The following is a 57,671-nucleotide window of genomic DNA, read 5'->3' as shown; positions in this document are numbered from 1 at the left end:
GTCCTTTATATCCAGCATCTTATTGCAACCTGTTACCAACAGGCCAAACAATAACACCCCGGCTGCAATTATATTGATAGCAAATTTTTTCATACGATTGATTTTAGAAGCTTAATCTCAGGTTAGCGGCAATTCTCCTGATCTGCGGCGTAGTGCCCAATTCAACATCCGACATTCTGTATTGCGAGAGTTTGAAGATCTTTGATGAATTCACGGACACCGTACCCTGCTTCATTCCCACCTTCTTTATCCACGCTACAGGCAGCATATAGGCCAGGCTAAGGTTGTCAAGACTGATATAGGCGCCTTTGGCATAGTAGCCATCCGATCCCGAAAGTCCGCCGTTGTAAATGCTGGAATACCTTTGGTACAACGCTTTGTCGCCCGGTTGCTTCCAGTGCCTGTTTGCGATCTCGTCGTACAATACCCCGTTAGCCTGACCGCCATACCCCTGGTCAAGCAACTGGTCGGCAACCATGGAATTTTCGAAGCTGAATTGCGCATCCAGTGACAATACCCGCTTAAAGTCTACCCGGAAGCCTGCGCCACCGAAATATTTGGGATTGAGGTCTATTACCTTATAATGATCGTCCAACTGTGTATCCGGGTAGTTTGTACTCATCCCGGCCGGCATGCTCCCATCCCCGTTATGGTCCTCGTACACCGCTGTTCCCTTCATTGGGTTGATGCCGATGTAGTGTGAGTAGGACTTGGCAGTTACGGACTGCCCGATCTTGTAGGTATCCTTATAGGGAGAATCTTCCAGCCCCGGGAAAGCCACCAGCGTATTCGTGTTCCTGCTTACCTGGAAACGTGCGGTAATACCCCAGGTATTGGTGTTTACGATCGTTGCATCCAACATCAACTCCAATCCCCTATTGCGGATCACTGCGGGCCAGTTGCCCGTTACAGCAGCAAAGCCTGTGAATGCCGGCGTGGTAATGCTGGTGAGTTGTTTCCCGTCGCGGTTGATGTAGAAGTTACCTTCGATGTTCAACCTGCTGTTAAGAAATCCCAAGCGGGCACCCACCTCGAACTTGCTGGCGCTGGACCAGCTATATTGCTGGTTAACGGGTTGTACGAGTGTGTAAATCGTTTGGCCATCGTAGTCCGGCAGTTTGTCGATGGCATCCGTTGGAACATTGGACCAGCGCGAGAGATATTGGTAATCGCCCACATTGGCATTGCCCATCACGCCATAAGTAGACCTGAGCTTTACGAACGACAACCAATTCATGTTAGCCTTCTTAAACCATTCTTCGTTTGATAAAATCCATGAGGCGCCTACAGATCCGAAGTTCCCGAAACGGGACCCGCTACCGAAGCGCGACGAACCATCTCTCCTGCCATTCAGGTTAACCATGTACTTACTTTCCCAGTCGAAAGAAACCGTTGCCATCAAAGAGGCAATTTTCAACGGAACAAAATTATTCATGGATTGCAACATCTGGGCATTGGAGTAGCTTTTGAGGAGGTTATCGTTAGAGAACATGAATGCCATCACCGATGTCAGGTCCTGGTCTGCATAACTATAGTCTCCGGCCACAGAAGCAGATACCCTTGCGCCACCGAACAATTTAACGTAATTGATACTTGGCCTTACCAGCAGGCTTTTCCCGGAACCATTACTAAAAATGGAGTAGTTAAAGGGATTGTACAAGGGATCTTGCCCGGCTTTAGGGACATAGTTGCCGCCTTTATTGGAGAAAAATTCCCCGCTAACGCGAACGCCCGCTGTGAAGTCTTTGAATATTTCGTACGTAAAACCAAGATTGGTCTGACTTTTCAGCGTTTGATTTTCTCCCCAGCTCTTAACATTCTTGAATGGATAAATGCTCCCAAGCTGGTTCCTGTATGGAACAAAATTATATCCTCCGCTCGAATCATACATCGATGGTGCATTGGGCGCCAGCGAGAAATAGTTTATCGTAGCGGCGGTTTCATTGTTGGAATAAGTATTGTTGGCAGAAAGTTCCACCGTGAACTTGCCGTTCGGGCTGCGGTGATTGAAAGACAGGCCCGCCGTTAAACGATCGTTGCCCCTGCCCTGGTTGTACATTTCCGTGGTGGAGGTATATCCCACACTCACGCGGAATGTATTGAGCAGCAGCCCACCTTCCACACTCAATTGCACATCGCTCGACTGCTCATTTTTGAAGAAGGCGCGTTGCCAGTCGGTATAGGCTTTCTGGTCCCAGATGGTGAGGTCCGGGGCGCTCAACTGGGTAGGCAGCACTGCATCATTCATAAATGCTTCCCTTCTTACTGCCAGGTATTGCTCTGTGTTCATCATATTCATGTAATGCTGCACACCCGAAAATACTTTGGAGTAGTTTACATTAAACCTGGTAGGGCCTGGCTTTCCCTTTTTGGTAGTGATCATGATCACCCCGTTTGCACCCCTGGAACCATACAACGCGGTGGCATCCGCATCTTTGAGCACGTCTACGCTTTCAATATCCAGCGGGTTGATCATATACAGCGGATTTTCGGACAACGAATAACCGCCCTGAACAGGTTGATTTGCACCGTATGGATTCACGGATAAAGTGGCAATGGGTAATCCGTCCACCACATACAGCGGATCTGTATAACTGTTCTCGTTCAGCACATTACGTCCGCGTAACTCTACTTTCCTGGCCCCGGCTGTGTTGGCCGACTGGCTGATATGGAGGCCGGGAACACGGCCTGCGATGGCATCCAGCACATTTACGACCGGTTGCCTTTCGATATCACTGGCTTTCACCGTGGAGATATTGGCCGTGCCAGTTCTTTTATTGGTAGTGCCCAACACCGTGATCTGTACTTCATCCAGCTTGTTCGTGGAGAGCACCATCTCATTGTTGTATGTCCTGCTGGCAATGATCTCCTCCGTAATTTTAAACAGATGATCCACATACCCGATATAGCTGATCCGCATTTGATCGCCCAGCCTTACCGGCACCTGGGCCGCCCCGTTTCCGGCGGTGAGATAGTTCCGCTTGTCGGTAAGATTGCTAATAGTGGCACTGCCCATCGGTGTATACCCGGGGGAATAGACATAGATATTTATCAACTCCTGTTTTGCCGGCATCGTATCGACGACAGGTTGCTTGCCTTCAACCAGTTTGAACACTTTCTGGGATACCAGGATGTTCTTGTCGATGATGGTGTAGGTCAGCGGCTGGTTCTCGAAGACCTTGTTGAGAAATACAGCCAGGTCGGTTTCCCGGGCATTGACAGTAACCGGTTTGGCCACCGATAAAACTGCAGCCTTGTACAGGAAAACATAGTCGGTTTGCGATTCTACCGAAGCAAACACTTTTTCCAGTGCAACGTTTTTACCATTAAAGCTGATGTTCTGTGAAAGTCCCCTGGCAGATACCTGCAACAGGGCAGCGGTAAGGAGAAAGAATGTTAGTTTCATGACTAACAGCGATTTGGTTGAGCTACGTTTCCTTGCATAGGGATCACGCATGCAATAAAAAATAATTTGCATAGATTTGCATAAATCCGCTCCCCCTACATAAGGGGCGGAATGTTTAAGTAAACAAATAAGCAGTCTTTAAACCTGGTTGATTATTACCCTACTTGAACATCTACCGGGAGTGTCGCAAGCACTTCCGGTTTTGTTTAAGCAAGGTTTGTTACTATTCCTATCTTACATACAAAGTATTCCCCTTTAATTCGAAATTCACATCCATCGTTTCCAACACTTTCAATACATCAGACAGATTGGTGTTGCGGTGCATTTTTCCTTTGAAGATCACATCCTCCGGTTTTCCAACGTATTGCACCTCTATATTGTACCATCTCTCCAGTTGGCGCATTACACTATATAAATCCTGGCCGTCGAAATTGAACAGGCCGTTTTTCCACGCGATAATTTTATCAGGATCGGGCGTTTCCGTTACAGTAAGCGTAACCCCTTCCGGTGCACCCGGCTTGCTTAAAACCGCTGTTTGGCCGGGCACCAGCACCTGTGGCTTAACGGCAGGCATACTACCTTGCAGCGGTGATATTTTCACAGCGCCGGTCAATAGTGTGGTGCGGATGGTCTTTTCGTTGTCGTAGGTGTTGAGATTAAATGACGTACCCAGTACTTCCAGTTTCATCTGGTCGGTTTCCACTATAAAAGGCTGCCAGCTTTTGTTGGCCACTTCAAAATAGATCTCCCCGCTGATCTTCACCCTTCGCTCCTGCCCTTTGAAAGCGACCGGGTATTGTATAGAAGATGCTGCATTGAGCCATACTTCCGTTCCGTCAGGCAGTGTAAGGTGGTACTGGCGGCCTTTAGGTGTGGTCATGGTATTGAGCGCCGCACCGTCTGTAGCGGCAGTAGCATCGTATGTAAGTTGGTTATTGTTCAGCGAAATCTGTGTTCCGTGCTGCGTAGCGATCCTGCCTTCGTTCAAGCTATCCAATACCAGTTGAGAACCGTCGGCCAGTGTGAGGATGGCGCCGTTTTTACCCGGTGGAATGTCGTGCTGGGCGTATGTGTGGCCAAACAGGTCAGCATGTTGTCCACGATGGATGAGCAGGAAATAAGTGGATACGCCAAACGCCAGTACCAGCGCAGCGGCAGCCGCCCATTTCCAGGCGTGAATACGCCGTACCCGGTGTACGTTTGATGTAGCAGGCTTGTTGGCAAGAAAACGTTCCAGCGCGACCGTTTCATCAAAACGGGCCATGGCGCGTACGTTTTGCTGTTGTACGTCAGGGTCGTTCAACTCCATCCATAACTGCCGGTTCTCGTCGCTGGCGGCAATCCAGGCATCCAGCGCATCCTGCTCCCCGGCCATAAGCATGCCCTGTTGCGAACGGGAAATAAGCGCTGCAATGATAAATGGATCGTTCGAAGAAGACGCCATGACAATCGTGTTTATCTTATTACAACACGGTATGCCGATCGTACTAAAGGAATCGAAAAAAAAATTATGGGTGGTGGGAAAATAATAAGAATAAGGAGAATGCAAGCGGGGGCAGGCGCATTCTGAGCAGTTTCATGCCCCTGGTTTTCTGATTTTTAACCGTTTGGAGGGAAATGGAAAGAATTTCGGCGATCTGCTCGTTTTTCAACCCCTCCACGTAACTCATGCGAACGATCTTGCCGCATTGCTCGGGCAGGTTGCTGATCTCGCGGTAAATTAACCTGAAAACCTCCATCCGGATGATGTCCAGGTCCTCCGCGGTGGCCGTCTTTTCCTGTTCCTGGAGAAATTTAGCCTGGCGTTCCTTACTATGCTGCGCCCCTTTCAGGAAATTAAGGGCCGCATTACGGGTAGCCTTGTACAGGAAATCCTTTATATGCCGGAGATCCTCGAAGGCGTATGGCTTCTGCCATAATCTTTCGAAAACGTCTTGCACAATATCTTCTGCATGCCCTGGCTCGCCGATGACCGTTTCGGCGTAGCGGCATAGTGCGCTATAATACTCTTTAAATATATAAGAATAATGTAACGTATCGCCCGAAGTCAATCCATGCAAAAGTTGGCACTCGTTATGAGAAGATTTCTGTGACAATTTTGCACCCCGATTTTAGTTGAAGTGTAAAAATAATCAAAAAATCAAGCTATAAAAATGCAATTAATGGCGGAACCTTGGGTTTTGCAGGGAAGCAGGGTTGGATGATCTATGCTATTTTGGCGTTTCCGGCCATCCACCAGATCCCGGGAAAAACAAAATAAAGAAGCCCGCGCAATGCGCAGGCTTCTTTATTTTCCTGTAATCCTTATGGCACAAAACTCGAACTTTTGTATATCGGTCTGTTTAAGTTAGCCGAAATTGCGTTAGTTTAAGAGTACTGCAAGCTGCTCTTAAACTAACGGCAGTGAGTAGCAGTTGACGACATTTTCGTTATGTATCGCTATGTTCAATTCGGCTATTCTCTATTGTCGACCTAGCGCTGCGAACCTGAAATAGGCAACAAGTGCTGATAGCATAAAAACTACCATCAACACTGGGAGCATTTTGTATTCTTTCTTCCTGCCGTGAACAACCATACCTGCTAACATGACTAAGCAAAAGGCTGCCGCTGCCACAGGTGTCATAATTGGTGTAATGCCCGAAAGCCATGGTACTATAATGCCGACACATCCTAATAATTCCAGAACCCCTAAGATCCGAATTGGTATTATAGAGCTGCCCGGTTTCAAATGTCCGTCTGCGATGTGCTTTTCTTTACTTCCCGCAATTTTTCCATAACCAGGCAAAATAAAAAATGCAGAGAGAAGCCCTTGTATTATCCACAAAATTGTATTCATCTTTTCATTATGAAGTTAAAAATAAGCTATGGAAAGTGCTGATTGATGAACACAGCAAGATGTCCGGAAGGATTCCAGGTGGCTCATCGAAAGATCCTACTAAATAAATCCTTCTTCATTCTTAACTTCTGATTAACCTTTTCTGGGCTGGTCTAACCAAAGGTTGACATCTTCCATTTTATGGAGCAATTTGTGATAAACTAAGCAAATATAATAAGAGACTATGCGACCAAGCGTATCGCAAATACAACAAATTTAAACTATTTGCTGACGTCTTTTCGGCAAAAGACTATAGCGATTAAAGGTTGGTGCAATCCGATTCGGATTTTCATATTTTAGTAAAAGCTGGTTAAAGGTTTTCAACTTGATCTGTGAAGCTGTATAAAGTACGGAAAGAATTCGGGGCCAAAGGGGTTCAACTAAAAAGAAAACCCCGCGACTAGCGCGAGGTTTGAAAGCTTTCTGTGACCTCGGTGGTACAAATGTCGAACCTTTTCCTTTATGATCTAAAAAAGCTGACGACTATACCTCAAATTAAAAACGCATAATAATAATTGATAATCAATTATATAAAAATATGAAAAACAAAATATATTTTATCAATTTACATTTTTTTTGTTTAACACGATTAATGAAACTATATTGAGTAAATAGTTACTAAGATTATTGTTTAATTATTAATTCCCCTAATTTTCCTAACGTCCCTAAACATTTCATGACAATTTATCCCAATAACGTTATATCCCTAAGACAGAATCTATTTAAACTGAGATTTTCATAAATGGAAATACCTTCTCATGGAGCAGTAGCACCCGCTTTAGGGTACTATTATCAAGCTATTTATGCTTTAAAACTGTTGCTTGAATCTGAAGAACCCGATGCTTATGTGAGCATTGAGACGCTTGATGACGTATACTTTTCAGATGGGTCAAAAAAAGAACTGCATCAACTTAAGCATACCGTAGCAGAAGATGCCAAAATCACTATCAAAAGCGATAATCTGTGGAGAACACTTAAAGTTTGGTGTGATTACTTAAGTAAGAATGATCCTGGTGGTGGATATTTCGTTCTATCTACGGTGGCCGAAATTGGTGCCAAGGACACGTTGCAAGAATTACTGACGTTTGGAAGTAACCGCGAACAATTTGAAAAGGATCTATTAGAAGAGGCCGAAAGAGTAATTGAAGCCCGTAAAACGACGGACCTGGAAAACGTTGAGAAGAAACTTCAAGAAGCAAAAGATAAACCCCTCCCTTACGACAAAAAATATAAAGGTTGTCTTGCATTCAAGAGTCTTACACCTTCCAAAAGAAAACTTCTTTTGCAAAGAATACGTCTAAACCCCGGTCAGTTTTCAATGACTGAAGCGAATGAAATGGTAAGTAGTTATATAAGGAAAACAACCCAGCCACAGAATATTGGACCTCTTTCCGAATTTATTCTTGCTTGGTGGGATAGGGAAGCCGTACGATCACTGACAAATGAACGACAGGAAAATATCTTTCTTTCCGAACTTCAAGAATTCATTAGTCGAAAAAATGCTGAACTTTTTGATGACGGTTTTACCGACGACGCCTTGCAGATTTCCCTGCCACCAATAACAAACCCCCATCCTGTTCATGCAAAACAACTTGAAATTATCGATGCTTCAGACGTTCAAAAAAAACGTTCATTTACAACCGAAATGAAGGCGAGAATCCAACGAGAAATTTGGATAAATAAAAGCTTACCATCTGCTAAAAAGCTGAAGAACTACGATGAACGATTGGTTGAGGAGTGGTCATATAAATTTGAAGAAACAACGGTAAAAAAAGACTCTCTTTCAGATGATGAAATAAAGGAATATGGCCGAAAGTTACTTGATTGGACCCACAATGAAGCGCATCAGCAAGTCGCTTCAATTTCTCATCAATACAACAATCCTGATCTGGTTCGGGGAAGCTACCAAATGCTTTCGACAAAACGCAGTGTGGGATGGCACTGCAATTTTTTAACTCTCATTCCGGACGCTACCGAAAATGAATAGTATAGACGTTTTTTCCGAAACAAACCCAGCTTTTTGTTCGCTGGTTTTACTGAGTTTTTGTGAGGGATACGAATTAGCCGCCGAGACCACCGTACCCTTTCCATTATTGATTCTTCCAATTCCCATCATCCTTTCAGGCGACCTTTTAAAGACGTTTGATGGGACGAATGTTAAGACCGGATTTTTCTCTTGGATTAAGAATAATCCTGTGATCTTAATTAAAATGACAGAGCGAATTGAAGACTCACAAGACTTCATCAAACCGGCAATTGAATTCGCGGTTAGTAAAAGCGTCATAGGCTTTACTCCTTATGGTGAGGTTAAAACACATCGGGAAAACGTACTGAACTACTCTAATGCAAACGGTGCATCGCAGTATTTTAAACTTGCCAATCGGTTAGGTCATTGGCTCGGTGAGATTAAGTCAGTAAAAACAATTTATAATCACTTAGGAATTCATGTATGAGCAGATGGAATATTAGCCACTTGGTGTACTATAGTACGCACAATGAAAAAAGGATTATAGAATTTAATGTTGGCGATACGACAATCGTCACAGGTGGATCAAACACTGGGAAAACAGCAATTATTGACACTATTGATTATTGTCTAGGATCGTCTTCTTGTAAAATCGCAAGTTTCGTAACTGATAGAGTTAGTCATGTTGCTAGCAAATGGGTGAATGACAAAACAGAAATCTTAATCGCTCGTGAAATTGGCACAACCAAAACGATATCGGATCGCATGTTTATCGAGTATGGATCAAATATTCTTATCCCCGAGTCAGCGACTGACTTGAAAGGTGCAGCCACGAAAGAGCAAGTTAAATTGGTAATTGAACGGTTGTTTGGATTTCAAAATGAACTTGAAGCAACTAAAACATCAGGTAAGGTATCAATCAGAAATATTACGCCTTTTATATTTTTAGACAAAGACGTTATTGATAGCAAGAAGACTTTGATGCACGGATTGGACGATATTTTTTTTAGCAAAAGCATTATTGAATCTTTACCATTTTTTCTCGGTGCGATAGATGCTGAAGAACTGGATGCCATAAAAACCATGAATGGTTTGAGTAAGGGTATTGAAAACGAAGAGAAGAAGAAAATCCAGTTTGAAGGTCATGAAAACAGCCTCATAGATAAATGCAGATCTTTGTTGTCTGAAGCTTCCCAATTTGGGTTGATTCCGCCTGAATCAATCCCAGACACCAAGGATGAAATGATAAAGCTACTCACTGTTATTTCTTTACAAGAACCAAAGGTTGTGGTTCAGGAAAATGAAAATATTGTCAAGGAATTACAAACGAGAAAGACAGTGATATTGTCTGAACTTAATGGTTTAAGAAGAAAGAAAAATGCGGCTACACAAGTTAATACAGTTACCACTGATTTCGACAAAATATTGGACAAACAACTTGCGAAACTAGATGTACGGAAGTATTTTAAACATGAGGAAACTCATTGTCCTGTTTGCAACAATCTTTTCACAACTCCCAGCGATCTCGCCATTCAAATTGAAAATTCGATAACCACTTTAGAGAAGGAAAGAACTGTAATCAGGAATCACAAACCGGCGGTAAGTGCTTTTATTAGGGAAACGGAAGAGCAGATACAAAACGCACAAATACGACTTGCTGGAATCGAAACGGAGGTAGTCAATCTTTTAAAAGAATCAGAGGTGCTAAAAAAACAATTTGACGACAACCAACAAGCCACAAGGATAATTGGCCGCATTTCATATTTTTTAGATAATCATACAGAAGTAAGTGCCTTTGATAGTGAAAGACTTGATCGCTATACTAGGGAATTAAATGAGCTGAAGAAAAGATATGGAAAAAGCCACCGGGAGGAGAGAATTCAACTAGCCGAAAATTCGATTTCCCGTTATGCAACCGAAAACCTAAGTGTACTTCCAACTGGCTTCCCCGCAACTAATGCTACAATAAACTTTTTGTCAAAGACTCCAAAAATCATAATAACAGACGTAGAAAATGTTAAGCGCGAATTTGCAAATGTTGGCTCGGATGAAAATTATCTTAGCATTCATCTTGCTTTTGCATTTGCTTTTCAAAAGTTTTTCCGTCTTGAAAAATCACCGGTGCCAGGGGTATTGATTCTCGACCAGGTAAGTCGTCCGTATTATTCCAATGAGACCAAAGAAGAAGGCAATCGACAGGAGGAAGAAATTGCAGACGATGAAACTGACCTGCATAAGCACTTCGATTTCATTTTTAATCAAGTAGCATCAGAACATGGATTACAAGTGATCGTAATAGAACATGCCTATCTAAAAAATGATCCAAGATTTGTAACTGCTACAAAATACCGGTGGCCAAAAAATGGACAAGAAAAGTTGATTCCGTCCGATTGGCCGACAAAAAATAACTTTTAACATTTTTAATGCCCCACTCTTAACCTCAAGATGACTAACGAAAATGGAAAATAGAGTTTACTATGGACAATATTCCCTAAAACACTGGCTTGACCTTATTTTAAAGCAAAACATCATCCTTCCTGACTACCAACGATTTTTTGTTTGGAACGAAGGAAAGGTCAGGACACTAATTAATGCGCTTAAAAATAAACAGTTTGTTCCACCAATAACGATTGGAGCCTTCAACATGAATGGTACCATGAAAAATTTAATTCTTGATGGGCAACAGAGATTAACTACCATTTTGTTAGCACATTTAGGATTGTTCCCCGACAAAGATTTTTATAAAGGTACTATTGAAAGACTCGCGGACGAAAACGATGACGACGTTGATGTTGAAGAACAGTTTGATAACATACTCAAATGGAATTTTAAAGAGCTTACTGCTAAAGGAAATAATAAAGATGTAATTCTCGGAAAGATAATTGAAGGTAATTATAAAGTAATAAATGATTTTGGAATTGATGATGATTTTTTAAAGAAGACGTTCTTAGGTTTTTCTTATCTCGTACCGCAAAACGATGATCAACAAATTCAGCAAAAGTATTATTCATCAGTATTCAGAAGTATAAATATTGGAGGTGTAAAATTACTTCCACAGGAAAGCAGGGAATCGCTCTATTTTTTGAAAGACGGTTTAAAGGATTTTTTTGGCCCGGCTTTCATCAAGCGTATAACAATAAGCAATTTCAGTTCAGAAAGCCCTGTTGACTTTCTTCGATTTATAGCCCTTTTGTCACAATACAAAAAAGAAGAGCAGTCCACCCATATAGCTGGGGGCTTCAAGTCTAAAATGGAAGAATATTACGAAGAGTACATCTATTCAGTTGTGGGAGGAGAAGATAAAGCAACTAAATTTGTGTCATTCGCTCAGCTCTTTCCTGATGGTAATTACCAAGTTAGATTGGAAAGATTGAATAGCAGCATTATTGATTTAAGGCTTCCCACAAAGTTTACTTCCATAATTGAAATGGATACTTATTTATTTGGAATGGTGTATATTATAGTCTTTGAGAATAGGTCCATAGATATTAGTAAGCGAGACCATCTCATTGCTGAAATTGAACTTAAAATTGCAGAATTTAAAAATGTGGCAGCACACAAGAAAGCGCCAAGTGCTTTAAAATATTTAAGAAATCGTATCACTTCCTCTATAGAAATATATAATAAGTATTTGCATGGATAGACATATGGATTTTATTCTTTCCCCCATCACTGAAATTCTTAAAGATGCAGTGGCGGCAAGTACTGGTATCGGTGTTGGTATCGAGGCGTTTCCATTAACGGAATATGTAATGCAATCAACATTCTTAAAAATGACTGGATTTCACGAGCAAAAAATGAAGTGCATTTGTTGGGAACTGGCAACTGATGATTACGAATATCGTTACGATCTTACTCGCAAAGCAATGGGGGAATTTTCAAGTTACAATGAAAAATTGAAAGTTTACAAAGATTTGCTCTCACAAATAAAAAAATATACCAGCTTTACGGTTGCCACTGAAATAGGTAGATCTGAACTATTACGAACAAGTCGCGAAGAAATTGAAGTTATCTTTAAAGGAACTGTACTGTTATCCTGGACCCAGGAGGCATTTGAGCAATATGAAAACTTAGTGAGTATTTACCAGGATAATCACTTTGCCACTGATGATGGTACATTGCTCGCTTCAACTAGTTCCCCGATATATTCCTTACAAACAGTCTACCAAGACCATTTATATAAGCATAGGAACAGATGTGCTCACAATCTACTATCCTACCAGGAAAATCTACCATCGCTCAAAACACTTTTAGACAAAAACTATCATTATAACAATTATTATTTGTGGTTTATGCTACTGAATTTAATGGACAAAATCTACAGAAAACTATATAATAAATACCAAGAAGCGTTTGAAGATCGTTAGCGATTACTGTAGCAAAAAATAAATAGTGTTAATTTGATTGTTACAGCAATTTAGCTACTAGTCATTTCGTTAGAAAGACTAACCGAGTCCTCGCTTAAGTAATTCGGTTTTTAATTCAACCACTACATATTCCATAAAATCTTTTTCTGCCAGCTTATCAAACAATTGTAAATATTCCTGCCGAATAGCATCGTCTAATAGGGGATTCTGCGCAACCAACGTTCTGTATTCAGACGGGTCATCGAATATTTCTATAATCTCTCTAGTTATAAATACCAGCGAATGGTCACGCATTTCATGCTGGATGCTGGCTTTCAAAAATTCCTTCGGATCTTTGTTGATTAGATAAATTTTCATTTTATCGACCAGGGATGGTTCAAACCGCCATTTCTCATAATAAGTGCCTGGTTCATTAGCAGGTATGCGATAATATTCCCTTGCTCCCCAAAACAGCCAAAGTGTTTCTTCGCTCAACCCATGACCGCTATCAGCCATTTTTGTAAAATAAGACAGTTGATTTGTTGTAAGTTCGCTTGTCGGTATAACAAAATTGTCACCTTTCTTTTTTAGATGATAGATTAGTTCATTTTCGAACAGAAAAGGCGGCATTGCCATACTTAGCAAATTGGTGATAAAGTCTTTGTAGGTGCTAATGTCCTTTTTGTAAACTTTATCTGTTATATGATTATGATAGTTATAAATCTTGTCTACTAGCGCCCCATAATCAAAGCGGAACTTTCCTTCTTTTTCAACAAAGGTTCGGCCAAAAGAAAATATCCAACTAATAACCTGCTCAAAATGGTGCCGGTTCTCAGAAATATTTTCTTGCATCAATCTTACCATCAACTCCTTGTGTAATCCGTGGTTCGCGCAATATGCCATGTATTCGGCCATTTGTCCAGCTTCCATAGCAGCTTTAAATTCCTTATCGGAAATATCTTTCTTTGACAGCCGGTAACGGAAATAGATTTCGAAGTACAATGGATAGGAAATTAAATTTATTTTCTTAGTTTTTGAGTGAGTGCTTACTTTAAATAGCGACATGAATAAGCCGTCAAGCACGGACGTGTCTTCGACGGTCAACCACTTGAATTGCTCAATATGCTTTTTGAAAAAGGATGTCTCATTTAATCTTTTATCGGCATCCTCATTCTTTATCATACGCGGCGACAGGTATTGTTCATGTGTAGACCTTACTGGATTCTCAGACAGGAATAAGTCGCGTTGCGTATAAATCAATTCGTAGATTGAAGGAAAACGAAATTTGATTAATTCAAGTATTACCAAACATTCAAAATCCACCTCCTCACCAATCAACCTATAAACGATTCTGAAGCTATTGAGGAAACGTACAACATCGCGTCCTTGCCGTAAAATACTATTATATGCTTTTTCATAACTTCTTCGAAAATCATTCTGGATCATAATATTTTCAAATGCCGAATAGTGTTCAGGCGACACCATCTCTTTGATCCGATCCTGAAGTATAGTCAGCAAATCGTCGGCCTCGCGTTTGGGTAATGGGATTTCTAATTGAAAGATCTTGTCGAGATAATTCTGGCCACCTAATTCGCTGATTGTTTTCAGCGCTTCATGGATATAAGCCTTATCATAAGCAACCAGATAAAACACATTGGAAAAATCCGCGGTATTACGAATCAATTTCAATACCTCCATTACTTCGGAGGGGTACAGTCGATCAAGATCATCTATGGTGATCACAATCTTGCGGTGAAGGCCGTGCAGCATTTTGTTTATTTGCTCATGCTCACCCGAACTTTGTACCGATCCTCGGTTCCTGAAAAAAGCTAACCAGTTCATCCAGTTTAGCGACCGAGCGTCAAAACTAGCCAGTTTACGGCCATAACTGTATACCAAAGAAGATATCGTTAGGTCGAACTCGGCCACTTCACGTGCCAGAAGGTCAAAAAATTCCCGGCGTATGGTTTCCGGTTTTCCTGTAGTCCAGGGATTAAAAGCGATCTTCAGTACCTCTTCGGACGATAGCTCAAGGTTGATCAAATTTAAAAAAGACGTTTTTCCACTACCGTACTCGCCGAGAATGCCAATTGCAAAGGATTTACGATTTTTGGTCAATTGGATGATGCGTGCGATTTCCGCCGCTGCTGTTTTGCGATTGAAATGATCATCTTCCAATTGTGTTACCGCATTATCTTCGATGAACCCCTGATTGTCGATTATTACCTCGTTATCAGCAGCCTTTCGCCGTAGTAGAAAATTGAGCGGTAAGGCCAGAGTCATTACTAGAGCGACCAAATCCCAATAAGCAAATCGGGGAAACAATGTCATAAAAATAAATGACCAGTAATTATTCGTACGCTGGAATCCATAAAACACCAGTCCAAATAAAGTGAGCCTGAAAAGCAACTTTCGTTGCTGCTCCTTTGCTATCCAAATCACTGATATCAGTAATAATAATAATAGGATAATGTCCGCCCATATGCCACGCTCGAAAGATATAAACAATGGTCTGACTATAATAGCATCAAGTAATTTGCTCACTGGTAGGCGGAATAAAAACAGTAAAGCTGCGAAAAGTGCTACGCCCAAAAAGGGGAAAGTATGGCGGTTAAATTTCAAACGCAATTTTTTTAAATAAAAATAAAGTTTTACGTCCAATATCTTATAAAAACGTCAAAATTGAATCAATTTGATTTATTAATTAAAAACCATCATCATGAATTCAGCCTACTTATATGTCAGGGTAAGCACTGACGAACAAAAAAAGAAGGGGTTTTCGCTTATCGAGCAAGAAGAACGTCTGTTAAAGCATTGCGAAATAAACCAGATCAAGGTCAAAGGAATCTTCAGAGAGGACTTTTCCGCGAAGGATTTCAATCGGCCGGAATGGAAAAAACTTATTAAAACTATAAAGAACAACAAGCATCGGTCTCCGGAGAATATCTTATTTATTAAATGGGATCGCTTTAGCCGCAACATTGAATATGCCTATCAAATGATTGGGGTACTGAGAGGCCTTAATACGCAAGCAATGGCCATCGATCAACCAATAGACTTTGAGGTTCCTGAAAGTATTGTAATGCTTGCTGTCTATTTATCCATTCCCGAGGCAGAAAATAATAGACGGGGCATGAATACTTCCGATGGTATGCGGCGGGCAAGGAAGATGGGGAGGTGGCCAACTAAGGCTCCAATCGGTTATACAAATCAAATTTCACCTGAAGGTAGAAAGATTATAAAACCAAAACAACCCGAAGCCGACATTATCAGGTGGTCATTCCAGGAGTTTTCAACAGGTAGATATACAATCAGCCATGTGAGAAGGATGGCCAATCTCAAAGGACTTACCTGTGGTAGAAATAATTTTTGGAAGGTGCTTCACAATCCATTTTATTGTGGATTAGTATCTGTTCCTGCGACTAAAAATGAAGAATAGGAATTCGTTAGTGGAGTCCATGAACCACTAATTTCTCAACAACTTTTTCAAGAGGTACAGGGCATACTGAATAGTCGACGTACGCAGAATCCTTTTAGACTGAAAACGAAACCGGTTTTTATTCTGAGAGGATTTCTAATGTGTCCATTCTGTAGCCGGCGATTTACAGGAAGCATATCTTCAGGAAGGCGCGCAAAATATCGGTATTATCATTGTCTAAGTAGCAGGTGTAAAGGTCGTGTCAGGGCTGATATTCTTGATGGCGAATATGAAAGCCTCTTAAAGAATATAACACTTAGGCCAGAAGTGCATGAATTGTTTGACCTCGTGTTAGAAGACGAAAACATCTTTACAGTAAAAAGAGAATGCATTAGCGAACGGAGAAGGCTTCTGGAGGACATTTCAAAACAAGATTTGTTAATATCGAAAGTGAGAAGCCATTTCCTCCAGAACAAAATTGAATTCGATGATTTTAGCGCGCTAAAAAAAGAATATAAGGAGATGTTGGAGTTTCTCAATTACCAATTGTTGGCTGTAGACAAGCGATTAGCCGGTTGCCAAACACCCAACGACATTGAAGATATGAAGCGGAGGGAAAACAGCATTTTTGAATTATATAAAAATCAAGATGTAGCAGGTAAACGTTACATCATCGATTTATTTACACCGATTTCAATCAATTCCATCACGAAAGAATTAAATCCCCTGCAAATAAATCTAGCAATATCAATGATAACTTCTTGTAACGACCGATAGTTTTCATTTCTAAAACATTAATCCATGCAGCAAGCCTCACATAAAAAAACAGGCATTTTTTCCGATCGAAAAGTTTCCACTGATCAGGCCATTAAAGTTTTAAGAAAGAACGGTATAGATGCGAATGAAAAGCAAGCCAAAGTCATACTGGATTTTCTCTACTTCCTTGCTAAAATGTATCGTGGCCAGGCTTCCAGTGCCCCATCTGATAGTAGTATTCCTGAAAAGGAAATCGAACACAAAATCATTATTTAAGATGCTTATTAGCTCATCCAGTTAATTGCCGCGAAATAAATCACATGTTTCACAAAATATCGAACCGCTTCTATAGCTAAAAAATAGACGCTTAAATTATTGTAAGACAATAGGTTACTAACAATAAAAAAGGAGACAATCAAAACTGATCGTCTCCTTAAGTGAACCGGTTGGGACTCGAACCCAAGACCCATACATTAAAAGTGTATTGCTCTACCAACTGAGCTACCGATTCATTCCCGTTTGTGATTGGGAGTGCAAAGATAGGAATTTCTCATTCCACTCCAAATTTTTCTGCAATTATTTTGCACCTCCAGGCCCAAACGTAACGTGGTAGCGGATGTTAGGGTCATCGCCCCGCGAAAGATCAAACACATGCAACGGGTAATACCGTCCCTGCACCCAGTCGCTCACCATGTTATCATAAAACGGAGATCCCGGGTTTCCACTCTGCCCGCCCGGATAAATACCATATGCCGCCGTCTGCGGTGTCAGCTCCACCACCATCCGCCAGCTAGGCCCGTGACCTTCTTTCGTGGCGTTGATAATATGCCGTCCCCCGCCGGTGCGCAGGTGCTCCCGGCTAAACGCAGGCAGCCTCGCCAGGTGCTGTATCGTAGTACCCCTTGCCAGGCCCAGCGCCAGCGTGCCGGCCTTATCCAGGGAATCTGCCTTAGCCGCCGCCTGTAAGAACGACTGCTGCACCAACTGCGATAAATTCTCATGCTGGGGCGTGCGGTTGTCATCTACAAAATGCATAGCACTGTCCCGCAGCAGCCATTGCAACGTAGTAACCGCTGTGGGCCGGCCTATGTTCACGCTGTCGCCCCGCTGCAGGTCATCATTCCAGATGGCTGCTTCCAGGTCTTCCCACCAGAGATTGAACACCTCAGCAGCCTTGCTCTTGGCATCAGCTACCAGGTTCCAGTGGGCCACCAGGTCGTAGTATTTTGATTGTGTAGTATTGAGCAGTGCGGGGGCGAAATGTTTTTGTAATAACGGGATGGCGGCACGGGCAAACAGGTTGGTGTTGTCTGTTTGCAACGCTTTCATATCATCGGCAGTGATCTGGTCCATATGCGACAACTGCTCGTTGATGCGTTTACCGCGGAACACGTCGTAGTAGCCGATCACGTTGTAGGGGTACGTACTGTCGGTGGGGTTTTGATTGGCAGAGGAAATGAAACCGCGCTCGGGATTTTTGATATGCGGGTTCTCATCCTGGGGAATAAAGCCCTGCCAGTCGAACGTAGTGTCTGTGCCGGGCATCAGGTAGTGCCCCTGGTCTTTCCAGCGCAGGGGATACTGGCCGTTGTGCCAGATGGCAATGTCGCCATCCTTGCTGGCAAAGGCAAAGTTTTGCGTGGGGCAGGAAAATGTTTTGATGGCATCTACATAGTCATCGTAGTTTTTTGCGTGGTTCAGTTTCAGGAAGGTTACGATCTCGTTGCTCGGATCATGGGCTTTCCAGCGCATGGCGATGGCGCGTTTGTCGCCGTTATCCTGTGGAAAGTTGTCATCAAACATTACGGGGCCCCAGCGGGTGTAGGCCACGGTATCATGAATGGTGGCCGCGCCACGCACGCCAATGGTTTCTACGCGGGGCTGTGTAGGCTGGTACTGGCCGTTGAGTAAATATTGACGGCCATGGTCATTCAGCTGCACCAGGTAATAATCTTTCACGTCTTCTTCTGCATTCGTTACGCCCCAGGCGATGTGGTCGTTGAAGCCGATCACCACGCCGGGTGCACCGGGTAGTGATGCACCGTATACATTCATGTCCTGCACTTTGAGCTGCACTTCGTACCACAGGGATGGCAGGTGCAAACCCAGGTGCGGGTCGCTGCACAGGATGGGCGCGCCGGAGCGGGTCTTGCGGCCACTCACGGCCCAGTTGTTGGAGCCATTATCGGGATCGGGCCGGTCTGCTTTGAAGTGCAGCAATTGTTTTACGCTGTCCATGATGGCAGGTGGCGGTGCCACGGCTTTTACTGCGGGGGCGGGAAACGCGGTACCAATGGGCACGATCGGGTTCAGTGTATCATTCCACCGGGGAAACATGCGGTCTGCATCCTGCTGGCCAAATAATTTGCAGGCGTTGGTGTAATCAAAATCATCGGCGTAGCCGGCCAGGTCGTCTGCCATGTATTTGAGCAGCAGCGCGCATTTGAGCGGAGTCCAGTCTTCCGGTTTATAGTCCAGCAGTTTGTATTCTACGGGCAGGTGGGCGTCATCGAGCTGATGGATGTACGTGTTGACACCGGCGGTGTAGGCATCTACAGCTTCTTTGGTCATGGGGTCCTGGTCCATCAGGCGCAAGGCATTTTCCGCGGCATAGACCATGCCTTTGCGGCGTTGGGTGCGGTCAAACTTTACAGTTACGGCGCCCAGGACCTCGGAGAGGCGGCCAGCGGCGGCGCGTGTTTGCAGCTCCATCTGCCACAGGCGGTCTTTTGCATGCAGGTAGCCTTCCACGAAATAAGCGTCGGCCAGGTTATCTGCAAAGATATGGGGTACCATGCGCTCATCCAGGTACACTTGCACCTTGCCTTTAAGGCCGGTGAGTTGCAGGGAATCGTTATAATCTTTACTGATAGGCACTGCATTTTGCCAGAAGCCCTGGGTAGGACTGAGCAACTTGCCCATAGGCGGGGTACTCCCCCATTTGTGGCCCAGGGCAAATATGAGCCCAATGGTAATGCACCCGCTGATGATAAAGGGAAGGATTCTCATATACTGAAAATACGAAATTTTATAGTTGCGCTACGCGCCGGCCTGCACGATCTTCACCAGCCGCACTACTTCTTCCGCGGTATTAAAACTGTGCAACACTACCCGCAGGCGCTCCTGGCCTTTGGGCACCGTGGGATGCAGGATGGCCCGCACATCCAAACCACCTGCCTGCAACTGCCCCGCCAGGCCACGGGCCTGTTCATTACCCGGCACTGATACAGGCTGGATAGCCGTGTCGCTGGGCAGGAGGCGCCCTTCGGGCAATGCCTGTCTTAACTGCCGGATGAGGGCCTGTAAATGCGCCCTTTCTGCCTTCATACCGGGGAACAGATCATATGCTGCGGTAATTGCCGCTATGGAGGCAGGTGGCAATGCGGTGGTATAAATAAAGGAGCGGGAAAAATTGACCAGGAAATCGCGCAGCAGTGCAGATCCCAGCACGATGGCACCATGACAGCCCACTGCTTTCCCAAAGGTATGCACGCGTGCAAAGCATTGCTGCGCCAAACCCAGTGCCTGCACCAGGCCCTCTCCTTGCGCGCCCACCACACCGGTGGCATGGGCCTCGTCCACGATGAGATATGCACCCAGTTGTGTGCACAGCACCGCCATCTCCGCCAGCGGGGCCTTATCGCCATCCATGGAATACACGGATTCCACCGCTACAAAAATGCGGCCGGCTCCCTGTTTCATTTTCTTCTCCAGGTCCTGCATATCATTGTGCACAAAGGAAAAGGCCTGTGCCCGCGATAAACGGATGCCATCGCGGATGCTGGCATGTATAAGGGAATCGTAAACGATGGTATCGCCCTTCTGGGGCACGCAGGAAAACAGGCCCACATTGGCATCATAACCGGAATTGAAGATCAACCCTGCCGCTGCCTGGTGAAACGTGGCCAGTTGTTGCTCTGCCGCTTCTATCCGTGCATAATTCCCGGCCAGCAGGCGGGAACCGGTGCTGCCCGGCCGGTGATCGCCTGCCTGCAAACCTGCTGCTATGGCGGCTTCCATGGCGGGGTTAGTGGCCAGGCCCAGGTAATCATTGGAACAAAAATCCACCTTCCCTGCCGGCAGGCGCAGGCTGCGAAAAGCGTGTTGGGCCCGGCGGGCTTCAAGCTGGGATTGAAGGAAATCTTCTTGCATGCGGTAAAGCTAATTATCTTTGCCGTACAATGTACAACGTACAACGTATAACGATAACTACGCGGTTATTGGGCGTACGTTGTACGCTGTACGTTGTACATTGTACAATTTTATGAGTAAACTCTCCATCCTCGGCTTAAAACTTCCCAGCGATCCTCGCTGGGTGGACCTGGCTTCCATCTCTTTGGAAGACGTATTGACGGACCACGCTTTCTGCGAACAGAAGGCAGCTACATCATGTATTTCACTGATCCAGCGCTACCCGGACCGGGACCGGCTGGTGACGGAGCTGGCGCCGATCGTCACGGAGGAATGGGGGCATTTCCGGCAGGTGCTGGCGGAGATGCGCAAACGTGGATTTGCACTGGGCAGGCAGCGCAAGGATGCTTATGTGAATGCCCTGCAGGCACACCAGATCAAGGGCGGGCGCCCGGACGAGGTGCTGCTGGACCGGCTGCTGATCTTTGCCCTCATTGAAGCACGCAGTTGTGAGCGGTTCCGCTTATTGAGCGAAGGGCTGGAAGATGAATACCTGCGGGAGTTTTACCGGAAATTCATGGTCTCGGAAGCAGGACATTACCGCCTGTTCATTGACCTGGCCAATGAGTACCTGCCGGAAGAAATGGTACGCACCCGCTGGCAGGAGTGGCTGAAGATAGAGGCGGATATCATGCATACCCTGGAAGTGCGGGGCGACCGGATGCACTAGTGCACCACCGGCGAATGGGTATCCTGCCATAGTACTTTTACAAGATAAGCCCCCAGGAACAAGTTGAAGAAGCAGGTATAGATACCAGGGAAATACCCATGTACTGCCGTACAAAAACCCACATGGCCAATCGCATTGCCTACCATTCCATACGTGATAAAGAACATAGCGATGAACATCAGCGGTTTTATGCCTTTGTATAAGCCGATGCCTCCCAGGATGAAAAGGAAGTAGGCACACATGTTGAACGTCACGAAAAAATTATGTGCGTAAGGCCTGCCGCCAAACAGCATGCCGAAGGCTACATCAAATCCGTAGGCGTGTTCTTCCGCAAAGTGCACCAACTGGAAACAGATGCCCAGCAGGTAAAGCGGTAACACCTTTGCCGGATCAGGATTGTGACGATAGCACGTGCGCCAGTACAGCCAGTACGCCACGGGCACGGCAGGGACAAAAGTAAGCACCAGGGAGAGGCCCACGGAAAGCCAGGAGAAAAGGACCACCATAACTGTGGCCATGATGGCCGGAAGGAGCAGATCGCGTTTCATCGGGTATTATTTTTTTCGTAACAAAATTAGCCGGCCCGCACCGGCCATTTTTTTACAAATGACAAAAAACGGCCTGGTTTCTGCCGCCGTCCTTATATCCTTCATCTTTCTACCCATGCACCACCTGTTACTTGCCTGCGGGCGCCTTACCACGCTTACGGAAGCGGCCCGGGAAGACCTGAAAACCTGCTGGACGCTCAAATCTTTTCAAAAACAGGATACACTGACCGTACAGGACCAGGTGTGCCGCAAGCTGTTCTTCCTGGAAACCGGGTTGGTAAAATTATATTCCCTGCGCTCAGAACAGCAGTTCATCATGCGCTTTGCGCCGGAGCATTCTTTTATTACGGTGATAGACAGTTTCTGCACGGGCAAGCCTTCCAAATACCAGTTGCTGGCCCTGGAGCCCACCACGGCGTGGATCATGGACCGGGAAGACGTAACGCGGCTATGCCGCCAGCATCACTGCCTGGAGCATCTTTTCAGCAACCTGTTTGCCGCGGCGGCCACCGCCATGATGGACCGCATTAATGACATGCTGGAAGATGATACCACCACCCGCTACCACCAGTTCGTAGCGGCGCACCCCAGCCTGCTGCAAAGAGTGAAGCTGGGCGAACTGGCTGCTTACCTGGGCGTCACCCAAACCACGCTGAGCCGGATACGGGCGGCCCAGCACCCGCGATAACATTTTTACCAAAAAAACTGATCGCTTTGTCCCGGATCCGGATGTCCCGATTGTAATACGGGAAACAAATCGCTATGTACATCACTTATGTTGTGGTAACCTTGCTGGCAGCGGCGGCCAATACGTACGCCGTGATACTGGATTTTACCCGGGACCCGATGATCCTGGGCAACATGGAAAAGCTTTCGCTGCCCATGTCCTGGCTCCCTGTGCTGGGGGCGCTCAAGGGCCTGGCCGCCATTGGGCTGGTGGCGGGTATTTTTATCCCACCGCTGCGGGTGCTTACGGCCGGGTGCATGGTCCTGTTCTTTGTGGGGGCTATCCTGGCCCATTTGCGGGCGCGGGATTATGCGCTGGTCTCGCCGGGTATTTTCCTGGGCCTTGCAGTGGGCGCCCTGGTACTGGCGCTGCAAACCGGCGCTCCTTTCTAAATCCTTTTTTCATCTTTAAACCTTTTTCCCATGAAAGAATTTGCATTGATCTTCCGCCTTGCGGATGTAAACGATTTTAAACCTTCACCGGAACAAATGCAGGAACGCATGAACTGGCTGAAAAATATCGCAGACCAGGGAAAGCTGGCCAACGCGGGCAACTCCCTGCTGCCCTTTGCAGGATCCGCTAAAACAGTAAGGGGGCGCAACCTGGTCACAGACGGGCCTTTTACGGAGATCAAGGAATTTGTGGTGGGCTACGTGATCGTGAAAACGGATACCATTGAAGAAGCGGTGGAAATGGCGAAGGAGAACCCGGTCTTTAAGTTAGGGGGCAATGTGGAAGTGCGGGAGATCCTGCAAAGAACCTGATCTTACAGGATGGGCTGCATCACGCACTGGATGCAGCCCTCTTTTAGATACGTTTAAAAATTAAACCCAACATTCACATAGAACCCCACCTTCCTCGACTGGTCTGAGTACATCCATGATACTTCAATGGGGCCCAGCGCGGAGCTGTAAGCCGCGCCCAGCGCATATCCGCTGAGGTAGTTGTACTTGGTGTGGGCTTTATCTGCATAGTTGTAGATCGCTACGTTAGCACGGGGTACTACGAAGAAGTTGTTTAGGAATTCATACTGGTAGCGCAGGCCCAGGGTGCTGATGCTGCCGGTCAGTACTTCGCCTTCATACATACCGGCAAAGGGCACCTGGTATCTCACCTGGTCTGTAAGGCCACCTACAATGTAGTTGTTCACCAGGTTAGGACGGTAGCCCAGGTTCACGGCTGCATTGGTAGAAAATTCAAAAGCGCCGCGACGGCCGGCGGGCACGTTGTAGTTCACTTTTAAGAGGAAACGTTTGTAGTCGTCAAAATTCAGGCGGCTGCTATCTTCCTGGGTGGGCTCCTGGTAGAAGTTGAAGTTGGGATGATGGCTGTACACCTCTCCTGCTTCCAGCGTGATCTTCACACCTCTCGTGGGAAACACGCTCCGGTTCAGCGTATTGAGGCCGTAATAGAAATAAGAATTCAACTGGCGGGTATGGCCGGCCACTTCGGGGTAAGGTGATATTTTGGGCTTCAGCCAGACGTGCTCCCATTGGGTGGCTACGCCAAACACCATGGTGTTGTGCAGGGAATATTGCAGGGCACCGCCGCCGGTGAGGAACTTACTGTTGTACTCCTGCAGTTGCTTGAAATCCTGGTAAATAGGCAGGTTGTTGTTTTCAAAATCGGTGTAGAGACGAAAGCCAATGTTGCGCTGGCGGCCCAGGAATTTGAGGAATTCTCCTTTTACGCGCGGGTATTCACTGACGGCCACCGTTACAAAAGCATTGGAATTTTTTACCAGGAAATTGCGGCGCGAAATACTGGCAATGGCGCTGATACCGGTGTAGGTATTGTAGTTCAGCGCCACTTTTACATAGGTGAGCGGCGTTTCTTCCACCTGGATGTTCATGAACACCCGACCGGGGCCTGCGGGGTCCAGGCTGTAGGTGATGTTCTTGTAAAACCGCGTCCCGTATACATCCTGGATGGCCTTGCGAAATTGCGCATCGCCATACCAGCGTCCTATTTTTAATCCCATTTTACCGATGAAGAAACTGGAATCGGAATGCACCAGGCCTTTTACCTGCACGCCGGCCAGCTGCACCCGGTTGATCTCCGGCATGCGGCAGGGTATGGGCACGGCATCCGGGTAAAGTGCCCGCAGGGAATCTGCCAGGTGTTTGAAGACTGGGTAGTATTGCCGGCCCAGTTCTTTTCCTTTCTCAATGATGGAATCCACGCTGCCAAAGCTGGCCACGGAATATTCATGCATGGTGTGCTGGATAAAGATATCAGTAACCTTCCTTTCTTCCTTAAAATCCATGGCGTCTTTGTAGAAGCCCAGCTGGTAAATAATATCTACCGGGGTTTTCAGCTCATTGGCTTTGCGCAGGCCTGTCCCTACGTTACTGCCAATGGTGATGTCTGCTCCCATGTCTTTCAGGGTAAGTACCGGAAAGTTGCGCACCACGCCTCCATCCACCAGTTTTTTATCGCCTATCTGCACCGCGCTGAAGATGGAGGGGATGGCAATGCTGGCCCGCACAGCGGTCACAATATCGCCACTGTCCAGGGTTACCATATCGCCGGTGGCGATGTCCGTGGCAATGCATTTAAAGGGGATGTTGAACCTGGAGAAATCCCGCACATCCTGCACGGGCCAGAAGAGCTGCGCCAGCTGCAGCCAAAGCTCCTCCCCCACGATCACGCCGGATTCCAGTTTGGGTTTATTGCCCTGAAAGGGCACTTCGAGGGCGTATTTCCCGAATTCGTCTTTTTCTTCGTAGCTGATCTCACTGAGTAATGGGCGGTTGGAGAAAAGGCGTCCCCAGTTAATGCGGCGGGTCATGGCCTCAATGCTATCGGCCGGGTAGCCCACGGCATACAGCGCGCCTACAATGCTGCCCATGCTGGTGCCGGATACGTAATCGATCTTCAGGCCCGCGCTATCTATCGCTTCCAGGATGCCAATATGCGCCAGGCCCTTGGCCCCACCTCCACTCAACGCCACCCCTATGCGGGGGCGGTCGTTGTGGGTCTGGGCCATTACGGCCGGATGCATCCCGAGAATAAAAAGTAGCAACAGCAAACAGCGGTACACGCGTGCCTGAAAAACCAATTCCATCTGGCACTAAAGATAATGTTTATTGAGGTGCTTGCCCGCCAAAATATGCGGCTTCGGGCGATAAATCGATGAATGGGTGTGCGGCCTGTAATGCACGTACTTTTTCTGCATAACGGGCCAGGAACTGGCGGTGCTGGGGCGTTTCAGGGCCAAAGGGCCGGTGGGCCATGGCCTGCCTTATCTCCTGTACTGCATGCATCAATGACAGTTCCGCGGGTGCCAGCGCATATTTTGTAAAATGCTCCCATACATATTGTATCGCGGTGGCGTTGGGATGCACCAGGTCTTCCTTGAAAAAGCGGTAATCGCGCAGGTCGTCCATCACCAGTTCATAAGCGGGGAAATAATGCAGGCGGTCAAATTTATTGACCATATGATGCACCGCCTGCAGCAGGATGGCTTTACTGAGATTGTTTTCCACCACGCCATCACGCACGTAACGCACCGGGCTTATGGTGAAGATGATCCGCACCTTGCGGTTGCGGAAAAAGAGGCGGTGCATGGCATTGTCCAGCGCCGTGATGATCTCTTCCGCCGTGAGCATTTTCTTGTAAAACATGCTCCCCGGCACCTTGTGGCAATTCCCTGCCAGCTTCCCGGTTTCCTTGAGCTGGTAGCTGAAAGCCGTGCCCAGTGTGATCACCAGCCAGTCGGCTTCTTCCACCAGTGCCATGCCTTTGCGCTGTGCTTCGTTGATCTTTTCCAGCGCTTGTGCCGGTGTATACGCGGAAAAGCGGCTGTGATGGTCCCAGCTGTGCCACCAGTCGTCATGTTGGAACAAGTCGGCTTCCGTATACAGTTTGCCATCCAGGTAACTGTGCAGGGCATTGGTAATGCTGAGCGGATTGTACAAAATGCCATGCGGGTTTTGTGTTACGTGCAGCTTATGCTGGGCCAGCAGTGTGCCCATTTCTTCTGCAAAGCAGGAGCCCATCAGCAATATTTTATCGCTGTAGCGGATGGAAGGTGAAAGCGGGTTTATGGAGAAGGTGAGATGGAAGTTCATGGGAAAAAATTGTCTTAGGTCTTAGGCCCAGGTCTCAGGTACCAGGCGTTGAAAACAGCTGCCCCGCCAGCGCATACGCCTTTTCCCAGGCCTGCTGGTCCAGTGCCGGCGCTGCATTTTCTTTTTTAAGGAAATGCAGCAGGTTTTCGGTGGCAATGTTGCCTACCAGTTCATCCTTGGCCATGGGGCAACCGCCTATGCCGCGGATGGCGCTGTCGAACCGGCGGCAGCCCTGGTCCCAGGCGGCGCGCAGCTTGTCTTCCCACTGGTGGGGCGCCGCGTGGAAGTGGGCCCCGAATTCTACCTGCGGGTAAGCGGGAATGAGGGCTTTGAACAGGTAGCTGATCGTGGCAGGATCGGCCAGGCCTACGGTATCGGCCAGGGAAATGATGGGTATTTCCAACGCGGTGAGCTCATTGACCCAATGCATAACGATGCCGGTGTTATACGGGTCGCCATAAGGATTGCCAAAGCCCATGGAAATATATACCACCAGTTGTTTATTGTTCTTGATACACAGTTCCTGGATGGTCTGCACTTCTTCCAGGGATGCGGCAATGGTCTTGTTGGCGTTGCGCAGCTGGAAGGTCTCTGAAATGGAAAAAGGGAAACCCAGGTAATGAATAGCCTCATGCATCACGGCTTCTTCCGCGCCCCGTACGTTGGCCACAATGGCTAGCAGCTTGCTGCGGCCAGGCAATTGCGTAAGACCGGCCAGTACTTCCTTTGTATCGGCCATCTGGGGGATGGCCTTGGGTGATACAAAGCTGCCAAAATCCAGCGTATCAAAACCTACCTGCAGCAATGCATCCAGGTAAGCGATCTTTTCTGCCGTGGCAATGGGCCGGTGCCAGCCTTGCATGGCATCGCGGGGGCATTCAATGAGTTTCATGGCAATTGTTTTTAGGCCATCCTTTGTTTCAGTGCTTCGTATAAAATAATGCCGGCTGCCACAGACACATTAAACGATTCAAACTGGTTGCTCATGGGGATGCAGAATAATTTATCCGTAGCCTTGCGCAGGGCCGGGTAAATGCCTTTGTCCTCTGAGCCCATGATGATGGCTGTGGGAGCGGTCCAGTCCAGGTCAAAGAGTTTTTCCGTGGCCTCCATTTCACTGCCCATCACGGTAATGCCGTTGAGGTGCAGGGTGTCAATGGCTTTCAGGAGGCTGTTCACCCGGCAGATGGAGATTTTCTCCAGGGCGCCGGCGGAAGATTTCATGGCCTCTTCGTTCAGCGCGGCAATGCCACGGTCTGGTATTATGATGGCCTGTGCGCCGCAGCATACGGCGCTGCGGGCAATAGCGCCAATGTTACGCACGTCTGTAATACCATCCAGGATGAGGAAGAGCGGGGTTTCACCACTGTCTGTCACCTGGCTGATCACGTCCTGGAGGTCCAGGTAGTTGATCTGGGTGGTAAGGGCAATCACACCCTGGTGGTTGGCCGGGGTAAAGCTGTTGAGCTTTTCCACGGGTACCTGGTTGATAGGGATCTGCGCGGCCTCCGCGAGGGTGCGGATCTGCGGGATGGTATCGCCGGAGGCGCCACGGAGCATAAAGATGCGTTCCAGGGGCTTGCCGGCCTGGAGGGCCTCAATGATCGGCTGGCGGCCGATGATGAGGGCGGATTGTTTGGGTTTGGGTGTGCTGTAGCGGGAGCCTGCAGGCTTTGCGCCGGCGGGCCTTCCGGTTGGTTTGCCGGGACGTTTGCCGCCACCGTGCTGTTTTCTTTCTTCGTTCATTGGTGCAAAGAACGGAAAAAAAGGTGGTTTGCGGTGTGGGGAGGGTTTGGGTACGCAAGCAGGCCGCGGCTGTCCTACTTCCCTTCCAGCAGTAACAGCTTTGTTTTTAAAATCCCTGCCACGCTCACAGCATCTGTGATGATGCCTTCATTTACCATGGCATAGGCTTCTTCAAAGGGGACCTTTTTTATGTGCAGGGCTTCTGTTTCTTCGGGCTCCGCTTCGTGCTGGCTCAGGCCGCGGGCCAGGAAGAGGTAGCCGTCTTCATCACTCACGGAATTGGATAAATGCATGCGGAGCAGCGGGGTCCAGGTTTGGGCTACCAGGCCGGTTTCTTCCAGCAGCTCCCGTTTGGCAGCTTCCAGCGGGTCCAGGCCTTCGGGGCAGCCACCTTCGGGCAGTTCCCAGGTATATTGGTTCAGGGGAAAGCGGTACTGGCCCACTAAATAAATATGGTTGTCGTGATCCAACGCTACCACACCAGTGGCAATGTTCTTGAAATGCACCACGCCGTAAATGCCGGGATTGCCGGCCGGGTTCAGCACCTGGTGCTCTGTAACACGGATCCAGGGGTTTTCGTATTCAATTTTGTGAGACAGTAATGTCCATGGGTTCTGCTGCGTTTCCATGGTATCAAAAATAAGCAAGCGCCGGGAAATAGTGTGTGTATTACTTCAACTATTGGCGGAAAGAGAGGCTTATTTCCCGGCTGGCAGGCTTAGATAAATTGATAGCCATTTAAAGATCGAGGTAATAATAATAGCAATGTGCATCACGCTGGTAGCCTTTGTGCTCGTATACGGCCTGGGCGGGCGTGTTCACAATATCTGTTTGCAGCATCACCCAGCCGGCGCCGGTGTTACGGGCCATGGTGTGGGCGGCATCCAGCAGCAGGCTGCCGGCACCCTTGCCGCGGTGACCTTCTTCTATGAACAGGTCATTGAGCATCCAGGCTTTGCACATGCGCACGGAAGAAAAAACAGGATACAACTGTGTGAAGCCAATGAACCGGCCGTTGTCTTCTGCCAGCAGGATCACGCTGTCGTTTTGTTGCAAACGCGCTTTGATAAAGTCGGTAGCGCCTTCCAGGTCTGGCGTTTGGTGGTACCAGGTGCGGTAGGCGTTGAATAAACCGGCAGCTATGTCGAGGTGCGCGGGAGTGGCGGTGACTATGTTCATAAAAGCGATTACTGGGTTGCTGGTTAGATGTCATTTTAAAGTAACCAGATGCCCGTTACTGTTGATACAGCCTGAGCATCTGGTCTATCTTAATCTAAATCGTGTCGTTGTCAAAGACCTGGTGCAGGTGGCGCTGCAGGTGATCCAGGTAATCCGTGGCCAGGTAATGCAGGGTGGCGTCTTCGCGGGCGCCATTGAAATGCATCACCTTTTCCAGGGCCGTTGCCGGCACCTGGTCCAGGAGGTGCGCTATATGCAGGTTGATCAAATTCCATAACTGCACCAGCTGTTGCCAGTCTGCTTCCTGGTAGGCCTGCGCCTTCACCCAGTGATCCTGCTGGTACACAGGGCCGGTGATGCAATCCTCCGGCTGTTGCAGGCGTACAAAGCGGGCAATGTTGTTCACCGCGGAATCTACCAGGTGGCCTACGATCTCCTGCTTACTCCACTTGCCGGGCGCAGGGCACTTTAAGCGCTGCTCCGGGTTAAGGGCCAGTAAGCGGGGCGTGGCAGTGCCGGTGGCTTGCCGCAGGGCGGCGGTGGTAGCGGATAAAACAGGTGTCATTGCTGGTACAAATTTATCGGGTTACTGGACTAGTTTAGTAGTCCAAATGTTTTCATTTAAGTAGTCCAATCATGCCTGCTCGTAACTTTTCTGTTTGGCGAAAGAGCGGTTCACCAGGAACACCCCTCCGATCGTTACTGCGCCGCACAGGCCCATGAGCCAGGTGAATGATTCATCAAGGATCATCCAGCCCAGGATCACGGCTACGATGGGATTGATATACGCGTATACAGATGCCAGGGATGGTGGCAGGTTATTGAGTGCAAATACATAGGCGGAATACGTGAGTACGGAACCTATGAAAATGAGGTACAGCAAGCTTTCCCACAGATCGATGGTCAGCCCGTCGTGCGGGCGGTAAATGCCGGTGCACAGGCAGGTGAGTACCATCACTACCCCACTGAGCAGCATTTGCCAGCCGGCCCCGTAGAGGTAATTGATCTTTATGGCCCAGCGCGCCGTGAGCACGGAGCCCAGTGCCCAGAACATACAGGACGCGCAGCATAATAAGATACCGAAGCGGAACTGTGGATTGAGCAGGTCATTGATGTAGTTGTAAAAGATACCGGCCACGCCCAGGAAGCCCAGTACCATACCGGCAATGAGCATGGGCGCCAGTTTTACGCGCTTTACCAGGAAGAAGCTGAAGATGGTGACCCAGATGGGCACCGTGGCGGCAATGATGGCGCCCAGGCCACTGGGAATGTAGGCCATGGACCACGTGAGCAGGCCATTGCTGCCAAAGAGCATGATGAGGCCTATGATGAAAAGCCGCCCCAGCACGGGTTTCCCGGGGATCTTCTCCCCGCGCAGCAAGAAGAAGCCGGTGAGCAGCGCGCCGGCTGCGGCCATGCGCACGCCGGACAGCATGATGCCATGTAAGTGTTTTACGCCAATGTGAGAAGCCAGGAAAGTGGTACCCCAGAATATACTTACCAGTGAGAGTGCGATGTAGGCGGGTGTTTTAGTGGTGCGTTGCATACGCGGTAGCATTAAAAGTCAGCGTTAAGTAACAGATCGTCTTTTGTTTGCTGCAGACGATCTGATTGCTTACTGCGTTCAATCAACGTCTACAGGTATTGTATCATGTGGAAGCCCTCTATCATAAATCCTTCCCGGAAATAGAATCGGTGCGCGTGTTTATTGTGGGCGTACACGTCCAGATGGATGGACTTGCAGCCCGACATCTTCGCCTTTTCCTTTATCCAGTTGCAGAGCAGGCGGCCAATGCCCTTGGAGCGCCAGGCCGGGTTTACTACCACGTTGTCCATCTCGATGTACTTGCCGCAATAGAGCTTGGTAATGATCCAATAGCCGGAGAGGCCAATCACTTCATCTCCGTCATACACCGCCACCTGTTTGTATCCATTGGGGATCATGTCTTCCAGCATGGTGCGGTAAGCCACCGCCTGCAGCGAGGGATTGAGGTGCTGCAGGAGGGCGTGGTTCGCCTCCATATCGGCCAGGGTGGCCAGTTCGCGGATTACATATGCAGTGGTACTTACAGGCATTGTTTGTATGAGTTGCGTTGCATCGGTGGTGTGAATGTTTGATTGACGATACAAAAGTGAAACAATTTACCGGTTCAAAACAGATGCAGATATTTTTATTTTGACCAGATCAGATTCATGTTACAACAGGGATCTGTTATACTTCAAAGAGGGAATGCCAGCAGTAAAAGGTGGCGTAAGCAGCATGCGGCCCCCAATGGGCGGTAAGGCGCTTTACCTCGTCCAGCGCGGGTTTGCCGGGAAGGTGGTGATAGCGGCGCAGGGCCTGGTGCAGGCCTGCATCTTCCAGCGGGAGGGATTGCGGATAGCGGGCGTACTTCATCAACACGTAATTGGCCGACCAGTTACCTATGCCTTTGAGGGCCACCAGCGCAGCTTTGGCGGTTTCAAAATCAGGGGCGTCATCTACCAGCGCAGCGGAGAATTGGCCTTGCACAATCTGTTGTGCAAGGTTTTGCATGTAGGTGATCTTACCGCGGGAGAACTGCATTTCCCGGAGCAGCTCCGGTTGGGCGGCCGCTACCACGGCGGGTTTGGGGTACAGGTAATGGGTGCGGCCTCCATGCTCCACGCTATAACCGAGTGTTTCAATAAAACGCTTGCGGGTGGTATAGGCAAAGGCCAGGTTGATCTGCTGCCCCATCACCGTCCAGGTGATAGACTCAAACAGGTCTGGTACGCCCACCAGGCGCAAACCGTGATAATCGCGCACCAGCGGCGCCAGTACAGGGTCCGTTGCAGCAAAAGTGTAGAATGGGCGCAGGTCTGCATCCAGGTGCAGCCAGCGGGTAAGCAGTGCCTGTACCGGCGCTGCGGCTGCCGCCAACGCGGGTGCGGCCCATTCCATGGGCACAGGGTCCGGCTTTATCACATCCACATCCAGGTAGGCCGCGCCTTCCTTATAACGGATATCCATCAGCAACGGCACTTCCTGTACCGCGATCATTTTAAACAAATGCCCGTCTTCCACGTAGTGCAGGCACTCGCGCGTTGAGCGGCTGAGGAAGCGAAGTATCTCCGGGAAATTGAAGTGGGAAGGATGGGCGATCGGGATGCGCATGGTGGCTGGTTAATTGGACGGTTTAAGATGCGCCATTTTAAAGATCTCAAATAAATGATGTGCTTCATGGAGCACAAAAAATTCCAGCAGCTCACGAAGGGACAGGTGGCCGTAGAGCGGGTGCTCGCAGGTCTTGCCAAAATCCGATGCGGTGAAGCCCTGGGCCAGTTCCTGCAGTTGCAGCCGGCCTTCTGACAAGGTGGAAAGCACAGCAGGCAAGGGCAGCCCGCAAAGCTCCAGGAAAAAGGGGTCCACATCCCCTACGTACTGCTGCAATATAACAGGCCCGGTGCTTTCTGCTATGGCAATAAAACGCTGCCCGTACACCGGTTGGATGGCGGCCAGGTGGCATACCTGCTGGTGGATACTCCACTTACCGGGCCTCACCTCCTGCAGCAGGCGGCTTTCCGGCAATCCCTGTAGAATGTGCACCAGGGCCAGGTGCTGTGTGTTGAGGCGCTCTTGCAAAGCAGGATATAACATGGCGGATGGCTTTGAGGTGAAACGGACTTCAAATATCTGCATTACGCTTCAAAAAATGGTCCGCAATGTTTAACTGCCAGGGGGCAAAGGTGTAGCACCTGAATGGGCATTCCGTCTAAAATCGCGGAACAAACAGTTTTAAATTCTTTAGCTTTATACCAGATCAGAATTCACCGTTATGCTAAAGACCGCCGAACATTTATACCTGCAGGTAGCAGATAAACTGGAGCAGCTCATTGAAAAAGAAGTGCTCAAGATCGGGGACAAACTGCCCTCCGTGCGCGTGCTGAGCAAGGAGCAGGGTATCAGTATGAGCACTGCTTTCCAGGCCTATTACCACCTGGAATCCAAAGGACTGATAGCGCCCCGCCCCAAATCCGGCTACTACGTGCAGTTCAACAGCCGGCGCCTGCCCCAGATGCCCCAGGCCTGCACCCCGGTAAAGAAAGCATCGGATGTAAGCGTGGGCGATATGATGTTTGAAATATTTGGCGACATGAAGGCCAGCGATGTGCTCCGCTTTTCCATTGCCGCCCCCGCGGAAGGTTTGCTGCCGGATGCAAGGTTGAGCAAAGCCCTCACGCAGGCACTACGCACCACATCCGGCCACGGCGTGCACTATGATAGTGTGCAGGGCAATGAACTGTTCCGCAGGCAGATAGCGCGCATGAGCATCCACTGGGGCGGTGCACTGAGTGAAGATGATGTGGTGACCACCCATGGCTGCATGGATGCCCTGAAACTATGCCTGGGCGCCACTACCCAGCCAGGCGATACCATTGCCCTGGAAAGCCCCGCTTACTGCGGCGCCCTGCAACTGGCACACCACATGGGCCTCAAAGTACTGGAAGTGCCTACCAGCCCGGTGACCGGCGTGGACCTGGATTACCTGGAAAAAGCCATTCCCCGCTTTAAAATAAAGGCCTGCCTGTTTGTGACCAACTTCAACAATCCCCTGGGCTCCTGCATGCCGGACCGGAATAAAAAGCAACTGGTGGATATCCTCGAAAAATTTGATATCCCCCTCATTGAAGATGATATCTATGGCGACATGTACTTTGGCAAGGAACGCCCCCTGCTCTGCAAAACATTTGACAAAACGGGCAACGTGCTGCTCTGCAATTCTATTTCCAAATCACTGGCCCCGGGATACCGCGCGGGGTGGTGCATCCCGGGTAAGTACAAGGAAAAAGTGCTGCGCCTGAAGCAGTTCCAGACCATTGCCTGCACGTCCCTCACGCATGCGGCGGTAGGCCTTTTCCTGGAAAACGGGCGCTACGAGCACCACCTGCGCACCATGCGCAAAATGCTGCACACCCAGTGCCTGCGCTACCAGCAGGCCATTGCCGATTACTTCCCGGAAGACACCTGTGTAACCCGCCCCCAGGGCGGATTTGTGCTCTGGATAGAACTGGATAAACGCATAAATACCTATGAACTTTTCCAGCAGGCCATGCGCAAAAAGATCAGCATTGCACCCGGGCGCATCTTTACCCTGCAGGACCGCTATCATAACTGCCTGCGCATCAGTTACGGCACGCCCTGGAGCAAGCAGGTAGATGACGCGTTCAGGACGCTGGGGAAGTTGATCAGGAATATGTATTGAAGAACGTACAGCGTACAACGTACAGCGTACAGCGTACAACGTACAATGTCCCCGGCCCGCAACCGGCTATGTGCAATGATTTCAAAAAGCACTAAATTGTAGTCTCACAACAAAATCACCCAATAATGCAATCGTACGTTGTACGCTGTACGCTGTACGTTGTACAATCAATTAAACTCACCTCATGAAACAACTCATCAACTCCCTCCTGATCGGCGGGGTCCTGGCGGCTTGCAGCTGCAACCAGGGCGGTGCGGGCGGAGACGCCAGTACGCCGGATAGCGCGGCAGTAAGGGAGATCAACAAAGATGCTTTTGTAAAGCAGCTCTCCGTACTGGCCTCCGATTCTTTCCAGGGCCGCAAACCTTTTACCCCGGGCGAAGACCTGACCATCCATTACCTGGAAGACCAGTTTAAAGCCCTGGGCCTGAAGCCGGGCAATGGCAACAGCTATTTCCAGGAGGTACCCATGGTGGAAGTGAACACCAAACCGGACGGCCCCCTGGTGATCAAAGGCGCAAAAGGCAGCGTATCCCTCAAATACCTGGATGACTATGTGGCTACCACCCGGCGTATAGACACTACCGTTAGTGCGGATAATTCCGGGATCGTGTTTGCTGGTTTTGGCATTGTGGCGCCGGAATATAAATGGAATGATTACGAAGGGCTGGACGTGAAAGGCAAGACCGTAATGGTGCTGGTGAATGATCCTGGCTTTACAGACAGCACGCTGTTCAAAGGCCACACCATGACCTATTACGGCCGCTGGACATATAAATACGAGGAAGCGGCCCGCCAGGGCGCTACAGGCGTGATCATCGTGCACGAGACCGCGCCCGCCAGCTATCCCTGGGATGTAGTACGCGGCGGCTGGAGCGGTGCACGCCTGGAACTGCAGGCGGAAGATAACTACGCTTCCCGCGCTAAGCTGGAAGGTTGGGTGACCATCGATGCTGCGAAGAAGATCTTCCAACTGGCCGGTGTGGGCGATAGCCTCATGGAAAAGGCCCACCATCCGGGCTTTAAGCCGGTGGACCTGCACCTGACCACCAGCTTTGTGCTGCACAACTCCCTGAAAAAATCAACTTCGCATAACGTAGTAGCCGTGTTGCCGGGTACTTCCAAGGCGGATGAAGCCGTGATCTACTCTGCGCACTGGGACCACTTCGGCATTGGTGAGCCACGTGAAAGCCCGCTGAAACCGGGCGTAAAAGACTCCATCTACAATGGCGCCCTGGACAACGGCAGCGGTACCGCCGCGCTGGTGGTACTGGCCAAAGCTTTCACCACAGCCCAGCACAAGCCGGAGCGCTCCGTGGTGTTCCTGGCAGTAACAGGCGAAGAACAGGGCCTACTGGGTTCTGAATACTACGCTACCCATCCCCTCTTCCCAATAAATAAAACCGTGGCAGACCTGAACGTGGATGAGATGAATAACTATGGCCGCACCAAGGATGTAGTGATGATCGGCTATGGCCAAAGCGATATGGACGATTACGCAAAAGACGCTGCCGCCAGGCAGGGCCGCACCGTGGTGCCGGATCCCAAGCCCTTCACCGGCTCCTTCTTCCGCTCTGACCACTTCAATTTTGCAAAAGCAGGCATTCCCGCATTGTATTTTGAAGGCGGCCCCACTTCTGTAGATCATGGCGCAGGTTATGGCGTAAAAATGAAGGAAGAATTTGATGCCACCCGTTACCACTCTCCTTTTGATGAACTGGATAGCAGCTGGAACTTTGACGGTATGATCGAAGACACGCAATTGTTGTTCAGCATCGGCTTCCGCCTGGCAAATGAAAACAGCTGGCCGAAATGGAAGGCTGGTTCTGAATTTAAAGCGGCGCGCGATAAGAATGCACCGAAAGAGTAAATGATGTTTTCTAATACCAGAAAGCCGCTCTGTGATGGAGCGGCTTTTTTATTTGACCGGGATCATGGTATAGACCCCATATCCTTTCCCCTGTTTTTTGCATTTACTCTTTCCAAAATACGCGTGGCAATAGCATTCAATAACCGGGGATCGGCGCCAGTGGTGCTTACCGGCAGCAGGCTGCCGTCTTCAGCGGGTAGAAAGCGGATGTCCAGGTCTTCCAGGCGGGCGTTGTAGATCGTACCATCGGGCATGGTTTGGGGTGTTACCACCACAATGTAGCCCTTGCCATCCAGGTCAAAATCCAGGGTGAACTGTTCCATAACGATCGTTTTGGGTACGAATGCAAAATGCGGGCCTGCTACGTTTATTTTCCGCTATCGCTTCCGGTAGTATGCGTTATGCATTTGTTATCCCCCGCTCACGCTTGCCGGCATTGCCGTACCTTAGCCTTGTACAAAAGCATATTTTATGCACACGGATGTATTGATCATAGGGGCTGGTGCTGCGGGACTGGCTGCGGCTTATGAACTGGTTAAAGCAGGTAAAAAAGTAACAGTCCTCGAAGCGCGCAACCGCATTGGCGGCCGCATTCACACCATTCCTACCGAAGAGGGGCATATGGAGCTCGGCGCCGAATTTATACACGGCGATCTTCCCTTCACCCTTGGTTTCCTCAAAGAAGCAGGCATTAAATACGCCCAATCCGGCGGCAAATTATTCACTGTTAAAAACGGGCAACTCAGCGCCGGGGGCGACTTTATCATAGACTGGGATCTTCTGGAAGAAAAAATGAACGCCCTGGAAACGGACATTTCCCTGGAAACCTTCCTCAACACCTATTTCCCGGGCGATGAATACAGCCAGTTGCGCTATTCCGTACGCCGCTATGCCGGGGGCTACGATACCGCCGACCCTGCTGTGGCCAGCACTTTTGCCCTGCGCGATGAATGGCTAAAGGAAAATGAGCACCAATACCGCATCAGCACGGGCTATGGCTCCCTGTTGGATTACCTGGCAGACCGCGTTAAGGCCGCGGGCAGTGAGATCGTTCTCCATGCGCCGGTAAAAGAATTATCGTGGAAGGCGGGCCGTGTGCAGGCCATCTGCGACAGCGGGCCCGATTTCAGTGCCCCCCGCGCCATCGTTACCCTGCCCCTCACGTTGCTGCAACAGGCGGATGAACCGGGGCAGTTTCACTTTTCCCCGTCCCTGCCGGAGAAAACTGCTGCCGCCAGGCAAATGGGTATGGGCGCCATCATTAAATTACTATTCCAGTTCAAGGACGCTTTCTGGCAAAACACCCAGTACCGCTCCCTGGGCTTTATCATGTCTAACGAAGCCGTGCCCACCTGGTGGACACAATACCCGGAAGACAGCCCCATCCTCACCGGCTGGCTGGGTGGCCTGCCCGCGGAGGCTTACCGTGAGGCCAACGGGGAGCAATTGCTGCAGATAGGCATGCAATCCTTGTCCAATATCTTCTCTATCCCCGTGGAGGAACTGTACGAAAACCTGGAAGATGCCCAGGTGATGAACTGGACGGCCATGCACTATACCCGGGGCTCTTATGCATACGCCACCATCCACACGCATGATGTCCTGCCGGTGCTCACCGCGCCCGTGGAAAACACGCTTTATTTTGCCGGGGAGGCCCTTTATGAAGGCCCTGCCATGGGCACTGTGGAAGCCGCTTTCACCAGCGGGGTCACCGCTGCACAACAGTTGCTGGCGCACGCCGGCACGGCTGCCGCAAACCAGCCATAGTAGCGCCAGTGCGGACCATGACTTCACAAATGATTAACGTTGGCATGTGGCACACCATTTGGGACGCATTCGGGTAAACACGCACTTATGAAACGTCCCATCACGGTAAAGTTTGAAGACCAGATCCTCATGTTCACGGTAGACATCCAGCGCAAGGATGACAACATCGTATACCACCTGGAGCACGACAGCACCTTTGAAAAATTCCGCCAGGACCTGCCTGAAGATTTTAACATCATCAAGCAGCAAAACCAGGCAGGTATTCAATATAAAGACCAACCCCTGACCGGCCGGGGCCAATCCCTGGCGCAGGCCATCTGGGCAGTGCTGGAAGCGCATCCCCCACAGTTCAAGGGAGATGAAAAAGAAACGGTAGCTTTATAAAAAACAAAAATGCATGGAACAACAACACACCGTGATCGTAGCGGTAGATGAGCAGGACTATCACTTCCGCGTAAGGGCGCATCACCATGAAGGCTATACGGAATACACGGTAACGCCCGGCGAAGATGCCGATGCGGTGCGCAACCTGGTACCACAGGCTGTAAAGCTGATCTACCGGAATGGCGAGGTGACTTATGATGAACGCTTCCAGTCTGACGCAGAAAAGGCGCTCCAGTATGATATCTGGCGGGCGGTGAAAGAGCAGATCCTGGAGCAATAATTACGCACTTCCCGAAAACAAAAGATCCAACAGTGCAGCAATGCATTGTTGGATCTTTTATTAGAAACCGGTTGATAAAACTCTTCTGGAATTTGAAGTTGGAAATTGTGGTGCCCCTGATCCTGGAACTTGTTTGTTGAAAATTATAAAATCCTGGAAATAGCATCCGCATACGCACTCCCTATACCAATCATCTCCTGCCCAACGTACACCGCGTTGCGGTCTATTTTATCCACCTTGTTATTGGCCACGATGAACGAGCGGTGTATGCGCGTGAACTGCGATGCAGGTAACAGGGCCAGGGCTTCCTGCATGGTAACGCGGGAGAGCAGTTTTTTATCTTTTAAAACAAAGGTCACGTAGTTGCCGGCGCTTTCCAGGTACAGGATATCGTCCAGGAGGATCTTGTATTGCTCGTAACCACTTTTTACGAAGATATAAGTGGCTTCTGTATTCACCGCAGGGCCACGTTGCTTTAGCTGGGCCAGGTTCTCTACTTTGTTGCATGCTTTGAGAAAGCGGGCAAAGGAGAAAGGTTTCAGCAGGTAATCCACCGCATCCAGTTCAAAGCTTTGCACGGCATGCTCGGAGTAAGCCGTTGTAAATACCACCATGGGCGGGTCTGCCAGGCTAATGAGAAAGTCCATCCCGGAAATATCGGGCATTTTTATGTCCAGGAAGATCACGTCTATTTTTTCGCGCTGCAGGTGCTCCACGGCCTCAAATGCATTGGTGTAATAGCCCCGCACATCCAGGTAAGGTACTTTGGCTGCATGGGCGCGGATCACCGAGAGTGCTACCGGCTCGTCGTCAATGGCGATGGCAGAGAGTTGCATAGTTCTAATTTACAGTTTTTTCAGCATTAACGTCGATGGTAAGGTGCACGAAGAATTCCGTGGCCGTTTTGCGGATGCTCAGTTCATGATGGCCGGGATACAATAAAGCCAGGCGGTCTTTCACATTGGTAAGCCCAATACCAAAGCCTTCCCTTTCCGGGTCGTTTTCCGGGCGCTCATGCACGCTGTTGTACACGTCAAAAAAGATCTTTCCATTATCGCAGTACAGGCTCACGGAAATGCGGCTCCTGGAACGCAGGCTGATACCATGTTTGAAAGCATTTTCCACAAACGGGATGAGCAGCATGGGCGCTATTTCCATATTGCAGTGCAGCTCATTCATGTTCACATCTATCTGTATATCCGGCGATGACTGGGTACGCAGGCGCTGCAGGGAAATATAGTTCTGGAGATAAGCTACCTCTTTGGTAAGGGCTATTTTATCCTGGGAGTTTTCATGCAGCATAAAGCGCATCATATCTCCCAGGCGCTGTATGCCTTCACTGGTGTGGGGCGCATTTTCTACCAGGGCAGTGCCGTAGAGGGTGTTCAGTGCGTTGAACAGGAAGTGCGGATTGATCTGGGAGCGCAGGAAATCCAGGTTGGCATTGGATTTTCCCAACGCCACTTCCAGGTTACCCACCGTAGCGGCCTGGCGTTTCCGGTTCTGGTACAGGCGCCAGGTAAGGGGCAATAAAGCGCCCAGTTGCAGCACCACCGCCAGCACAGACAGCGGCCCCAGGATGTGGCCTGACAGGCCAAACATATTGCCAAGGAACAGGATGGAGAGCACCAGCGCGGGCACGGAATACAACAAGGTGGTGAGCGCAAAGGTGCCCCGGTCTTTGGGGCTATGATAGTCCGGCATCACACGGTACATCCACAGGAAATAACTGCCTGCCAGGTAGGGCCCAAACACTGCCACCAGCAAAGCCGCGGGGTTGCGGGCAAATTCATTGGCACAAAATACCAGCACAATAGCCCAGAAAATGAAGATAGGAAAGGCTTCCCGGGTGATCTGCCGGTTAAGCTGGTTGCGGTGCAGCAGTGGCATCACATAGGTGATGCACAGCCAGCGCGCGCAATAATACACGGCATACAGCACCAGGTAGAGGAAGGTGATATTGAACGCCCGTTTTGCAAAATACATGTGGGCGCCCTGCACGGTCTTGTACACACCAAACATGTAGCCGTAGAAATAAGAATCGGCCACCATGAGCAGGAAAAATACGTACAGCACCAGCGGGATCATGCAAAGCCCGCCCAGTATCCAGCGATTGCGCTCCAGGAAGTAGGGCACGATCACAAAGTGCATGCAAAGGAATGCCGTATAAGTAACCAGGATATGCACCACCACCGGGATGAGGTAGTGGATGTAATAATCGAACACCTGGTGGTACAATTCAAATTTATAACCCAGGGAATGCTGGGCACGGAATACGTTGGTAAATGCAGAATTGGACAAACTTGTAAGCAGGCAAAACAAGAACAGCCCCGTGGCAATGCCGAATTCAAGTTTCTTGATGGATTTCATGTGCGGCGATTATTTTCACAATGATACGTAAGGCTGTGAAAGTGAAGGCCGGAAATGGGGCGAAATGGGGCGAAAATGGGATGAATGAAAAGTGGGCAGCACCTGCCAAACCTTTTTTTCATAACTTAGAACACAATATTAGTGAATAAAAGGACCGCCGACCCTGAACAAGAAAGCGTTCCTGATTAAAACTGATACAACGGGGAATGCTGCAACATTTCCCGTTTTTTATTGCGATGGGCCTTAGGTCTCACTTTACGTTGATTGATCTTATCTGCTGCGGCCATTTTTTTACTGCTTCTACGTGCTTACAGCACCCTTACATTCCGCCAGTCCCCGCCGGAACCATTGCCTGCCCACAAGCCCAGCTGCGTGCCGGCTTTGATGTTGTCCAGCAGGTCTACCTGCAAGCATTGTTTGTCCGCTACAAACACCGTAACCTGTTTTGCCGTCACCACCACTTTTACCTTCACCCAATCATTGGGATCCGGGGCGGGCTCAATGGCGTTCTCATATTTGCCTGGAAACTGGTTGCGGAGCAGCTCCCAGTCATAACGGGGCAGGGAGATGTACTGTACGGAATGCCTGCGCCTTACCGGGTCTGCGGCGCGGAAGTTGAAGGGACGCAGGTAGATCGCATCATACGTGGTATCATTGCTGCCATGAAATGCAATGCCAACAAAGCTTTGCTGCAGCACATCCTTTCCTTTTACTTCAAAGCTGATGGTGCCCGTACGGAACGGCGGAAGCCGCAACCAGGCCACACCAGCGCCGGGCTCTTCATCCAGGTGGTAGTAGCTGCCATGTTCGGGCAGGGATAGCACGCGGTTAAATACATGGGTAACGGAAAAAAGTTGCGCCTGCGCGGTGCAGGCCAGCATACATAAGCAGCATACGTACAGTAATTTCATACGGGGCGGGTTTATTCGCAGGTCAAGATATAAAAAAGGAGTTGCCTGGTGGTATAAAGAAAGGTTAAATTATTGACACCGGCAGCGGCCGGGCGGGCAGTCCCCGGGGAATGCAGGGCGCACAAAAAAGCCGCTCCTTGCAGGGAACGGCTTTGACAAGCAGTATAAATTGATCAGGTAAACACTAGTCGAGGAACAGGCCGTAGTCGGCTGCCATTTTTGCCTTCGTCTCTTCAAAATTGCGGTGCACAATGCCTTTGATGCCAAGGCCGGCCGCCACCTGGATAAAGAGGGCACGGTCGTCCAGGTAAAGGATGTTTTCCGCGGGCACCTGGGCAATGTCCAGGGCCAGTTTGTAAATATCAGCGTCCGGCTTGCGGAAGTGTGCAAAGGCGGAAGATACGTAGAAGTCTACAAACTCGCTGAGCCCGAATTTCTGGATGCGGTATTCATTCAGCTCCCGGCCTTCGTTGTTCACCACGGCCACTTTGAGCTTGTATTTCTTTTTCAGCTGGCAGATCAGGTTTATCATATCCGGGAAGGCCACGGATTTTGACAGCATAAATTCCTTGAATGCTTCGCGGCTGAAGCTGCGGGGCTCAAAGAACACCAGGCGGTCCAGGTATTCATCAAGGGTGATCTTGCCTACTTCGTAGGTATCAAAAGTAAGGTGGTGGCGGTCGTTCATATCAGCCAGGTCGAGGCCATATTTCTCTGCGGCTTCTTTACGGGCGTTCCTGTCCCATCCGTTTGTTCCCAGCACGCCTCCAACATCCAGGAAGAAGGTCGTGATCTTAGTCGTACTTTCCATTTATTCGTCTATTTAGCTTGATCTTAAAATTAGGGATTTTCCCCGGTTGGAAAAGCATAATTGTACAATGTACAAGGTATCATGTACAATGTACAGTGTATTTACAGGGCAAATACCCGTAAGATCCTGGGAAGGGCTATGCAAATGAATAGTGCGCAGGGGCCGCGTTTTTATTTCGTTCTCACCACATTCTTTCCCGGGTGCAGCGGGTACACCTTGTTGTGCCAGTACAATGCTCCCGGCACCCCTTGCGGTAAATCTATCTCCGCCACCAGCGTGTTCTCATAATGATAATGCACTTTGATCATCCCTGCCGGGTGGGGCATCTCCCCTCCGATTTCGCGGATGCTGCCCAGGTGCGGCTCCACCTGCACTTTGGCAAATCCGGGCGCCATGCTCTTTATGCCCAGCACCGTGCGGAAGATCTCAATATTCGGGCTGGCGCCCCAGGCGTGGCAATCAGACCGGGACGATGCCACGTCCGACATTTCCGCCCATGTAGTGAGCCCCATGTCTATGTTCTCTTTCCACTTGCCCAGCCACTGCAGGTAATCGTCTCCGCGGCCTTCTTTTATGAGGGCCTCATAATAATAATATTTGAAATAAACGGAAGCCCTGGTGAGCGCCGTATCTGCCAGGAAGTGCTCCGTAAAATAGTGATGGCGGGGATTGTCCGTCACCACACCGGTGAGCAGTGCCAGGGCATTGGCATGCTCGGAAAAATGATCGTGGGCGGTGTTATCGGCCAGCAGGTTGCGCACCGAGTCCTTGTATGCCTTAAAGATAGTATCTGCCAGGCTTACGGCGCGTGATTGGTACTCCCCTGCAAAGGCCGGCATGCCCACCTGCTTTTCCATGTCTGCTGCCAGTTGATAGGCCCACAGCAATTGCAGGTCCAGCACTGCGGAGCGGCCATCCCTGCCTGCCGGCGCTATGCCTGCATCCCAGCCGGGCACCCAGTCCGTAAAGTTCCATCCCGGCAGGTTGCGCACACTCCCCCGGCCATTGTCCTGGAAGCTGTTAAAGTAGTGCAGGACCTGCCGCACACCGGGCAGTTTTTCTTTTACCAGGGCCACATCTTTGCCATAATAAAGATAGTCGTGCAGCATGCCAATGTACCACAAGGAAAAAGGTGGAATATATTGAGGGGTGTTAGACGGATAGCGGCTCTGGGTAACGCCTTCCGGGGTACGGGAAAGGTCCAGCAGGTCAATGGCGTTGCGCACCAGCCGGTCGTCTCCACTGTTGTACAAACTTACCAGGGCCTGTATGCGCGTATCGCCGGCGTATTGCAGCTGTTCAAAATATGGGCAGTCCATGTACGTTTCCACGGCGCAGAGGCGGGCCGTGCGCCAGCCTATGTCCAGGATCTTTTGCAGCAGGGTATCACTGGTTTCCAGCTTTGCCCTGCGTGCAAAGGGATAGCCGGTGAAGGTACCGTAAAGATCTTCCAGCACCAGGGGATCATTGCCGGTATTGATACTGAGTTGCAAATACCGGAAGGTCCTCCAGGACAGGGAAGTAAACGATTGATGGGCGCTGCCATCGGCCAGGATACTGTCTTTGCGGCCCCGCATAAACTTACCGGCTATCTCGTTGCGATTGCCTTTCACCGTGCCACTGCTGAACAGTGACTCGCCGTAACACAGCGTAATGCTTCCTCCCTTGCCCCCGCTGAAAGTGACCGTGGGATAGGCATTGGTGAGGTAAGACTGGTCCAGTAAAATAGTAGCTTTTGTATGCGCGGGGATGGTTACCGGTGCGTGGCCGGACAGGAATTGGTCCGGTACAGTCACGCCTTCTGCCCTGCACACGGTTTTCAGGCGCTCCTGGCGCAGCTCCATCTGGGGCAAGGGAGAAGGCAGCAGGCGCCAGTTAGCCGTTTCTCCAAATCCGAGTTTATATTTTGGGAACCCTTTATCCAGGGAGGTGGCCTCCGGCCAATGGCGGTCGTCAAAGCCGGGCTGGTCCCAGCCGCGCAGGTGTTGCTCCATATTTACCTGCTCACCGGGGCCTGCCACGTAATAGGCCGGCAGCACAATGCGGATAGGCGCATAGCTGCTATCCTGTATGCAGCGCCAGTTCTTACCCGTGTTGAGCACCTGTGCTCCGGGGCTGGCCCCTTGCAGGATGAAGGCCGTGCGCAGGGTCATGTTTGCTTCCGGGCGCTGGGGGCCTTCGTTCCAAACCTGCGCTGCTACGGCGTTCTGGCCGGTCTTCAGGTAAGGGGCCAGGTCCACCACTTCAAAACGCCAGTGCGTTACATCTGCCCGGGCCGGCCCCAGTGACACCAGGTGCCCGTTCACAAACAGCTTGTAGCGGTTATCTCCGGAGACGTACACGGGAAAATGTGCCGGCACGCTGCTGAGGTCCATTGTTCTGCGGAAATAATAGATCCCGTAATCCTGGGGCGGTGCGCCAGGTACGGCTATCCAGCTGGCATCCCAGCGTTTGTACAGCCAGGATGAATCCGGGAGCTGCGCTTGGGTGGTACTGGTCACAAAGAGCAGGCATAGCAAGAGCAGGATGCCGCGGGCACAAAAAGATGGCTTCATAACGTGGCGTGGTTGATGATCGGTAGTGGCAATGCTACGGCAATCAATATACGCAATTCACCCTTACCGTGCATCCTCCTCCATCCTGGTCCGGGTGCGGGGTGGCTTTGGGTTGCGCCCAAACTTCCAGGTGCAGGACAGGCGCAGCTGGCGGGTATCTTCCCACAGGTCCTGGCGGGAAGCATTATACAGGTTGGTGGTCTTCACCCGCTCTGAGGCAAAGATGTCATTCACATTGGCAGCCAGCGTCAGTTTCTTTTTGAGGGTGATCCATTTTATACCGCTGCTCATGCTCCAGATGGTTTGCTGCAGGTTAAAGTCTTCCTGGTTTGCCGTGGTAAGCCAGCCATCCAGGGAGAGGATGAGGGATTTGTTGCTATTGAGGAAAAAGCTGTTGGTGGTTTCCAGGTACATCGTGAATTTATTGTAGGCAGTGCTCACCCCTTTATACAGGCCGGAGGTAAAGCGGCTGTTGAACCCATCGCATTCCAGGCTGCTTTCCCACCAGTGGCCCGCGGTAAAATTCACATTGGTGCGGAAGCCGTACTGGAGGCGGTTGCCCAGGTTTTCCTGGCGGTACTGTACGGAGGTGGTGGCCGTGTCTACGTTAGATGCCTGGGCAAAGGTGTGCTGGTATTCCTGTACAAATACGCTGGCAGTAAATACATCGTTCCACAACCAGGAGGCCTCTCCCTTGTGGCTGAAAGAAGGCTGCAGGAAAGGGTTTCCTTCCGTGTACGAGGTGGGCGTGATGTACATGCGGAAAGGATTCATCTGCCAGAAGCCCGGTCTTTCTATGCGGCGGCTGTAGTTGATGGTGAAGGCATTTTTTTCATTCTTCCGGTATTTTACGTAGAGGGTAGGGAATAATTTGAAGTACTGGTTATGGTTCACCTGCAGGGTGGTGCGCGATACACCTTTTGTTTCCGTATACTCTCCCCGCAGGCCGGCCTGCAGCTCCCACTGCTTCAGGGTGCGGTTGCCGCTGAGGTACAGGGCCTGGGTATTTTCCGTATAGTCGAATACGTTACTCTGGTTCGGGTCTTTTACATACTGTTCCCCATTCCAGGCCGCATACACATTATCGCTGGTGTTGTTGATAAAAGATACTTTACCGCCAAACGTGAGGTTCACCACGCGGGAGGGCCACTCCACATCCGCCTTCACAGCGCTTACATGCACCTGCTGGGTGCCGCCGTTCTGCAGGTAGGAGTTGCCCGCAAATGCCGATCCCGGGCCGGTGAAGCGCTGGGTTTGAATATCCCCCCGCCGGTCGCCATCGCGGTTAAAGAAGTCACCGTCTACCAGCAGCTTGCGGCCGGCGGTGTCTATCTTCCATTCGTAACTGAAGTTCATCACATGGCGCAGGCCATTCACATAGGTGTGCGTGTGGGTGAAGAGGGAGGAGTCCAGGCCATGCTTATCGTTGTATACATGCTGCCAGGTGCTTTCATCCTGGCTTGGGCTGCCGTAGCCAATGGTGTACAGCACGCCCAGGAGGTGGCGGGGGGTAATGTTGTAATCCGCCCCCAGCTGATAGCGGCCAAAGTCATTCCGCACCAGGTCATTGTCTACCTGTTCCAGGGTTTGGCCCGGGTAGTAAGACTGGAATTTGTACACCGGGTGTATGTGGCCATGCATACCGCTGCCATTGGCATATACGTTCCATTTACCATTGCGGTAGTTGATACTGCCATTACCGGAATAGGTGCCATAGCGCGTAAGCTCATAGGCAGCCGTAAGATTGCCGTTCATACCGGCACGGGTGTTCTTCTTCGTGATAATGTTGATCAGGCCCGCATTGCCTTCCGCATCATAGCGGGCAGGCGGGGTGGTGATCACTTCTATGCGTGCAATGTTTTCTGCGGGGATGGATTTTAACAGGCCTTGCAGTTCCTCCATGGACAGCTCCTGCAGGCGGCCATTAAGCATTACGCCCACGGTGCTCCTGCCGGCAAGGGCAATATTGCTGTTGGTCACAATAACGCCGGGGGCTTTCTTTAATACTTCCAGGCCATCGGCGCCAGCGGTACCTACGCTGTTTTCCACGTTGAACACGGTACGGTCTGCGCGCTGCTCTACGATGGGCTTGTGGCCGGCTATAGTGACTGCATTGAGTTGCCGGGTCTTTACGGGCATGGAGTCCCTGCGGGCACTAAGGGTGTCCGTTTTTACCTGGGTATACGCAGTGGCGGTATACAGCGAGAAAAGCAGTACGAGAATGGGTTTCATTTAAGAAGGCGGGGGAAATATTCGCTGTATAAAATTATGGCTTCCTGTGCGTATGCGGTAAATACGGAGGTGTTTTTTTTAAAAAAACCCTTGTTTGGAACGCCGCGCTTTTTTCCCGGTCATCTTGCCAGAATATACGATTTCACTCGGCCTTCAATGCCTTCACCGGGTTTACCAGCGCGGCTTTCAGCGACTGCCAGCCTACGGTGAGCAAGGCAATGCCCATGGTAAGCACACCTGCCCCGGCAAAGATCCACCATTGAATATTAATGTGGTAAGCAAAATCCTGCAACCATTTGCTCATGACATACCAGGTAAGTGGCGTGGCAATGAGCAGGGCAATGGATACCAGTTTTACCATGTCTTTTGAAAGCAGGCTTACAATGCCGCTCACAGAAGCACCCAAGACCTTGCGGATCCCTATTTCCTTGGTGCGGCGGGCAATGTTATACGCTGTGAGGCCCAGGATGCCCAGGCAGGTAATAAACAATGTAAAGCCGGAAAATACGGTCACGATCTGCCCGAAGTGCTCATCCGCTTTATATTGTTCATTGTACATCTCATCCATGAAATGATATTCCATCGGGTAACCGGCAAAATGATTGTTCCACAACGCTTCCACTTGTTGTACCGCCGCATGTACGTCTGCACCGGGTTTGAGGCGGATCGTGCTATAGCTGCCAGAAGGATCGTACCAGTGTATCATGGGCAGCAGCGCAGACTTAAGGGACTGCTGGTGATAGTCTTCCACCACGCCATGCACGATCGCGTAACTGTCGCCGCCTTCCGGCGGCTGGTACAGCCCGAGGGTAATGCGCTGTCCAATGGCGGCTTCCGGGCTGGCAAAACCAAAGCGCTTCACAGCCTCCCGGCTGAGGATCACGTAACCTTTATTGGGCTGGCCCGCACGGAAATTCTCGCCGGCTATCAACTTCATACCCATGTTCGGGATAAAGTCCGCATCAAAAGAATAGAGATAGTAATTATAGCCTTTACCCTTTGGGGAGCCGTATTGCGATAAACCGATCATGGTACTGAGCATGCTGAGATCCGCACCGGGTACGGAGCCGGAAACGCTTACCTGCTGCACGCCGGGCAGCTGCTGCAGGTTGTTCTTAAATACGGCCACTTGTTGTTCGCGCAGGCTGTCGGCGCCGTCATACTCCGGGTTACGTACTACCAGCACCTGCGATGTATTAATGCCCAGTTGCTGGTGGCGCAGGTAGTTTAACTGGCGGTACACGATGCATGCGGCAGATAACACTACCAGCGCGGCCACAAATTGTGCCACCACCAGCGTTTTGCGGAAAAAGGCCCCTTTGCTGCTTTGCGTGTGCACGCGGCGGGTAACGGTAACGGGGGCTGTGTTAGACAGGACCAGGGCAGGATAAATTCCGGAAAGCACGCAATTGCAGACAAAGAGCGCGGCCACCCATCCCCAGAAAGCGGTACTGGCAAAGGGATTGCCGGGAATAGGCCGGCCAATGAGCTGCAGGTAGGAAGGCAGTGCCAGCATAATGACAAGCATTGCTACTGCCAGGGCCAGCAGGTTTACGATGAAGGTCTCCGCCATAAACTGGCTTACCAGCGCCATGCGGGACGAGCCGAGTACTTTGCGGATGCCGGTTTCCTTTACTTTTTCCGTAGCGCGTGCTGTAGTAAGATTCACATAATTTACAGCGCCCACACCAATGATCAGCAGCGCAATGATGAGCAGGAAGCGCACGGTCTTTGCGTCGCCATTGACCTCCGGCTCAAAGGCCCGGTGTGAGTACAGGTGTATATCTTTGATAAATTGCGCCACGAAAATATTATCGTTATTAAGATGCTGGTGGGCTACGGTCTTCAGCTTTTCATTGAACTGGCCCAGGTCTGTGCCGGGGCGCAACTGCACATAGGTATAATTGTTATTTCCATTCCATGAGTCCAGGTTCATGCCCAGCTCTTTCAGGGATGCGAAAGAAATGAGCATGTTCATTTTCAGGTGGGTATTCAGCGGCAGGTCTTTGATCACGCCAGTCACCGTGAACAGGCGGTGCTGCAACATGCTGATAGTCTTACCCATAGCCGGTGCATTACCAAACAAGCGGTGGGCCTCGCTTTCCGTGAGCACCACCTGACCGGGCGCATCCAGCGCATGCGCATTGCCGGTGATAAAATCGTAGTTGAACACCTGGAAAGCAGCGGGATCGGCAAAGTATACTTTCTCTACCGGGAAACGTTGTTCACCCACTTTTACCTGGCTCACCTCCTCTCCCATTTGTATCCGCGCGGCATCCACCACTTCCGGGAAATCCTTTTTCAGCAAAGGTGCCAGGGGTGGATGTGTCTCACAATCCGTGGTCACAAATTCATTGCCCTTGTAAAGGTCCATGGTGATACGCACAATGTTGTCTGCACGTTTGTAGAAGTGTTCATAGCTATACTCAAACCGTACAAAGTAAATGATCAGGAGAAATGCGGCAGTGGCCAGCGCCAGGCCCATTACATTAAGCACCGTATAAAACTTGTCCTTTGCAAGGCTACGCCAGGCTATTTTAAGGTGGCTATTGAACATGGGTCAAATTGGTTTTTTGAGCTGCCAGCAGGGTACAATTTAGCTGCCACAATCTTAAGGTATTGCTGGCAAAGGGTTTTCATGGCAGGCTCATAAAAAACCTGTTCACCGCCGCACAGGGAATGTCCGGAAATGAACAGGTTAGAAAGGGAATGGAGCGAACCGGTAACCGGTGTCCACCGGGTGTCCGGGCTTACAGCTTTAGGGCCCTGGCCTGCTCCGGGAAGATGAGTTTTACGCCCAGCGTATTGCCTTGCTCCAGCTGCCGGCGGATGGTAGCTTCATTATCCCCTACCGGCTTGCGGTGGGTGATGATCACGTGGAGGCCTTTTACCGCCCCCTGGCCCGCAAGGCCCTCCAGTACGGCCAGTTCCGTCATCAGCCACCGGGGCGTCAGGTGTCCGAACAGGGACTTGTCCGGCTGTTCATTGGGGAAAGAGGTTTCAATCATGATGCCATGCAATTGTTTAGCCTTCACAATGGGGCTTATGGCTTCCCAGAGTTTTTGCAGGTTGCCTCCACCTTCTAAGGCATCCGGGCCGGTATCGCCCAGGTACAGCAGGTAGGCGTCCTGGTGTTTTACCAGGAAAGCCGTGCTGCGGCCGGGTTTAGAGTGGCTCAGCGGGTAGGCGGTCACTTCCAGGTCCATGTTGGGAATGGGGGTGGATACGCCGCTGTCCATGGGCATATAGTGGAACTTGCCAAGGGCGGGCTGGTCGCCTTCATTGGCAAAATTGCCCCAGCTCTGCCAGTTGAAGTATTTGTCTTTGAGCACGTCCAGGCAGAAAGGCAGGCCGTAAATGGCTTTGGCGCTATCATCCGGTGCGTTCTGCACCATGCCTTCCACGTGGTCCAGGTGGGGATGCGTAATGAAGTAAGCCCGCACCTGGCGTTTCAGCACATCGCCGGCATTGCCGTTAAAGAGGTGATTGGCCACGGCCTTTTCCAGGCCGGCGCGCACGGTGCCCCCATCCAGGCAGATGTATTGGGTGCCACCTTTGGGCTGCAGTAAATAGGAAGAGAGATTGCTTTCATCCAGGCCCCCTTTTACGCCCAGGGGAATAATGGTGAAGGCCTGTTGCGCCGTCACCGCCTGGCCTGCCAGCAGCAAGCCGCAAAAGATCTTGAACCAGTGTTTCATGCACTAAAAATACGGCGTTCCCCGCGCATTTAATTTTATGACTGTATTAAAAAAAATGGCGCCTGTGTACCTGATCTTGTCCTGTGTGCAACACCCGCTCCTGCCAGGCGGATCTTCACGCAACCGTTTGTGTGAATTTGCGTTTCCGCAAACGTTTGAGCATCAAGGCTGCGCAAAAGGGGCAAAGGCAATGCCTATATTCGCCCTGTTCTGTTTATCAAAAATTGCGCTTATATTATGCCTATCCTCATTATTATGGCCGCCGGGATGGCCTCCCGTTATGGTAGTCTGAAACAGATTGCCAGCTTTGGCCCTTCCAAGGAAACCATGCTGGAATATGCCATCTACGACGCCATCAAAGCGGGCTTTAACAAAGTGGTGTTCATCATCCGCTCTTCCTTTGCAGATGAATTCAAGGAGATCTTTGAGCCCAAATTGCGTGGGCGCATTGCCATTGCGTACGTGTACCAGGAGTTGCACAACGCCATGGAAGGCGTGGCCGTTCCTGCCACCCGTACCAAACCCTGGGGCACCGGGCATGCACTGCTTTGCGCAAGGCCTGCGGTGAATGAGCCCTTTGCCATTATCAATGCAGACGACTTTTATGGGTACGATACATTTGCCAAGGCCGCGCACTTCCTGCAAACGGAGTGCAACGCGCAAACGCATGCCAACATTGGCTTTATCCTCTCCCAAACCCTGTCTGAATACGGTTCCGTGAGCCGGGGCGTATGCACAACCAATGCTGCAGGCCTGCTCACTTCCATCACGGAGCGTACCAACATCTACCCTACAGAAAATGGTATTGTATACGAAGAAGATGGTGTGCAACACCCGCTGGCCCCGGACACTACGGTGTCTATGAACTGCTGGTGCTTCCACCCCTCTGTGTTCCAATACGCAACCGTTGCGTTCCGGGCATTCCTGGCCGCACATAAGGAGGAGCCGAAAACAGAATTTTATATTCCCAGCCTGGCAGACGGCCTGCTACAAAGTGGGGCGGCCAGCATCCGGCTCATCCGTACAAATGCCCGCTGGTTCGGCGTTACGTACAAAGAGGATGCTCCGTTTGTGCAGCAAAACCTGGATGCGCTGATCGCTACAGGCGCCTATCCACCCAACCTGTGGGGCGTGCTGGTGTAACGCAACGCGTTGCATTATCAGAAAATGTAGGTATTTTTAAGAAACACCTGTAATGACGAAACTACCTACCATCAAAGAAATTGCGAAGCGGCTCAACGTTTCGCCCTCCACGGTGTCGCGCGCCTTGCACGACCATTACAGCATTGGCCTGAAGACCAAGACCATGGTGCAGCAGCTGGCCAAGGAGCTGGGCTATGAGCCTAACCAGACGGCTATCTTCTTCCAGCAGAACAAGACCTTTACGCTGGGCGTTATCCTGCCCGAGCTATCTGAAGCCTTCTTCTCCACCGCCATCAGCGGCATTGAAGACACGGCGCATAAGAACCGGTACACCGTGCTGCTGGGCCAGTCGCACGATGACGAGGACCGGGAAAGAACCATCGTGGAAACCATGAAGAACCACCGCGTGGATGGGTTGATCGTGTCGCTGGCGAAAAACACGGTGAACTATTCCCACTTTGAAATGCTGAAGAAATATAACATCCCGGTAGTGTTCTTTGACCGCATTCCCAAGCTGCCCAATATCCACTATGTAGCGTGCAATATGGAGTCCGGCACCATCCAGGCGGTGGACTTCCTGCTGGAAAAAGGCCACCGCATCATTGGGATGATCAATGGGCCCGACAAGCTTTTTGCCAGCCAGGAACGGGTAAAAGGCTATATGAATGCCCTGCACAAGAAGCGTCTCAAGTACGACCCCTCCCTCATCGTATCCTCCGACCTTACGAAGCAGGGCACCTACGACGCCATGCAGCAGCTGCTCTCGCTCAAACGCAAAGTAACTGCCGTAGTGGCTTTCAATGATTATGTGGCCCTGGATGCGGTGCAGTATGCACGGGAAAAGAAAATGAAGATCAACAAGGACATTACCTTTGTAAGTTATGCCAATCTTCCGCTGAGCAATTATACGGCGTTCCCTCCCCTGGCGTCAGTGGAACAATTCCCCTATCTCCAGGGCCAGAAGGCCACGGAAACTTTACTGGAGCTCCTGGACCAGAAAGATGATAAATCGCAGGCTTATTACAAGATCATATTGGATTCACAGCTGGTGGTGAATAATAAGTGATCGTATCAGGTAAATGCAAAAAGGTGGAAGGAGATCCTTCCACCTTGTCCAAATTTGCATCACGTTATAAAATATCCGTAAGTTCTACGTGTTCCGTAAAAACTAATACTGCACCTCCATCTTATCGCTCCCATTCTGCACGGTGATCACCTTCACGTCACAGCTATCCACTGGTGTAAAGCCTCCCTGCGGATCAAAGCGGGAAATGGGTGAAAGAAAGGGCAGACGGGCCTTTGCAGCCGTTACTGCGGCACCGTTCACCTTCGGCTGTACATCCCCAAAGCCATGCAGGATGAGCGCTACTGTTCCAAATTTAGAAGTGAACTTACCAGCTGCTTTGCCGAGGGTAATAGTGTTATTGCCGGGCGTGTAGGCGATATCACGTTTATAGTAATCACCATGCTCGTATTTGTAACTGATGCCGTCATCTTCATAGTATACAAAATGATTTTCCTGCTGGCCTTTGTAAATGTGGATGCGCAGGGTATCGTCCGGCTTTTCGCTGGTACTTTGCACCAGTGATTGCATGGGGATGATGCTGCTTTCCTTTACATACACCGGCAGCTTCTGCCAGCTCAGTTCTACGAGCTTTTCCTGGTTGCCGCTGATCAGCGTGTCATTATACAGATCGTACCAGCTGCCTTGCGGGAAGTAGATCTTGGCCACCGTTTGCTGGCTGGTCACGGGCGCCACCATCAGGGCCGGGCCAAAGCAAAACTGGTTCTGGTATTGCGGGTCATACACCTTGCCGTCAAAAGTGTAATCGATGGCCAGGCTGCGTTGCACGGGCAAGCCGGTGGTAGCGGCGGCGTAGAAGTTGGAATAGAGATATGGCATCAGCTTGTAGCGCAGGTTAATGAAGTTGCGCGCTATTTCCATTGTTTCCTCCCCGTAGGTCCATGGTTCGGAAGAGCGGGTGTTCACCGCCGTGTGGCTGCGGTAATACGGAATGAAGGCACCCAGCTGGATCCAGCGGGTGTAGAGGCCCACGGTGGCATTGCCGGTGAAACCGCCAATGTCCATCCCGGTAAAGGCCACGCCACTCAGCCCCAGGCTGTTCAGCAGGCGCACGCCGGCCAGCATGTGGTCATCTTCCGCGCGGTTGTCGCCCGTCCAGATGGCGGTGTAGCGTTGCAGCCCCGCATAGCCGGCACGGGTAAGGATGAAGGGGCGCTCCTGGGTTGCCTCGCGCGCACCTTCATAACTGCTGCGGGCCATGTTCAGCGCATAAATGTTGTGTGCCTGCAGGTGCGTAGTGGGATGGCCATCGTAGGCAAAGAGCACGTTGTTCGGCATCTTCTGCCCCCAGGTGGCTATCTCGTTCATATCGTTCCAGATACCGGCCACGCCGATGTCTGTGTAGTTGCGGATCTGCCCCTTCCACCACGCACGGCCCCGGGGATCGGTATAATCAGTAAAGTTGCACCAGCCGGGCCAAACCTGGCCGCTGTACAGCTTTCCATCGCTGTATTTGATGAACACATTGGCCTTTACGCCCTCTTCATGGGCGGCATAGCCGTCTTCCACTTTAATGCCCGGGTCTACGATCAGCGTGGTACGGAAACCTTCCGCCTTCAGGTCTGCGATCATTTTTTTCGGATCAGGGAAACGATCCTTGTTCCAGGTAAAGAGCTTGTAGTTATCCATGTAGTGGATATCCAGCGTAATACCGTCTGCCGGTATTTTCTTTTCACGCAACGTTTGCGCAATGCGTTTTACTTCCGTGTCGGGATAGTAACTGTAGCGGTTCTGTTGATAGCCCAGGCTCCACAGGGGCGGCATGGGCATGCGGCCGGTGAGGGCCGTGTATTCACTGATGATATCCGCCACCTGCTGGTGGTAAATGAAAAAGTAATTCATTTCCCCGTCGCGTGCACCAAAAGCAGCATAACGGTCCGTGCTGGCGCCAAAGCTAAAGTCGCTCTGGTAGCTGTTATCGAACAGGATGCCATAGTTCAGGTGATGATGGATACCGATATAAAAAGGTATGGTGGAATAAATGGGGTCCGCATTCACCGCGTAACCAAATACGTCACTGTTCCAGTTAGTATAAGCATTACCAAAGCGGTCCAGGGGGCCGGTCTTCTCGCCCAGGCCTATGAAGCGTTCGCCCTCCTGCAGGTGCTTGTAGGTGGTTACGTTGTTACCCACCCAACTGGTAGTGAGCCCCTGCTCATCTGCGTTTACCTCCTGGCCTTGTGCGTTATAGAAGGCAATAGAGTAGGGCTTCTTCTGCACCACGATCTTAATGGAATCCGTGAGGATGGTCATAGCGCCACCAGCATCGGTTGTCTTCACCGCCGTAGGCTGGGGCTTGGCTACTACGGCATAGGAAAAGGCAGGTGGCAGCGGGTGGCGGTCCATCCGTACGCGCACCATGGTGGGGGAGAACACGGCAATCTCAATGTCTGTGTTGCTGGCTTTCAGGTGAATGGTCTGCCCGTTTACGGTAACTTTCTCTACGTTGCCTGCCGTGTTCACTGTTTGCTGGGCATATGCCGGAATGGCCATGGCCAACATGCAGCATCCGGCGATCCAACGCCATTTGCATGTCTTCATAAATTACTGTTTGGTTTGTGCCTGAAGGCTCCCGGTCTTCAGCAACAGGAAGCCGGTAAGCCGCCAGGCAGACAGGTTACCGGTCCGGCTGCTGGCGACATACAAGGCTAATTAATATTGAATGTTTAATTAATTGAAATTCATCAATTAATTTTTCCGGGAACGATCCCAGAAACTTCAAATTTACACAACAAAAAGTCGAATAAACAAGGGTATTAACAAAAAGGGCGTGTTTTATTTTTTGTATCACCTCACCTCCCCTTCTTCATTGCCTTCATCTCCTTTTCCGCTCCCACAACATCCCCCTGGGCCAGTTGCGCAAACACCGCATCGAGCTTCTTTTGTTGCTGCGCATTACCGGCATAATAGCGGCGCAGGTTATAGAAAGTGGTCACCAGCTCCAGCTGCTGTTGCGTAAAAGGCACGCCCAGCTTGCGTTGCAGCAGGGTCAGGTAAGCATACCTGTACTCGCGGGTAGGTTCTATCGTAGTGCCTTCCCCGTAATCATTCCAGGTAGGCAGCTGTATGTAAGGCAGTTTGCTTTGGAGCGCCAGGTCCAGCGTAGTACTGAACGTAGCAGGTGTATGTGCTATGGACCACCTGGGCCCATCCCATCCTCCTTTTAAGTAATAACTTTCAAAACCGGGATATGCAGACGCAATGCGGGGCCGGCTATCCTGCTCCGCGTAATATTTCTGCAGGCTTACGGTATGGTCTTCATTGATCCATGCAAACGTGCCGGCTGCATTTGCACCCGCATACCGGTCGTGGCCCCACAGGGGGAAAAAGGCCGGTGCCGGTTGCAGGCTGTCAAAGATGCGGCTCCACGCGGCCGGCTGTTCAAAGGTCTGGGGGCCAAAATTCAGCAGCATGGGCTGGCCGTTCAGGTGCTCATAACT

50 protein-coding genes and 1 tRNA gene (2 of these 51 running past the window's edge) are annotated in these 57,671 nt (G+C 50.1%); 19 read left to right on the top strand and 32 right to left on the bottom strand.

From position 1 onward, the window contains the following. From DCC81_RS14570 to DCC81_RS14550, 5 genes are all read right to left on the bottom strand, one after another. Positions 1–93 carry the beginning of a RagB/SusD family nutrient uptake outer membrane protein gene (locus DCC81_RS14570; protein ID WP_108687344.1) on the bottom strand. Its footprint begins 1,368 nt before the window's first position, so only the first 93 of its 1,461 coding nucleotides appear in the window; the start codon lies at positions 91–93; its stop codon lies beyond the left edge, outside the window. Between the two features lie 10 nt (positions 94–103). Beyond that, complete coding sequence (locus tag DCC81_RS14565) at positions 104–3,406, bottom strand: SusC/RagA family TonB-linked outer membrane protein (RefSeq protein ID WP_165806588.1); 3,303 nt, start codon at positions 3,404–3,406, stop codon at positions 104–106. A gap of 229 nt (positions 3,407–3,635) precedes the next feature. After that, positions 3,636–4,850 carry a FecR family protein gene (locus DCC81_RS14560; RefSeq protein ID WP_108687342.1) on the bottom strand — a complete coding sequence of 405 codons (1,215 nt, stop codon included), beginning with the start codon at positions 4,848–4,850 and terminating at the stop codon, positions 3,636–3,638. A 64-nt stretch (positions 4,851–4,914) separates the two neighbouring features. Continuing rightward, positions 4,915–5,466: an RNA polymerase sigma-70 factor gene (locus DCC81_RS14555; protein WP_165806587.1), complete on the bottom strand. Its 552-nt coding sequence runs from the start codon at positions 5,464–5,466 to the stop codon at positions 4,915–4,917. Positions 5,467–5,867: 401 nt separating this feature from the next. Next, positions 5,868–6,242 carry a DoxX family protein gene (locus DCC81_RS14550; RefSeq protein WP_108687340.1) on the bottom strand — a complete coding sequence of 125 codons (375 nt, stop codon included), beginning with the start codon at positions 6,240–6,242 and terminating at the stop codon, positions 5,868–5,870. Between the two features lie 781 nt (positions 6,243–7,023). Between DCC81_RS14550 and DCC81_RS14545 the strand changes: the two genes are divergently transcribed. The 5 genes from DCC81_RS14545 to DCC81_RS14525 are packed head-to-tail and all read left to right on the top strand — an operon-like array spanning position 7,024 to position 12,614. Then, the gene (locus DCC81_RS14545) at positions 7,024–8,268 is read left to right on the top strand and encodes an ABC-three component system protein (protein WP_108687339.1); all 1,245 of its coding nucleotides are present in this window, start codon (positions 7,024–7,026) and stop codon (positions 8,266–8,268) included. Then, complete coding sequence (locus tag DCC81_RS14540; protein WP_108687338.1) at positions 8,261–8,734, top strand: three component ABC system middle component; 474 nt, start codon at positions 8,261–8,263, stop codon at positions 8,732–8,734. The genes DCC81_RS14545 and DCC81_RS14540 overlap by 8 nt, the downstream gene beginning before the upstream one ends. Continuing rightward, entirely contained in the window at positions 8,731–10,662 is a 1,932-nt protein-coding gene (locus DCC81_RS14535) for a DUF3732 domain-containing protein (RefSeq protein ID WP_108687337.1), read from the top strand. The genes DCC81_RS14540 and DCC81_RS14535 overlap by 4 nt, the downstream gene beginning before the upstream one ends. Before the next feature lie 43 nt (positions 10,663–10,705). Then, positions 10,706–11,890: a DUF262 domain-containing protein gene (locus DCC81_RS14530; protein ID WP_108687336.1), complete on the top strand. Its 1,185-nt coding sequence runs from the start codon at positions 10,706–10,708 to the stop codon at positions 11,888–11,890. Beyond that, complete coding sequence (locus DCC81_RS14525) at positions 11,883–12,614, top strand: hypothetical protein (protein WP_108687335.1); 732 nt, start codon at positions 11,883–11,885, stop codon at positions 12,612–12,614. Before DCC81_RS14530 ends, DCC81_RS14525 begins: the two co-directional genes overlap by 8 nt. Before the next feature lie 78 nt (positions 12,615–12,692). Here DCC81_RS14525 and DCC81_RS14520 read toward each other — a convergent pair whose 3' ends face one another. After that, a complete protein-coding gene (locus DCC81_RS14520; protein WP_133177674.1) occupies positions 12,693–15,215 on the bottom strand; it encodes a KAP family P-loop NTPase fold protein in 2,523 nt (840 codons plus the stop codon). Between the two features lie 97 nt (positions 15,216–15,312). On the opposite strand from DCC81_RS14520, the gene DCC81_RS25720 reads away from it, so the two are divergent. The 3 genes from DCC81_RS25720 (at position 15,313) to DCC81_RS14510 (ending at position 17,043) form a co-directional block, all read left to right on the top strand. After that, positions 15,313–16,032, top strand: coding sequence for a recombinase family protein (locus DCC81_RS25720; RefSeq protein ID WP_205686337.1), 720 nt, complete (start codon positions 15,313–15,315; stop codon positions 16,030–16,032). Between the two features lie 327 nt (positions 16,033–16,359). Continuing rightward, entirely contained in the window at positions 16,360–16,788 is a 429-nt protein-coding gene (locus DCC81_RS25715) for a hypothetical protein (protein ID WP_205686336.1), read from the top strand. A 24-nt stretch (positions 16,789–16,812) separates the two neighbouring features. Then, a complete protein-coding gene (locus tag DCC81_RS14510) occupies positions 16,813–17,043 on the top strand; it encodes a hypothetical protein (protein ID WP_108687333.1) in 231 nt (76 codons plus the stop codon). A 162-nt stretch (positions 17,044–17,205) separates the two neighbouring features. Here DCC81_RS14510 and DCC81_RS14505 read toward each other — a convergent pair. The 3 genes from DCC81_RS14505 to DCC81_RS14495 form a co-directional block, all read right to left on the bottom strand. After that, positions 17,206–17,278 (bottom strand) — tRNA-Lys (locus DCC81_RS14505). Between the two features lie 65 nt (positions 17,279–17,343). Beyond that, entirely contained in the window at positions 17,344–19,776 is a 2,433-nt protein-coding gene (locus tag DCC81_RS14500) for a penicillin acylase family protein (protein WP_108687332.1), read from the bottom strand. Between the two features lie 30 nt (positions 19,777–19,806). Then, positions 19,807–20,919 (bottom strand): aminotransferase class I/II-fold pyridoxal phosphate-dependent enzyme, encoded by a 1,113-nt coding sequence (locus tag DCC81_RS14495; protein ID WP_108687331.1) that lies wholly within the window; start codon positions 20,917–20,919, stop codon positions 19,807–19,809. 112 nt (positions 20,920–21,031) lie between these two features. On the opposite strand from DCC81_RS14495, the gene miaE reads away from it, so the two are divergent. Then, positions 21,032–21,628, top strand: coding sequence for a tRNA-(ms[2]io[6]A)-hydroxylase (miaE, locus tag DCC81_RS14490; RefSeq protein WP_108687330.1), 597 nt, complete (start codon positions 21,032–21,034; stop codon positions 21,626–21,628). Here the strand turns inward: miaE and DCC81_RS14485 are convergent. Next, a complete protein-coding gene (locus DCC81_RS14485; RefSeq protein WP_108687329.1) occupies positions 21,625–22,176 on the bottom strand; it encodes an HXXEE domain-containing protein in 552 nt (183 codons plus the stop codon). The two genes, miaE and DCC81_RS14485, sit on opposite strands and share 4 nt — an antisense overlap. Positions 22,177–22,291: 115 nt before the next feature. On the opposite strand from DCC81_RS14485, the gene DCC81_RS14480 reads away from it, so the two are divergent. The 3 genes from DCC81_RS14480 (at position 22,292) to DCC81_RS14470 (ending at position 23,667) form a co-directional block, all read left to right on the top strand. Beyond that, complete coding sequence (locus DCC81_RS14480; RefSeq protein WP_165806586.1) at positions 22,292–22,864, top strand: Crp/Fnr family transcriptional regulator; 573 nt, start codon at positions 22,292–22,294, stop codon at positions 22,862–22,864. A 74-nt stretch (positions 22,865–22,938) separates the two neighbouring features. Beyond that, the gene (locus tag DCC81_RS14475; protein WP_108687327.1) at positions 22,939–23,295 is read left to right on the top strand and encodes a DoxX family protein; all 357 of its coding nucleotides are present in this window, start codon (positions 22,939–22,941) and stop codon (positions 23,293–23,295) included. Between the two features lie 30 nt (positions 23,296–23,325). After that, the gene (locus DCC81_RS14470) at positions 23,326–23,667 is read left to right on the top strand and encodes a YciI family protein (RefSeq protein ID WP_108687326.1); all 342 of its coding nucleotides are present in this window, start codon (positions 23,326–23,328) and stop codon (positions 23,665–23,667) included. A gap of 53 nt (positions 23,668–23,720) precedes the next feature. Here the strand turns inward: DCC81_RS14470 and DCC81_RS14465 are convergent, their stop codons facing one another. From DCC81_RS14465 to DCC81_RS14415, 11 genes are all read right to left on the bottom strand, one after another. After that, a complete protein-coding gene (locus tag DCC81_RS14465) occupies positions 23,721–25,970 on the bottom strand; it encodes a patatin-like phospholipase family protein (RefSeq protein WP_108687325.1) in 2,250 nt (749 codons plus the stop codon). Positions 25,971–25,989: 19 nt separating this feature from the next. After that, entirely contained in the window at positions 25,990–26,976 is a 987-nt protein-coding gene (locus DCC81_RS14460; RefSeq protein WP_108687324.1) for a GSCFA domain-containing protein, read from the bottom strand. A gap of 34 nt (positions 26,977–27,010) precedes the next feature. Then, on the bottom strand, positions 27,011–27,868 hold the full coding sequence (locus DCC81_RS14455) for a hydroxymethylglutaryl-CoA lyase (RefSeq protein ID WP_108687323.1): 858 nt from the start codon (positions 27,866–27,868) through the stop codon (positions 27,011–27,013). An 11-nt stretch (positions 27,869–27,879) separates the two neighbouring features. Next, entirely contained in the window at positions 27,880–28,722 is an 843-nt protein-coding gene (gene rlmB / locus DCC81_RS14450) for a 23S rRNA (guanosine(2251)-2'-O)-methyltransferase RlmB (RefSeq protein WP_108687322.1), read from the bottom strand. A 74-nt stretch (positions 28,723–28,796) separates the two neighbouring features. Beyond that, entirely contained in the window at positions 28,797–29,351 is a 555-nt protein-coding gene (locus DCC81_RS14445) for an NUDIX domain-containing protein (RefSeq protein ID WP_108688252.1), read from the bottom strand. A gap of 109 nt (positions 29,352–29,460) precedes the next feature. Then, complete coding sequence (locus DCC81_RS14440; RefSeq protein ID WP_108687321.1) at positions 29,461–29,901, bottom strand: GNAT family N-acetyltransferase; 441 nt, start codon at positions 29,899–29,901, stop codon at positions 29,461–29,463. Positions 29,902–29,995: 94 nt separating this feature from the next. After that, positions 29,996–30,466 (bottom strand): DinB family protein, encoded by a 471-nt coding sequence (locus tag DCC81_RS14435; protein ID WP_108687320.1) that lies wholly within the window; start codon positions 30,464–30,466, stop codon positions 29,996–29,998. Positions 30,467–30,535: 69 nt separating this feature from the next. Further along, positions 30,536–31,447 (bottom strand): EamA family transporter, encoded by a 912-nt coding sequence (locus DCC81_RS14430; RefSeq protein ID WP_165806585.1) that lies wholly within the window; start codon positions 31,445–31,447, stop codon positions 30,536–30,538. Positions 31,448–31,536: 89 nt separating this feature from the next. Beyond that, positions 31,537–32,031, bottom strand: coding sequence for a GNAT family N-acetyltransferase (locus tag DCC81_RS14425; RefSeq protein WP_133177673.1), 495 nt, complete (start codon positions 32,029–32,031; stop codon positions 31,537–31,539). 82 nt (positions 32,032–32,113) lie between these two features. Then, positions 32,114–33,037 carry a DNA-3-methyladenine glycosylase family protein gene (locus tag DCC81_RS14420; protein ID WP_108687317.1) on the bottom strand — a complete coding sequence of 308 codons (924 nt, stop codon included), beginning with the start codon at positions 33,035–33,037 and terminating at the stop codon, positions 32,114–32,116. 9 nt (positions 33,038–33,046) lie between these two features. Then, positions 33,047–33,520 carry a DinB family protein gene (locus DCC81_RS14415; RefSeq protein WP_165806584.1) on the bottom strand — a complete coding sequence of 158 codons (474 nt, stop codon included), beginning with the start codon at positions 33,518–33,520 and terminating at the stop codon, positions 33,047–33,049. Positions 33,521–33,698: 178 nt separating this feature from the next. Here DCC81_RS14415 and DCC81_RS14410 point away from each other — a divergent pair, with 178 nt between their 5' ends. Beyond that, positions 33,699–35,126, top strand: a complete 1,428-nt coding sequence (locus DCC81_RS14410; protein WP_108687315.1) for an aminotransferase-like domain-containing protein — start codon at positions 33,699–33,701, stop codon at positions 35,124–35,126. Between the two features lie 184 nt (positions 35,127–35,310). Then, on the top strand, positions 35,311–36,996 hold the full coding sequence (locus DCC81_RS14405) for a M28 family metallopeptidase (RefSeq protein WP_108687314.1): 1,686 nt from the start codon (positions 35,311–35,313) through the stop codon (positions 36,994–36,996). A 62-nt stretch (positions 36,997–37,058) separates the two neighbouring features. On the opposite strand, the gene DCC81_RS14400 is transcribed toward DCC81_RS14405, so the two are convergent. Next, on the bottom strand, positions 37,059–37,319 hold the full coding sequence (locus tag DCC81_RS14400; RefSeq protein WP_108687313.1) for a hypothetical protein: 261 nt from the start codon (positions 37,317–37,319) through the stop codon (positions 37,059–37,061). Positions 37,320–37,467: 148 nt separating this feature from the next. On the opposite strand from DCC81_RS14400, the gene DCC81_RS14395 reads away from it, so the two are divergent. The 3 genes from DCC81_RS14395 to DCC81_RS14385 all read left to right on the top strand — a co-directional run bounded on the left by DCC81_RS14395 (position 37,468) and on the right by DCC81_RS14385 (position 39,427). Then, positions 37,468–38,763, top strand: coding sequence for a flavin monoamine oxidase family protein (locus tag DCC81_RS14395; protein WP_108687312.1), 1,296 nt, complete (start codon positions 37,468–37,470; stop codon positions 38,761–38,763). An 87-nt stretch (positions 38,764–38,850) separates the two neighbouring features. Next, positions 38,851–39,147 (top strand): hypothetical protein, encoded by a 297-nt coding sequence (locus DCC81_RS14390; RefSeq protein ID WP_108687311.1) that lies wholly within the window; start codon positions 38,851–38,853, stop codon positions 39,145–39,147. Positions 39,148–39,160: 13 nt separating this feature from the next. Continuing rightward, a complete protein-coding gene (locus DCC81_RS14385) occupies positions 39,161–39,427 on the top strand; it encodes a hypothetical protein (protein WP_108687310.1) in 267 nt (88 codons plus the stop codon). A 143-nt stretch (positions 39,428–39,570) separates the two neighbouring features. Here DCC81_RS14385 and DCC81_RS14380 read toward each other — a convergent pair whose 3' ends face one another. The 8 genes from DCC81_RS14380 to DCC81_RS14345 form a co-directional block, all read right to left on the bottom strand. Beyond that, positions 39,571–40,263, bottom strand: coding sequence for a LytR/AlgR family response regulator transcription factor (locus DCC81_RS14380; RefSeq protein ID WP_108687309.1), 693 nt, complete (start codon positions 40,261–40,263; stop codon positions 39,571–39,573). Positions 40,264–40,267: 4 nt separating this feature from the next. Beyond that, positions 40,268–41,797: a sensor histidine kinase gene (locus tag DCC81_RS14375; RefSeq protein WP_205686335.1), complete on the bottom strand. Its 1,530-nt coding sequence runs from the start codon at positions 41,795–41,797 to the stop codon at positions 40,268–40,270. Between the two features lie 308 nt (positions 41,798–42,105). Beyond that, a complete protein-coding gene (locus DCC81_RS14370) occupies positions 42,106–42,708 on the bottom strand; it encodes a hypothetical protein (RefSeq protein WP_133177672.1) in 603 nt (200 codons plus the stop codon). Between the two features lie 184 nt (positions 42,709–42,892). Further along, the gene (locus DCC81_RS14365; RefSeq protein ID WP_108687307.1) at positions 42,893–43,519 is read right to left on the bottom strand and encodes an HAD family hydrolase; all 627 of its coding nucleotides are present in this window, start codon (positions 43,517–43,519) and stop codon (positions 42,893–42,895) included. A 170-nt stretch (positions 43,520–43,689) separates the two neighbouring features. Further along, positions 43,690–46,074, bottom strand: coding sequence for an alpha-L-rhamnosidase-related protein (locus DCC81_RS14360; protein ID WP_108687306.1), 2,385 nt, complete (start codon positions 46,072–46,074; stop codon positions 43,690–43,692). A gap of 63 nt (positions 46,075–46,137) precedes the next feature. Beyond that, positions 46,138–48,306 (bottom strand): outer membrane beta-barrel protein, encoded by a 2,169-nt coding sequence (locus DCC81_RS14355; RefSeq protein ID WP_108687305.1) that lies wholly within the window; start codon positions 48,304–48,306, stop codon positions 46,138–46,140. 142 nt (positions 48,307–48,448) lie between these two features. Further along, a complete protein-coding gene (locus DCC81_RS14350; protein ID WP_108687304.1) occupies positions 48,449–50,863 on the bottom strand; it encodes an ABC transporter permease in 2,415 nt (804 codons plus the stop codon). A 193-nt stretch (positions 50,864–51,056) separates the two neighbouring features. After that, positions 51,057–52,004: an MBL fold metallo-hydrolase gene (locus DCC81_RS14345; RefSeq protein ID WP_108687303.1), complete on the bottom strand. Its 948-nt coding sequence runs from the start codon at positions 52,002–52,004 to the stop codon at positions 51,057–51,059. Positions 52,005–52,241: 237 nt separating this feature from the next. Between DCC81_RS14345 and DCC81_RS14340 the strand changes: the two genes are divergently transcribed. Both DCC81_RS14340 and DCC81_RS14335 read left to right on the top strand, forming a co-directional pair. Next, positions 52,242–53,147: a nucleotidyltransferase family protein gene (locus DCC81_RS14340; protein ID WP_240612991.1), complete on the top strand. Its 906-nt coding sequence runs from the start codon at positions 52,242–52,244 to the stop codon at positions 53,145–53,147. Between the two features lie 52 nt (positions 53,148–53,199). Next, positions 53,200–54,213 (top strand): LacI family DNA-binding transcriptional regulator, encoded by a 1,014-nt coding sequence (locus tag DCC81_RS14335; protein WP_108687301.1) that lies wholly within the window; start codon positions 53,200–53,202, stop codon positions 54,211–54,213. Between the two features lie 102 nt (positions 54,214–54,315). Here DCC81_RS14335 and DCC81_RS14330 read toward each other — a convergent pair whose 3' ends face one another. Together DCC81_RS14330 and DCC81_RS14325 are read right to left on the bottom strand one after the other, a co-directional pair. Continuing rightward, the gene (locus tag DCC81_RS14330) at positions 54,316–56,772 is read right to left on the bottom strand and encodes a glycoside hydrolase family 31 protein (RefSeq protein ID WP_240612990.1); all 2,457 of its coding nucleotides are present in this window, start codon (positions 56,770–56,772) and stop codon (positions 54,316–54,318) included. A gap of 251 nt (positions 56,773–57,023) precedes the next feature. Beyond that, positions 57,024–57,671, bottom strand: partial view of a glycoside hydrolase family 71/99-like protein gene (locus DCC81_RS14325; protein ID WP_133177671.1) — the 3' portion only. The gene runs 546 nt beyond the window's last position; only the last 648 of its 1,194 coding nucleotides appear in the window; its start codon lies beyond the right edge, outside the window; its stop codon occupies positions 57,024–57,026.

Source organism: Chitinophaga parva (genome assembly GCF_003071345.1).
Lineage (GTDB): Bacteria > Bacteroidota > Bacteroidia > Chitinophagales > Chitinophagaceae > Chitinophaga > Chitinophaga parva.
Note: the sequence above shows the minus strand (reverse complement) of the source record. Positions and strands in the feature narration are given on the sequence as shown.

Coding starts and splice junctions, on each gene's coding strand:
- DCC81_RS14560 (WP_108687342.1), bottom strand. CDS start 4,850: ATGGCGTCTTCTTCGAACGATCCATTTATCATTGCAGCGCTTATTTCC.
- DCC81_RS14410 (WP_108687315.1), top strand. CDS start 33,699: ATGCTAAAGACCGCCGAACATTTATACCTGCAGGTAGCAGATAAACTG.
- DCC81_RS14415 (WP_165806584.1), bottom strand. CDS start 33,520: ATGTTATATCCTGCTTTGCAAGAGCGCCTCAACACACAGCACCTGGCC.
- DCC81_RS14420 (WP_108687317.1), bottom strand. CDS start 33,037: ATGCGCATCCCGATCGCCCATCCTTCCCACTTCAATTTCCCGGAGATA.
- DCC81_RS14380 (WP_108687309.1), bottom strand. CDS start 40,263: ATGCAACTCTCTGCCATCGCCATTGACGACGAGCCGGTAGCACTCTCG.
- miaE (WP_108687330.1), top strand. CDS start 21,032: ATGAGTAAACTCTCCATCCTCGGCTTAAAACTTCCCAGCGATCCTCGC.
- DCC81_RS14455 (WP_108687323.1), bottom strand. CDS start 27,868: ATGAAACTCATTGAATGCCCCCGCGATGCCATGCAAGGCTGGCACCGG.
- DCC81_RS14350 (WP_108687304.1), bottom strand. CDS start 50,863: ATGTTCAATAGCCACCTTAAAATAGCCTGGCGTAGCCTTGCAAAGGAC.
- DCC81_RS14370 (WP_133177672.1), bottom strand. CDS start 42,708: ATGAAATTACTGTACGTATGCTGCTTATGTATGCTGGCCTGCACCGCG.
- DCC81_RS14405 (WP_108687314.1), top strand. CDS start 35,311: ATGAAACAACTCATCAACTCCCTCCTGATCGGCGGGGTCCTGGCGGCT.
- DCC81_RS25720 (WP_205686337.1), top strand. CDS start 15,313: ATGAATTCAGCCTACTTATATGTCAGGGTAAGCACTGACGAACAAAAA.
- DCC81_RS14460 (WP_108687324.1), bottom strand. CDS start 26,976: ATGAACTTCCATCTCACCTTCTCCATAAACCCGCTTTCACCTTCCATC.
- rlmB (WP_108687322.1), bottom strand. CDS start 28,722: ATGAACGAAGAAAGAAAACAGCACGGTGGCGGCAAACGTCCCGGCAAA.
- DCC81_RS14390 (WP_108687311.1), top strand. CDS start 38,851: ATGAAACGTCCCATCACGGTAAAGTTTGAAGACCAGATCCTCATGTTC.
- DCC81_RS14530 (WP_108687336.1), top strand. CDS start 10,706: ATGGAAAATAGAGTTTACTATGGACAATATTCCCTAAAACACTGGCTT.
- DCC81_RS14495 (WP_108687331.1), bottom strand. CDS start 20,919: ATGCAAGAAGATTTCCTTCAATCCCAGCTTGAAGCCCGCCGGGCCCAA.
- DCC81_RS14345 (WP_108687303.1), bottom strand. CDS start 52,004: ATGAAACACTGGTTCAAGATCTTTTGCGGCTTGCTGCTGGCAGGCCAG.
- DCC81_RS14480 (WP_165806586.1), top strand. CDS start 22,292: ATGCACCACCTGTTACTTGCCTGCGGGCGCCTTACCACGCTTACGGAA.
- DCC81_RS14400 (WP_108687313.1), bottom strand. CDS start 37,319: ATGGAACAGTTCACCCTGGATTTTGACCTGGATGGCAAGGGCTACATT.
- DCC81_RS14540 (WP_108687338.1), top strand. CDS start 8,261: ATGAATAGTATAGACGTTTTTTCCGAAACAAACCCAGCTTTTTGTTCG.
- DCC81_RS14500 (WP_108687332.1), bottom strand. CDS start 19,776: ATGAGAATCCTTCCCTTTATCATCAGCGGGTGCATTACCATTGGGCTC.
- DCC81_RS14475 (WP_108687327.1), top strand. CDS start 22,939: ATGTACATCACTTATGTTGTGGTAACCTTGCTGGCAGCGGCGGCCAAT.
- DCC81_RS14535 (WP_108687337.1), top strand. CDS start 8,731: ATGAGCAGATGGAATATTAGCCACTTGGTGTACTATAGTACGCACAAT.
- DCC81_RS14335 (WP_108687301.1), top strand. CDS start 53,200: ATGACGAAACTACCTACCATCAAAGAAATTGCGAAGCGGCTCAACGTT.
- DCC81_RS14340 (WP_240612991.1), top strand. CDS start 52,242: ATGCCTATCCTCATTATTATGGCCGCCGGGATGGCCTCCCGTTATGGT.
- DCC81_RS14485 (WP_108687329.1), bottom strand. CDS start 22,176: ATGAAACGCGATCTGCTCCTTCCGGCCATCATGGCCACAGTTATGGTG.
- DCC81_RS14445 (WP_108688252.1), bottom strand. CDS start 29,351: ATGGAAACGCAGCAGAACCCATGGACATTACTGTCTCACAAAATTGAA.
- DCC81_RS14330 (WP_240612990.1), bottom strand. CDS start 56,772: ATGAAGACATGCAAATGGCGTTGGATCGCCGGATGCTGCATGTTGGCC.
- DCC81_RS14355 (WP_108687305.1), bottom strand. CDS start 48,306: ATGAAACCCATTCTCGTACTGCTTTTCTCGCTGTATACCGCCACTGCG.
- DCC81_RS14525 (WP_108687335.1), top strand. CDS start 11,883: ATGGATAGACATATGGATTTTATTCTTTCCCCCATCACTGAAATTCTT.
- DCC81_RS14365 (WP_108687307.1), bottom strand. CDS start 43,519: ATGGAAAGTACGACTAAGATCACGACCTTCTTCCTGGATGTTGGAGGC.
- DCC81_RS14510 (WP_108687333.1), top strand. CDS start 16,813: ATGCAGCAAGCCTCACATAAAAAAACAGGCATTTTTTCCGATCGAAAA.
- DCC81_RS14385 (WP_108687310.1), top strand. CDS start 39,161: ATGGAACAACAACACACCGTGATCGTAGCGGTAGATGAGCAGGACTAT.
- DCC81_RS14440 (WP_108687321.1), bottom strand. CDS start 29,901: ATGAACATAGTCACCGCCACTCCCGCGCACCTCGACATAGCTGCCGGT.
- DCC81_RS14430 (WP_165806585.1), bottom strand. CDS start 31,447: ATGCAACGCACCACTAAAACACCCGCCTACATCGCACTCTCACTGGTA.
- DCC81_RS14360 (WP_108687306.1), bottom strand. CDS start 46,074: ATGAAGCCATCTTTTTGTGCCCGCGGCATCCTGCTCTTGCTATGCCTG.
- DCC81_RS14395 (WP_108687312.1), top strand. CDS start 37,468: ATGCACACGGATGTATTGATCATAGGGGCTGGTGCTGCGGGACTGGCT.
- DCC81_RS14375 (WP_205686335.1), bottom strand. CDS start 41,797: ATGAAATCCATCAAGAAACTTGAATTCGGCATTGCCACGGGGCTGTTC.
- DCC81_RS14550 (WP_108687340.1), bottom strand. CDS start 6,242: ATGAATACAATTTTGTGGATAATACAAGGGCTTCTCTCTGCATTTTTT.
- DCC81_RS14435 (WP_108687320.1), bottom strand. CDS start 30,466: ATGACACCTGTTTTATCCGCTACCACCGCCGCCCTGCGGCAAGCCACC.
- DCC81_RS14465 (WP_108687325.1), bottom strand. CDS start 25,970: ATGGAATTGGTTTTTCAGGCACGCGTGTACCGCTGTTTGCTGTTGCTA.
- DCC81_RS14565 (WP_165806588.1), bottom strand. CDS start 3,406: ATGAAACTAACATTCTTTCTCCTTACCGCTGCCCTGTTGCAGGTATCT.
- DCC81_RS14470 (WP_108687326.1), top strand. CDS start 23,326: ATGAAAGAATTTGCATTGATCTTCCGCCTTGCGGATGTAAACGATTTT.
- DCC81_RS14545 (WP_108687339.1), top strand. CDS start 7,024: ATGGAAATACCTTCTCATGGAGCAGTAGCACCCGCTTTAGGGTACTAT.